Origin of the sequence: Bradyrhizobium sp. Bra64 (assembly GCF_024519875.1) — a bacterium.
Taxonomy (GTDB): Bacteria; Pseudomonadota; Alphaproteobacteria; order Rhizobiales; family Xanthobacteraceae; genus Bradyrhizobium; species Bradyrhizobium japonicum_G.
Window position 1 is genome coordinate 223,747 of record NZ_JALJRD010000004.1, and the last position, 54,635, is coordinate 278,381.

At 65.0% G+C, this 54,635-nt stretch carries 57 protein-coding genes (2 of these 57 only partly in view); 38 read left to right on the forward strand and 19 right to left on the reverse strand.

Translation table 11 applies throughout. The features are described from left to right. Both NR187_RS16045 and proC read left to right on the forward strand, forming a co-directional pair. On the forward strand, nucleotides 1–491 hold the 3' portion of the coding sequence (locus tag NR187_RS16045) for a YbjN domain-containing protein (protein WP_211381479.1). 10 nt of this gene lie to the left of the window's left edge; the window shows 491 of its 501 coding nt (coding positions 11–501); its start codon lies beyond the left edge, outside the window; it ends in the stop codon at nucleotides 489–491. Between the two features lie 193 nt (nucleotides 492–684). After that, entirely contained in the window at nucleotides 685–1,509 is an 825-nt protein-coding gene (gene proC / locus NR187_RS16050) for a pyrroline-5-carboxylate reductase (RefSeq protein WP_211381478.1), read from the forward strand. 130 nt (nucleotides 1,510–1,639) lie between these two features. Here the strand turns inward: proC and NR187_RS16055 are convergent, their stop codons facing one another. The 5 genes from NR187_RS16055 to NR187_RS16075 form a co-directional block, all read right to left on the reverse strand. Beyond that, the gene (locus tag NR187_RS16055) at nucleotides 1,640–2,035 is read right to left on the reverse strand and encodes a thioesterase family protein (protein WP_211381477.1); all 396 of its coding nucleotides are present in this window, start codon (nucleotides 2,033–2,035) and stop codon (nucleotides 1,640–1,642) included. Between the two features lie 88 nt (nucleotides 2,036–2,123). Beyond that, nucleotides 2,124–2,327, reverse strand: a complete 204-nt coding sequence (locus tag NR187_RS16060; protein WP_007596840.1) for a tautomerase family protein — start codon at nucleotides 2,325–2,327, stop codon at nucleotides 2,124–2,126. Between the two features lie 100 nt (nucleotides 2,328–2,427). Next, entirely contained in the window at nucleotides 2,428–3,948 is a 1,521-nt protein-coding gene (gene hisS, locus NR187_RS16065) for a histidine--tRNA ligase (RefSeq protein ID WP_211381476.1), read from the reverse strand. Between the two features lie 50 nt (nucleotides 3,949–3,998). Beyond that, entirely contained in the window at nucleotides 3,999–4,538 is a 540-nt protein-coding gene (locus tag NR187_RS16070) for a YegJ family protein (RefSeq protein ID WP_256807021.1), read from the reverse strand. 103 nt (nucleotides 4,539–4,641) lie between these two features. After that, on the reverse strand, nucleotides 4,642–5,724 hold the full coding sequence (locus tag NR187_RS16075; protein ID WP_211381474.1) for a branched-chain amino acid aminotransferase: 1,083 nt from the start codon (nucleotides 5,722–5,724) through the stop codon (nucleotides 4,642–4,644). 337 nt (nucleotides 5,725–6,061) lie between these two features. On the opposite strand from NR187_RS16075, the gene NR187_RS16080 reads away from it, so the two are divergent. From NR187_RS16080 to NR187_RS16090, 3 genes are read left to right on the forward strand one after another with little or no spacing between them, the layout of a single operon-like run. Further along, entirely contained in the window at nucleotides 6,062–6,604 is a 543-nt protein-coding gene (locus NR187_RS16080; RefSeq protein WP_211381473.1) for a MarR family winged helix-turn-helix transcriptional regulator, read from the forward strand. Then, nucleotides 6,601–7,332 (forward strand): response regulator, encoded by a 732-nt coding sequence (locus NR187_RS16085; RefSeq protein WP_211381472.1) that lies wholly within the window; start codon nucleotides 6,601–6,603, stop codon nucleotides 7,330–7,332. The genes NR187_RS16080 and NR187_RS16085 overlap by 4 nt, the downstream gene beginning before the upstream one ends. Before the next feature lie 24 nt (nucleotides 7,333–7,356). After that, complete coding sequence (locus NR187_RS16090) at nucleotides 7,357–8,745, forward strand: ATP-binding protein (RefSeq protein WP_211381471.1); 1,389 nt, start codon at nucleotides 7,357–7,359, stop codon at nucleotides 8,743–8,745. A 64-nt stretch (nucleotides 8,746–8,809) separates the two neighbouring features. Here NR187_RS16090 and NR187_RS16095 read toward each other — a convergent pair whose 3' ends face one another. Together NR187_RS16095 and NR187_RS16100 are read right to left on the reverse strand one after the other, a co-directional pair. Beyond that, a complete protein-coding gene (locus tag NR187_RS16095) occupies nucleotides 8,810–9,340 on the reverse strand; it encodes a DUF3617 family protein (RefSeq protein ID WP_211381470.1) in 531 nt (176 codons plus the stop codon). A 43-nt stretch (nucleotides 9,341–9,383) separates the two neighbouring features. Beyond that, nucleotides 9,384–9,677, reverse strand: a complete 294-nt coding sequence (locus NR187_RS16100; RefSeq protein ID WP_211381469.1) for a hypothetical protein — start codon at nucleotides 9,675–9,677, stop codon at nucleotides 9,384–9,386. A gap of 182 nt (nucleotides 9,678–9,859) precedes the next feature. On the opposite strand from NR187_RS16100, the gene NR187_RS16105 reads away from it, so the two are divergent. The 4 genes from NR187_RS16105 to NR187_RS16120 all read left to right on the forward strand — a co-directional run bounded on the left by NR187_RS16105 (nucleotide 9,860) and on the right by NR187_RS16120 (nucleotide 12,647). Then, entirely contained in the window at nucleotides 9,860–10,324 is a 465-nt protein-coding gene (locus NR187_RS16105; RefSeq protein WP_211381468.1) for a hypothetical protein, read from the forward strand. 133 nt (nucleotides 10,325–10,457) lie between these two features. Continuing rightward, the gene (locus NR187_RS16110) at nucleotides 10,458–11,150 is read left to right on the forward strand and encodes a ribonuclease T2 (RefSeq protein ID WP_211381467.1); all 693 of its coding nucleotides are present in this window, start codon (nucleotides 10,458–10,460) and stop codon (nucleotides 11,148–11,150) included. A 171-nt stretch (nucleotides 11,151–11,321) separates the two neighbouring features. Further along, complete coding sequence (locus NR187_RS16115; protein WP_256807023.1) at nucleotides 11,322–12,182, forward strand: 23S rRNA (adenine(2030)-N(6))-methyltransferase RlmJ; 861 nt, start codon at nucleotides 11,322–11,324, stop codon at nucleotides 12,180–12,182. A 249-nt stretch (nucleotides 12,183–12,431) separates the two neighbouring features. Continuing rightward, nucleotides 12,432–12,647 (forward strand): cold-shock protein, encoded by a 216-nt coding sequence (locus tag NR187_RS16120; RefSeq protein ID WP_008544396.1) that lies wholly within the window; start codon nucleotides 12,432–12,434, stop codon nucleotides 12,645–12,647. Nucleotides 12,648–12,732: 85 nt separating this feature from the next. Here NR187_RS16120 and NR187_RS16125 read toward each other — a convergent pair whose 3' ends face one another. Further along, on the reverse strand, nucleotides 12,733–13,356 hold the full coding sequence (locus NR187_RS16125; protein WP_211381465.1) for an outer membrane protein: 624 nt from the start codon (nucleotides 13,354–13,356) through the stop codon (nucleotides 12,733–12,735). Nucleotides 13,357–13,605: 249 nt separating this feature from the next. Here NR187_RS16125 and uvrC point away from each other — a divergent pair, with 249 nt between their 5' ends. The 7 genes from uvrC to NR187_RS16160 all read left to right on the forward strand — a co-directional run bounded on the left by uvrC (nucleotide 13,606) and on the right by NR187_RS16160 (nucleotide 19,921). Next, on the forward strand, nucleotides 13,606–15,672 hold the full coding sequence (uvrC, locus tag NR187_RS16130; RefSeq protein ID WP_211381464.1) for an excinuclease ABC subunit UvrC: 2,067 nt from the start codon (nucleotides 13,606–13,608) through the stop codon (nucleotides 15,670–15,672). 96 nt (nucleotides 15,673–15,768) lie between these two features. Next, nucleotides 15,769–16,386 (forward strand): CDP-diacylglycerol--glycerol-3-phosphate 3-phosphatidyltransferase, encoded by a 618-nt coding sequence (gene pgsA / locus NR187_RS16135; RefSeq protein ID WP_211381463.1) that lies wholly within the window; start codon nucleotides 15,769–15,771, stop codon nucleotides 16,384–16,386. Further along, nucleotides 16,383–16,634, forward strand: a complete 252-nt coding sequence (gene moaD, locus NR187_RS16140; RefSeq protein WP_211381462.1) for a molybdopterin converting factor subunit 1 — start codon at nucleotides 16,383–16,385, stop codon at nucleotides 16,632–16,634. Before pgsA ends, moaD begins: the two co-directional genes overlap by 4 nt. A gap of 3 nt (nucleotides 16,635–16,637) precedes the next feature. After that, complete coding sequence (locus tag NR187_RS16145; protein WP_211381461.1) at nucleotides 16,638–17,150, forward strand: molybdenum cofactor biosynthesis protein MoaE; 513 nt, start codon at nucleotides 16,638–16,640, stop codon at nucleotides 17,148–17,150. Next, nucleotides 17,150–18,109, forward strand: a complete 960-nt coding sequence (gene prmB / locus NR187_RS16150) for a 50S ribosomal protein L3 N(5)-glutamine methyltransferase (RefSeq protein ID WP_211381460.1) — start codon at nucleotides 17,150–17,152, stop codon at nucleotides 18,107–18,109. The genes NR187_RS16145 and prmB overlap by 1 nt, the downstream gene beginning before the upstream one ends. A gap of 92 nt (nucleotides 18,110–18,201) precedes the next feature. Continuing rightward, nucleotides 18,202–18,789 (forward strand): phage holin family protein, encoded by a 588-nt coding sequence (locus NR187_RS16155; protein ID WP_211381459.1) that lies wholly within the window; start codon nucleotides 18,202–18,204, stop codon nucleotides 18,787–18,789. Between the two features lies 1 nt (nucleotide 18,790). Next, the gene (locus NR187_RS16160) at nucleotides 18,791–19,921 is read left to right on the forward strand and encodes a YihY/virulence factor BrkB family protein (RefSeq protein WP_211381458.1); all 1,131 of its coding nucleotides are present in this window, start codon (nucleotides 18,791–18,793) and stop codon (nucleotides 19,919–19,921) included. Between the two features lie 45 nt (nucleotides 19,922–19,966). Here NR187_RS16160 and NR187_RS16165 read toward each other — a convergent pair whose 3' ends face one another. Continuing rightward, complete coding sequence (locus NR187_RS16165; protein WP_211381457.1) at nucleotides 19,967–20,806, reverse strand: class I SAM-dependent methyltransferase; 840 nt, start codon at nucleotides 20,804–20,806, stop codon at nucleotides 19,967–19,969. 120 nt (nucleotides 20,807–20,926) lie between these two features. Between NR187_RS16165 and NR187_RS16170 the strand changes: the two genes are divergently transcribed. From NR187_RS16170 to NR187_RS16180, 3 genes are all read left to right on the forward strand, one after another. Beyond that, on the forward strand, nucleotides 20,927–22,489 hold the full coding sequence (locus NR187_RS16170; protein WP_211381456.1) for a winged helix-turn-helix domain-containing protein: 1,563 nt from the start codon (nucleotides 20,927–20,929) through the stop codon (nucleotides 22,487–22,489). 143 nt (nucleotides 22,490–22,632) lie between these two features. Continuing rightward, a complete protein-coding gene (locus NR187_RS16175; protein ID WP_211381455.1) occupies nucleotides 22,633–24,111 on the forward strand; it encodes an EAL domain-containing protein in 1,479 nt (492 codons plus the stop codon). Between the two features lie 15 nt (nucleotides 24,112–24,126). Beyond that, the gene (locus NR187_RS16180; RefSeq protein WP_211381454.1) at nucleotides 24,127–24,981 is read left to right on the forward strand and encodes a TIGR01459 family HAD-type hydrolase; all 855 of its coding nucleotides are present in this window, start codon (nucleotides 24,127–24,129) and stop codon (nucleotides 24,979–24,981) included. 119 nt (nucleotides 24,982–25,100) lie between these two features. On the opposite strand, the gene NR187_RS16185 is transcribed toward NR187_RS16180, so the two are convergent. Further along, complete coding sequence (locus tag NR187_RS16185) at nucleotides 25,101–25,496, reverse strand: response regulator (RefSeq protein ID WP_007596883.1); 396 nt, start codon at nucleotides 25,494–25,496, stop codon at nucleotides 25,101–25,103. A gap of 229 nt (nucleotides 25,497–25,725) precedes the next feature. Between NR187_RS16185 and NR187_RS16190 the strand changes: the two genes are divergently transcribed. The 11 genes from NR187_RS16190 (at nucleotide 25,726) to NR187_RS16240 (ending at nucleotide 37,956) form a co-directional block, all read left to right on the forward strand. Then, a complete protein-coding gene (locus NR187_RS16190) occupies nucleotides 25,726–26,697 on the forward strand; it encodes a bifunctional riboflavin kinase/FAD synthetase (RefSeq protein WP_256807025.1) in 972 nt (323 codons plus the stop codon). Nucleotides 26,698–26,899: 202 nt separating this feature from the next. After that, the gene (ileS, locus tag NR187_RS16195; protein WP_211381452.1) at nucleotides 26,900–29,899 is read left to right on the forward strand and encodes an isoleucine--tRNA ligase; all 3,000 of its coding nucleotides are present in this window, start codon (nucleotides 26,900–26,902) and stop codon (nucleotides 29,897–29,899) included. Nucleotides 29,900–29,906: 7 nt separating this feature from the next. Further along, nucleotides 29,907–30,401: a signal peptidase II gene (lspA, locus tag NR187_RS16200; protein ID WP_211381451.1), complete on the forward strand. Its 495-nt coding sequence runs from the start codon at nucleotides 29,907–29,909 to the stop codon at nucleotides 30,399–30,401. A 96-nt stretch (nucleotides 30,402–30,497) separates the two neighbouring features. Continuing rightward, nucleotides 30,498–31,223, forward strand: coding sequence for a hypothetical protein (locus NR187_RS16205; RefSeq protein WP_211381450.1), 726 nt, complete (start codon nucleotides 30,498–30,500; stop codon nucleotides 31,221–31,223). A gap of 177 nt (nucleotides 31,224–31,400) precedes the next feature. Continuing rightward, on the forward strand, nucleotides 31,401–32,795 hold the full coding sequence (locus tag NR187_RS16210; protein ID WP_372703122.1) for a M16 family metallopeptidase: 1,395 nt from the start codon (nucleotides 31,401–31,403) through the stop codon (nucleotides 32,793–32,795). Next, entirely contained in the window at nucleotides 32,792–34,183 is a 1,392-nt protein-coding gene (locus NR187_RS16215) for a M16 family metallopeptidase (RefSeq protein ID WP_372703123.1), read from the forward strand. The genes NR187_RS16210 and NR187_RS16215 overlap by 4 nt, the downstream gene beginning before the upstream one ends. A 114-nt stretch (nucleotides 34,184–34,297) precedes the next feature. Beyond that, a complete protein-coding gene (arfB, locus tag NR187_RS16220) occupies nucleotides 34,298–34,720 on the forward strand; it encodes an alternative ribosome rescue aminoacyl-tRNA hydrolase ArfB (protein ID WP_211381448.1) in 423 nt (140 codons plus the stop codon). Between the two features lie 262 nt (nucleotides 34,721–34,982). Further along, nucleotides 34,983–35,369 carry a cytochrome c family protein gene (locus NR187_RS16225; protein WP_211382394.1) on the forward strand — a complete coding sequence of 129 codons (387 nt, stop codon included), beginning with the start codon at nucleotides 34,983–34,985 and terminating at the stop codon, nucleotides 35,367–35,369. Then, entirely contained in the window at nucleotides 35,370–35,765 is a 396-nt protein-coding gene (locus NR187_RS16230; RefSeq protein WP_211381447.1) for a VOC family protein, read from the forward strand. It abuts the gene before it with no gap. Between the two features lie 43 nt (nucleotides 35,766–35,808). Beyond that, nucleotides 35,809–36,357 carry a gluconate 2-dehydrogenase subunit 3 family protein gene (locus NR187_RS16235; protein WP_211381446.1) on the forward strand — a complete coding sequence of 183 codons (549 nt, stop codon included), beginning with the start codon at nucleotides 35,809–35,811 and terminating at the stop codon, nucleotides 36,355–36,357. A 30-nt stretch (nucleotides 36,358–36,387) separates the two neighbouring features. Beyond that, the gene (locus NR187_RS16240) at nucleotides 36,388–37,956 is read left to right on the forward strand and encodes a GMC family oxidoreductase (RefSeq protein ID WP_256807026.1); all 1,569 of its coding nucleotides are present in this window, start codon (nucleotides 36,388–36,390) and stop codon (nucleotides 37,954–37,956) included. Between the two features lie 223 nt (nucleotides 37,957–38,179). Here NR187_RS16240 and NR187_RS16245 read toward each other — a convergent pair whose 3' ends face one another. Then, nucleotides 38,180–38,497, reverse strand: a complete 318-nt coding sequence (locus tag NR187_RS16245) for a ribbon-helix-helix domain-containing protein (protein WP_211381444.1) — start codon at nucleotides 38,495–38,497, stop codon at nucleotides 38,180–38,182. 230 nt (nucleotides 38,498–38,727) lie between these two features. Here NR187_RS16245 and mutL point away from each other — a divergent pair, with 230 nt between their 5' ends. After that, nucleotides 38,728–40,539, forward strand: coding sequence for a DNA mismatch repair endonuclease MutL (mutL, locus tag NR187_RS16250; protein ID WP_211381443.1), 1,812 nt, complete (start codon nucleotides 38,728–38,730; stop codon nucleotides 40,537–40,539). 1 nt (nucleotide 40,540) lies between these two features. Here the strand turns inward: mutL and rsmD are convergent, their stop codons facing one another. After that, nucleotides 40,541–41,098, reverse strand: coding sequence for a 16S rRNA (guanine(966)-N(2))-methyltransferase RsmD (rsmD, locus tag NR187_RS16255; RefSeq protein ID WP_211381442.1), 558 nt, complete (start codon nucleotides 41,096–41,098; stop codon nucleotides 40,541–40,543). A 2-nt stretch (nucleotides 41,099–41,100) separates the two neighbouring features. Further along, nucleotides 41,101–43,266: a pseudouridine synthase gene (locus tag NR187_RS16260; RefSeq protein WP_256807027.1), complete on the reverse strand. Its 2,166-nt coding sequence runs from the start codon at nucleotides 43,264–43,266 to the stop codon at nucleotides 41,101–41,103. Nucleotides 43,267–43,385: 119 nt separating this feature from the next. Between NR187_RS16260 and NR187_RS16265 the strand changes: the two genes are divergently transcribed. Then, complete coding sequence (locus NR187_RS16265) at nucleotides 43,386–43,844, forward strand: nucleoside deaminase (RefSeq protein WP_211382393.1); 459 nt, start codon at nucleotides 43,386–43,388, stop codon at nucleotides 43,842–43,844. Here NR187_RS16265 and NR187_RS16270 read toward each other — a convergent pair. From NR187_RS16270 to NR187_RS16280, 3 genes are all read right to left on the reverse strand, one after another. Further along, nucleotides 43,841–44,746, reverse strand: a complete 906-nt coding sequence (locus NR187_RS16270; RefSeq protein WP_256807028.1) for an alpha/beta fold hydrolase — start codon at nucleotides 44,744–44,746, stop codon at nucleotides 43,841–43,843. The genes NR187_RS16265 and NR187_RS16270 overlap by 4 nt on opposite strands. Before the next feature lie 189 nt (nucleotides 44,747–44,935). Further along, nucleotides 44,936–46,219, reverse strand: a complete 1,284-nt coding sequence (purD, locus tag NR187_RS16275; protein ID WP_256807029.1) for a phosphoribosylamine--glycine ligase — start codon at nucleotides 46,217–46,219, stop codon at nucleotides 44,936–44,938. 491 nt (nucleotides 46,220–46,710) lie between these two features. Next, nucleotides 46,711–46,899, reverse strand: a complete 189-nt coding sequence (locus NR187_RS16280) for a hypothetical protein (RefSeq protein ID WP_256807030.1) — start codon at nucleotides 46,897–46,899, stop codon at nucleotides 46,711–46,713. 132 nt (nucleotides 46,900–47,031) lie between these two features. Here NR187_RS16280 and NR187_RS16285 point away from each other — a divergent pair, with 132 nt between their 5' ends. The 5 genes from NR187_RS16285 (at nucleotide 47,032) to xseA (ending at nucleotide 52,307) form a co-directional block, all read left to right on the forward strand. After that, nucleotides 47,032–47,574: a hypothetical protein gene (locus NR187_RS16285; RefSeq protein ID WP_256807032.1), complete on the forward strand. Its 543-nt coding sequence runs from the start codon at nucleotides 47,032–47,034 to the stop codon at nucleotides 47,572–47,574. 252 nt (nucleotides 47,575–47,826) lie between these two features. Beyond that, the gene (locus NR187_RS16290) at nucleotides 47,827–48,510 is read left to right on the forward strand and encodes a hypothetical protein (protein ID WP_256807034.1); all 684 of its coding nucleotides are present in this window, start codon (nucleotides 47,827–47,829) and stop codon (nucleotides 48,508–48,510) included. Nucleotides 48,511–49,193: 683 nt separating this feature from the next. Continuing rightward, nucleotides 49,194–49,937 carry a DUF5677 domain-containing protein gene (locus tag NR187_RS16295; RefSeq protein WP_256807036.1) on the forward strand — a complete coding sequence of 248 codons (744 nt, stop codon included), beginning with the start codon at nucleotides 49,194–49,196 and terminating at the stop codon, nucleotides 49,935–49,937. A 164-nt stretch (nucleotides 49,938–50,101) separates the two neighbouring features. Continuing rightward, the gene (locus NR187_RS16300; RefSeq protein WP_256807038.1) at nucleotides 50,102–50,401 is read left to right on the forward strand and encodes a hypothetical protein; all 300 of its coding nucleotides are present in this window, start codon (nucleotides 50,102–50,104) and stop codon (nucleotides 50,399–50,401) included. Between the two features lie 283 nt (nucleotides 50,402–50,684). Then, nucleotides 50,685–52,307, forward strand: coding sequence for an exodeoxyribonuclease VII large subunit (gene xseA, locus NR187_RS16305; RefSeq protein WP_256807039.1), 1,623 nt, complete (start codon nucleotides 50,685–50,687; stop codon nucleotides 52,305–52,307). Between the two features lie 130 nt (nucleotides 52,308–52,437). Here xseA and NR187_RS16310 read toward each other — a convergent pair whose 3' ends face one another. Together NR187_RS16310 and NR187_RS16315 are read right to left on the reverse strand one after the other, a co-directional pair. After that, complete coding sequence (locus NR187_RS16310; protein ID WP_143273908.1) at nucleotides 52,438–52,587, reverse strand: hypothetical protein; 150 nt, start codon at nucleotides 52,585–52,587, stop codon at nucleotides 52,438–52,440. 277 nt (nucleotides 52,588–52,864) lie between these two features. Continuing rightward, a complete protein-coding gene (locus tag NR187_RS16315) occupies nucleotides 52,865–53,689 on the reverse strand; it encodes a dienelactone hydrolase family protein (protein WP_256807040.1) in 825 nt (274 codons plus the stop codon). Nucleotides 53,690–53,865: 176 nt separating this feature from the next. Between NR187_RS16315 and NR187_RS16320 the strand changes: the two genes are divergently transcribed. After that, nucleotides 53,866–54,087: a DUF2093 domain-containing protein gene (locus NR187_RS16320; RefSeq protein WP_211381433.1), complete on the forward strand. Its 222-nt coding sequence runs from the start codon at nucleotides 53,866–53,868 to the stop codon at nucleotides 54,085–54,087. A gap of 16 nt (nucleotides 54,088–54,103) precedes the next feature. Here the strand turns inward: NR187_RS16320 and NR187_RS34985 are convergent, their stop codons facing one another. Then, nucleotides 54,104–54,635: the 3' portion of a hypothetical protein gene (locus tag NR187_RS34985; RefSeq protein ID WP_372703129.1), read on the reverse strand. The gene runs 125 nt beyond the window's last position; only the last 532 of its 657 coding nucleotides appear in the window; its start codon lies beyond the right edge, outside the window; its stop codon occupies nucleotides 54,104–54,106.

Sequence of the window (54,635 nt, forward strand, 5' to 3'; positions counted from 1 at the left end):
TCGAAGGCACTATCGATTCCAAAAACCATCCGCTCGCGGTGGTCGAGGATATCGCTGCCAGCAACAACTGGCCGTTTGAACGCTCCGGCGAAGACGAACTCACCATTGTCTCCAAGGGACAATGGACCGACTACCAGATCTCCTTCACCTGGATGGGTGAAATCGAGGCGCTGCATCTGGCCTGCGCGTTCGACATGAAGATTCCGGTCGCGCGGCGGGCCGAGGTCCAGCGGCTCGTCGCCGCGGTCAACGAGCAATTGTGGGTCGGCCACTTCGACCTGTGGACCAACACCGGCATGATCATGCACCGGCAGGCCCTGGTGCTGCCGGGCGGGCTCATCGCCTCCACTGCGCAATGCGAAGCCATGCTCGCCGGCGCCATCCACGCCTGCGAGCGCTATTTTCCGGCGTTCCAGTTCGTGGTCTGGGCGGGCAAATCCACGACCGAAGCGATGGACGCGGCGATGTTCGACACGGTCGGCGAGGCGTAAGTCTCGCCTCTCTCTCCAACGTCGTCCTGGACAAGCGAAGCGCAGATCCGGGATCGATACCGCGTGATTTCTCCGCATCGCGCGATGCTTGTTGCTCTGCCCTTCATCCACTAGAACCCTCGGGGTAATGGATCCTGGCTCCCCGTGCGCAATTGCGCACTAGGCCAGGACGACACCAGGTGTGGCAACAGCGATGGCGAACAGCACTCTTCAAAGCATTACCGGCACCATCCTTCTCGCTGGCGCCGGCAAGATGGGCGGCGCGATGCTGACCGGCTGGCTGGCGGGCGGGCTCGATCCGCGCCGCGTCGCGGTGGTCGATCCGTTCATCTCGCCGGAGATCACTGCGCTGGCCACAAAAGGCGTCGCGCTCAATCCCGACCCGCAGGCGGCAGGTACCGTCGAGACGATGGTCGTCGCGGTGAAGCCGCAGATGTTCCGCGATGCAGGCGCCAAGCTGAAAGCGTTCGTCTCGAACGGCACTTCCGTCGTGTCGATCATGGCGGGAATCACGATCGCATCGCTAGAAGAGGTCTGTGGCGGCGCCGTGGTGCGCGCGATGCCGAACACGCCGGCCGCGATCGGCCGTGGCATCACGGTCGCGGTCGCGGCAAAAAGCGTCAGCACCGGACAGCGCGCAGTGGCCGATGCGCTGTTGCGCGCCACCGGCTCGGTCGAATGGGTCGATGACGAGAGCCTGATGGATGCGGTGACCGCCGTTTCGGGCTCGGGCCCGGCCTATGTGTTCCTGCTCGCCGAAGAGCTCGCACGCGCCGGCGTCGAAGCCGGCCTGCCCGAGGCGCTGGCAACAAAACTCGCGCGCGAGACCGTCGCCGGCTCCGGTGAGCTGCTGCACCAGTCGGAGCTTGCCTCGAGCACGCTGCGCCAGAACGTCACCTCGCCCGGCGGCACCACGGCCGCGGCCCTCGGCGTGCTGATGGGCGAGCCCGGCCTGCGCGACCTGATGATCCGCGCGATCGCGGCGGCGACGAAACGGTCGAAGGAATTGGCGAAATAGATAGGCGCTCATGGTGAGGAGGCGCGCCAGCGCCGTCTCGAACCATGCAGGCCCGTCTCTCACCCGCAGCCGTCCTTCGAGACGACCGCTACGCGGTCTCCTCACAGGATGAGGTCGAAGCAAGCGGACGCTAAGTCGCCCCCAGCCGCTTGTTGAACATTTCGACATTGACGAGCCCGCGCGCGTGACGGCCTTCGCCGAGCTTGCGCGTGTCCTCGAAAGCCTCGACCTCGAAGCGGATGACGCGGCGCTCGACCGCGATCACCGTTGCCGTGGTCCGCACCGTCGCACCGACCAAGGCTGCCGCAAGATGGCGGATGTCGACCTCGGTGCCGACGGTGACCCAGCCCGGCTGGAGCGCGCCGCGGATCGCATCGCCCGACGTCATCTCCATCTCCAGGATCATCATCGGCGTCGCATAGACCATCGGCATGCCGGGTACGAAATGCCCGACCGTGCGCTCCACCGGTACCACCAGCGTGCGCTCGGCGCTCATGCCGACCCTGATGACGTCGCGTGCGTCCATGCTTGCCTCAACGGTGTCGTTCCGGACAAGCGCGCCCCAAGCGCGCGCCGATCCGGGACGACAGCGGAAAATGCCGCGCGAGCCGAAGCTACTTCTTCGCCGCCGCCGCGCGCTCCACGAAGGTCTTGCCGCCCTTCATCTTGTGGGCGAGCGGGGCTTCGTTGATCTGGATGACGACGGCGTCGGCATCGACGCCGAGATTCTTCACCAGTGCCTGGGTGATGTCGCGCATCATGCCGGCCTTCTGTTCATCGGTGCGGCCCACGGCCATGCTGACGGTGATCTCAGGCATTGTTCTCTCCCATGCGGCCGAACTCCGGCCATTGACGGTCGCCATCAAACAAGACGCGGATGCCCGGGACAAGCCCGGGCATGACGGCTTGCCGGAATGGCTATCCCCACTTTACGTCATGGCGCGCCAGGACCTCGCGCACTTTTACGACGAGGTCGGCGTCGCTGCACGAGAACTGCGCCGGGCGGCTCTCGCGCCATTCCTGGTTGGAGGCGATCGCAGCGGCCGCCTTGGCGCCCTCGATCAGATCCTTGATCTGCAGCTCGCCGCGCGCCTTTTCATCCGAGCCCTGGATGATGACGCAAGGGCTGTTGCGGCGGTCGGCATATTTGAGCTGGTTGCCCATGTTCTTGGGATTGCCGAGATAGAGCTCGGCGCGGATGCCCGTGCTGCGCAAGGCAGCGACCATCTTCTGGTAGTCGGCGACGCGGTCGCGGTCGAACACGGTCACGACGACGGGTCCGAACTCGGGCCGCGTGTCGAGCTTGCCGAGCAACGTCAGCGCGGCTTGCAAGCGAGAGACGCCGATCGAGAAGCCGGTTGCCGGCACCGGCTCGCCGCGGAAACGCGACACGAGGCCGTCATAGCGCCCGCCGCCGCCGACCGAGCCGAACCGCACCGGGCGGCCCTTCTCGTCCTTGGTCTCGAGCAGGAGTTCGACCTCGTAGACGGGGCCGGTGTAATATTCGAGGCCGCGCACCACGGACGGGTCGATCTTGATGCGGTCCGCACCGTAACCCGACGCCGTGACCAGCTTGGCAATCTCTTCCAGCTCGCTCACGCCGGCCTGACCGACTTCGCTCTTGGCGAGGTAGGTTTCTGCCGCGGCAATGGCCTCTTTCCAGTCGTCGCGCGGCTTGGTGATGGCGAGAACGACGTCGGCCTCCGCCGCACTCAGATTGGCGCCTTTGGTAAAGTCGCCCTTGCCTTCTTCGCCACCATCCCATCTGCCGGGACCGAGCAATTTGCGCACTTCGTCGGCGGGAAACTTGTCGAGCTTGTCGATCGCGCGCAGCACGGTCAGTCTGCGCGCGGCGTTCTCTTCGCCGCCGAGCCCAATGGCTTCCAGCACGCCGTCCAGCACCTTGCGATTGTTCACCTTGACGACATAGGAGCCGCGCGCAATCCCGAGCGCTTCCATCGTGTCCGCCGCCATCATGCAGATCTCGGCATCCGCCGCCGGCGTCGCCGAGCCGACCGTATCGGCGTCGAACTGCATGAATTGGCGGAAGCGGCCGGGGCCGGGTTTCTCGTTGCGGAACACGTACCCGACCCGGTAGCTGCGATAGGGCAGGACCAGACCGTCGGTCCCGTATCGTTCTCCGACATAGCGGGCGAGAGGCGCGGTCAGATCATAGCGCAGCGAGATCCACTGCTCGTCGTCGTCCTGGAACGAGAACACGCCTTCGTTCGGACGGTCCTGATCGGGCAGGAACTTGCCGAGCGCATCAGTGTATTCCATCGCCGGCGTTTCCACCGGCTCGAACCCGTAGAGCTCGTAGACGGCGCGGATCTTCTCGACCATCTCGCGCGTCGCCCGGATCGCAGCGGGGTCGCGATCCTCGAGCCCGCGCGGCAGCCGCGCCTTCAATTTCTGGGGTTTTTTGGGTTTCTCGGCCATGCGCGGCGTTTACCAGCCGACGCGCGAAGCGGCAACTGCCGGCTTGTCCCCTACGGCTGCTCCATCCGCGCCCGGAGGGCATCCGCGTCCGCTTTCGGCAGTGACTTCAGCGTCGGCTTGATGGTTTCTCCACCGACGATCTTGCCATTGCGCATGAACATCCAGTCGGAGCTGTCGGCCTCAGCGAACTCGACCTTATCGCCGGCCCGCTTGCCCGGCAGATCGCGCGGTTCATTGGCGAAGAGACCGGAATAGGCGCCGCCCGGCAACTTCCTTACCTCGGCGATCCAGATGTGCTCACCGCCTTTGCGGGTCGAAAAGCGCACTTTCAGGGCGTGCCCCGTCTCCGACGGTTTCGGCGCCCCATAGGAGGCCCAGAATGTCGACAGCGTGCCGCGGGCGCGCGCGATCGCGGTATTCATCTCCGGATCGGTGGTGCGTACGTCGACGATAGGAGAGTGATCTCGGGGCGAGCGGTCTTCCGCCGAGACCTCGGGCTTGGGGCCGATGGTCAGGATGCCGAAAACGGTGACGCCGGTGACTGCGGCGAGAACGGCCCATTTCACGGGCTGGGAGAGTTTGGGTGCCATGTTCGCGATGTCCGGATGCGCCAGTATCTCCGGGCTTTGTCGCGGGATCGTGGCAGGGCGTTCATGGTGCCCCTCTCCCCGCAAGCGGGGAGAGGGAGAAGCATCAAAACACCTTGCGGATCCAGTTGTGCGGATCGTTGGTGCGGCCGTACTGGATGTCGACGAGCTGCTTGCGCAGGCCCATGGCGACCGGGCCGGCGACACCGCCGCTGATGTCGAAATCACCGCTCACCGAGCGCACCTTGCCGATCGGCGAGATCACGGCGGCGGTGCCGCAGGCGAACGCTTCCTTCAGCCTGCCGCTGGCCGCATCCTTGCGCCACTGGTCGAGCGAATACGGCTCCTCGCGCACGGTCTTGCCGGCATCTCTTGCCAGCGCGATGATGGAATCGCGGGTGATGCCGGGCAGGATCGTGCCGAGCGGCGGCGTCGAGAGGGAGCCGTCGTCGAACACGAAGAACACGTTCATGCCGCCGAGTTCCTCGACATAGCGGCGCTCGATCGCGTCGAGGAAGACCACCTGATCGCAGCCGTGCTGGATCGCTTCGGCCTGGGCGCGCAGGCTGGCGGCATAATTGCCGCCGCACTTGACCGCGCCGGTGCCGCCGACTGCGGCGCGCGTATAGTTCTCCGACACCCAGATCGACACCGGCGCAGGCCCGCCCTTGAAATAGGAGCCGACCGGCGAGGCGATGACCGCAAAAATGTATTCGGACGACGGCTTGACGCCGAGGAAGGTCTCGCTCGCGATCATGAAGGGGCGCAGGTAAAGGCTGCCCTCACCGCCAGGCATCCAGGCGCGGTCGATGCGCACGACCTGCTCGACCGCCTCGATGAAGACGTCCTCGGGGATTTGCGCCATCGCCATGCGGTCGGCGGAGTCCTTGAAGCGCCGTGCATTGGCATCGGGGCGGAACAGGTTCACGCCGCCGTCGTCGCGCTTGTAGGCCTTGAGGCCTTCAAAAATTTCCTGAGCGTAGTGCAGGACGGCACCAGCCGGATCGAGCTGGAAGTTGGCGCGCGCCTCGATCCGCGCCTCGTACCAGCCACCCTTGGCCTGGTTGTAGCGGACGATCGCCATGTGATCGGTGAAGACCCGCCCGAAGCCGGGGTCCACCAGCTTGGCGACGCGGTCCTTCTCTGGCGTCGGATTGGATGCGGGCTGGATGTCGAATGTCATGCTCATGTCGTTGGCTCCCGCTGCCGTTGGCGGCGCTGTTCTGGCGCCTGCCTGCCCGTTCCGGGCCCGGCTGGCTTGATTAGGTTACTGGCCGGACCACCGCCAGCCTTGTTACGGCCGGTTTCCGTGGCCAGCATGTCGGCGAGGACATGCTTTTGCGGAAGGCAGAAGTCCAGTATGTTTTGCCGAAATGCCGCTCGACAATCGCACGGTAGATCTGATCCGGCCGTTGCCGCCTGTCCGGCTCTCTCCGGCCGCTCTTGAAACTGCCACCCGACGCGAAACGATCTAAAATTTCGTGCGGGCTGATCGTTTTGTAACATTGAACCCAAGATACGTCAATATGCCTGACATAAATTTCGCGACTCCCCCTCAAGACGCTGCCGAGCCTCGGCCGGCCGCAGGCGATGGAGGCAATTTGCGCTGGGATATCATCGAGCTGCTGTTTTTCGCCTATCGCGATTTCGTCGGCGATCCCGACCAGGAGCTGGAGGCGTTCGGCTTCGGCCGGGCCCATCACCGGGTCATGCATTTCGTCTATCGCTATCCCGGCCTCAAGGTCGCCGACCTGCTCGATGTCCTGCGCATCACCAAGCAGTCGCTCGGCCGTGTGCTCAAGCAGCTCCTGGACGAGGGCTATATCGTGCAGAAGACCGGCGACAATGATCGCCGCCAGCGCCTGCTCTACGCGACGCCGAAGGGCGAAGCGCTGGTGCAGAAGCTGGCCGGCCTTCAGACCACGCGGATCACCAAGGCACTCGCCGAGATGGCTCCGCAGGATGCCGAGACCGTCAAGCGCTTCCTGCGCGCTATGATCGACCGCGAGGATCCGGACAAGGTGCTCGAGACGATCTTCGCCTCCGTCAATCAAGACGCAAAGGAGTGACCGTGCCGCTCGCTGCCACGCTCACCCGTCCGCCGGTGCAACCGGCAGACGACGCGCCGCATCTGCTGCTGGTCGACGACGACCGCCGCATCCGCGATCTGTTGTCGCGCTTCCTCGCCAGTGAAGGTTATCGCGTCACCACCGCGGCCAGTGCCGGCGACGCGCGCTCGAAGCTTTTAGGCCTGCATTTCGATCTCCTGATCCTCGACGTGATGATGCCCGGCGAGACCGGCTTCGACCTCGCCCGCTTCATCCGGACCTCCTCCTCGGTGCCGATCGTGATGCTGACGGCACGCCATGAAGCGGAAGCCCGCATCGAGGGCTTGCAGATCGGCGCGGACGACTACGTCGCAAAGCCGTTCGAGCCGCGCGAGCTTGCGCTGCGCATCAACAACATCCTCAAGCGCGCCGCTCCGCCACCGCAGGCCGCGGCGGTCGAGAAGATCGCGTTCGGTCCCTACGTCTACCATCTCGATCGCGGCGAACTGCGCCAGGGCGAAGACGTCATCCACCTCACCGACCGCGAGCGCGAGATGCTGCGAATCCTGTCGGAAACGCCGGGCGAAACCGTGCCGCGCAGCGCGCTGACCGGCAATGGCAGCGTCAACGAGCGCGCCGTCGACGTTCAGATCAACCGCCTGCGGCGCAAGATCGAGACCGACCCCGCCAATCCGCTTTTCCTCCAGGCGGTGCGCGGGATCGGCTACCGCCTGGTGGCATCGCCATAGAGTCAGAGCAGTGAAGCGCGACCGATGAGCACGATCGATACCGGCCTGACGCTGCTCAAAAGCGCCGCCGGCCGCGTCTCCGCCGTCAATGGCTGGATGGGCAACGCGTTCAAGGGCTGGATGCCGACAGGCCTCTATGCCCGCGCGCTCCTCATCATGATCGTGCCGATGGTGATCCTGCAATCGGTCGTCGCCTTCGTGTTCATGGAGCGGCACTGGAACACGGTGACACGCCGCCTGTCGGCCGCGGTGGTGCAGGACATCGCCGCACTGATCGACGTCTACAAGGGCTATCCGCAGGACAAGGATCGCGACCAGATCCGCCGCATCGCCCAGCAGCGCCTCGGCCTCGTCGTCGATTTCCTGCCCGCCGGCGACATGCCGCCGCCCGGGCCAAAACCGTTCTTCTCGCTGCTCGACCAGACGCTGTCGGTACAGCTCGGCCGCCAGATCGGACGCTCGTTCTGGATCGACACGGTCGGCCGATCCAACCTCGTCGAGATCCGCATCCAGCTCGACGACGCCGTGATGCGCGTGTTCGCGCAACGCAGCGCCGCCTACGCCTCGAACTCGGAAATCTTCCTGTTCTGGATGGTCGGCACGTCGTCGATCCTGCTGATCGTCGCCGTGCTGTTCCTGCGCAACCAGATCAAGCCGATCCTGCGGCTTGCCGATGCCGCGGAAAGTTTCGGCAAGGGCCGCGAGGCGCCGAACTTCCGACCCAGAGGCGCGCGCGAGGTGCGGCGCGCGGCGGTCGCCTTCCTCGAAATGAAATCGCGCATCGAGCGCACGATGGAGCAGCGCACCGCGATGCTCGCCGGCGTCAGCCATGATCTGCGTACCATCCTGACCCGGTTCAAGCTCGAGCTGGCGCTGATCGGCGACAACCCCGAATTGGAAGGCATGCGCAAGGACGTCGACGAGATGTCGATGATGCTGGAGGATTACCTCGCTTTCGCGCGCGGCGATTCCGGCGAGCAGTCGCAGCCGACCGACATGGCGCAGGCGCTCGAGGAGCTTCGCAGCGACGCGGAGCGTCACGGCCACACTGCGACCGTCGCGTTCAACGGACTGCCCGTGGTCACGGTGAAGCCGGCCTCGTTCAAGCGCTGCCTTGCCAACCTCGTCACCAACGCCGCCCGCTACGGCAAGGCCATCGCCATCACCGGCCAGCGCGATCACCGTTATCTGACCGTCACGGTCGACGACGACGGCCCAGGCATTCCCGCCCATTTGCGCGAAGAGGTGTTCAAGCCGTTCCTGCGGCTGGACAACGCCCGTAACCAGGACGAAGGCGGCACCGGCCTCGGCCTTGCCATCGCCCGCGACATCGCCCGCTCGCACGGCGGCGACATCACGCTCGGCGACAGCCCGATGGGGGGATTGCGAGCGAGCGTGCGGATACCGGTGTAGTTACTTCTCACCTCGCCCCGTAGGAACGGGGCGAGGGAGCGCACCGGTTTCGCGGCGCGGCCGCCTATTTCGGCAGTAGCGCTTTCAGCTTGTCGACGTCGCGCACGTTCATCTTGAAGCCGCCGGGCATCACGATGTCGCCGGGCTTCTGGTCCGGCTTGCAGGCTCCCAGCCACTTCGCTTCGAGAGTCATTGTGGTATCGCGCCCCGCGGTACCGGCGGCGCCGCCTTGCGCGTGCGAGGAGGTTTTCACGGTGTAGGCCGAGTTGAAATCGCCCGTGATCTCGGCATGCGAGGTCGTGCTGATGCCGGCGACGTTGCACTCGGAATCGCTGACATAGCCGGTCGCGGTCTTCCTGATGTCCTGCTTGGCGCAGATCTGCTTGGCCATCGGCGAGACGTTGTTGTTCATCTCCTTGTCGACGCTCTCGTCGGTGCAATGCTGCATGGTCATGTCCGGCATCGCCGAGCCGGTCCTGGCCATCTTCAGCTCCCACAGGCCGGCCTTACGCACCGGCAGATCGTCGGCGCAGGCCGCACCGGCCGACAGCACCAGGCAAAGAGTCGAGCCGAGCAAAACAAGTTTGCGCGTCATGTGAGAGGCTCCCGGCTGAGAGACGCGGCGTTACGACAACGCCTCAGTAGAGCGTGCGGATCGGCTGGTCGGCGGCACCATAGGGCACCCAGCGGCAGGAGAACGAGATGTAGCCGCCCTCATAGGCCTGCACCGCAAGGAATTTCACGACCTTGCCGTAGCGCGCGCAGTGATCGACCGCGGCCTGCCGGGCATCGACCTGCGTCGCCATCGAATAGGCGATGATGCCGCCGGTGTCGTTGCCCTTGAACGGAGGCACCGGAAGAAGATCGGCGCGCGCCGACTGGCTCGCCATCATACCCAAGGCAAGAAGGCCCGCGGCCGCAATGATTCGCATTCCCGTTACTCCAATTGGTTGGCGCCAGTTTACGGTGCCTGCGCGGCTGTGAAAAGAACGGAAGGCCTGTCTGACGCAGCATTGCAGTCAACTCTTGGCCGAGTGTTGCCGCGCTGCACTTGACCCCGCCCGGCCTTCGCGGCACCGTCCCACCCTCGCAGATCATGCTGTCTGGATTGCCCATGCGCGCCTCGCCCCCCCTGAAATCACTCCGTTTTGCCGCCGTGCTAGGCCTCCTGTTCGGGGCGCTGTCGCTCGGTGAGGCCAGGGCCGCCAATCCGCTGGAGCTGAATTTCTGGCTGAGCGGGCCGCGCTATGACGGTGCCGTCGCCGATTGCGACAAGGCGCTGCCGACAATCGCCACCCAGTTCTGGGAGAAGGAAAGCTCGTTCTGGAATTCCTCCTTGAAGATCACCGGCTTTACAGCCGTTCACGAGACCGCTTTCCGGCCCTGGCAGTCCGACAATATTCCGCGCCGCTATTGCACCGGCGAAGCCATGCTCACCGACGGCAAGATGCGCAAAGTGCACTTCTCGATCATCGAGGACGGCGGCTTCGCCGGCTACGGCAATGGCGTCGAATGGTGCGTGGTCGGGCTCGACCGCAACTGGGCCTACAACCCGGCCTGCCGCGCCGCTAGGCCCTGATTACAAGCCCTGATCGGAAGAGCGCTGATTCGCACCGATCGGGCGACTAAACGCTCCCGGCTCGAATTTTGTTCTTGAAATGTTCTTATCGCCTGCTAGGCTCGGTTGCACAGTCTAGTTGAGGGGCGTTGCCATGTTTTATTCCAGATTGCATTCGTTCTCCCGCCTGATGATCTCGCTGACCTTGGCCGCGGGACTGGCCACCCTCGCCGGCGGCGCGAAGGCCCAGGACAAGCGGCAGAACGCGCCCGGCGAATTCGACTTCTATGTGCTCTCGCTGTCGTGGTCTCCCTCCTTCTGCGAGGAGGCGGCGGAGCGCGGCGGCCGCTCGCAGATCCAGTGCAGCGGACGGCCCTACGCTTTCGTGGTGCATGGTCTGTGGCCGCAATATGAGAACGGTTTTCCGGAATATTGCCAGCGGCCGGCGCCGCGGCTGAACCGCAGCATCGTCTCCTCGATGCTCGACCTGATGCCCGCGCCGGGGCTGATCTTCAACGAGTGGGACAAGCACGGCACCTGCTCGGGGCTTGCCGACCGCGGCTATTTCGAGACGATCCGAAAGGCGCGCGCCGCGATCAAGATTCCGGCCGAATATCTCGATTTGTCGCAAGCCAAGACCGTGGCGCCGGCGGAGGTCGAGGAGGCTTTCATCAAGGCCAACCCGGGCCTCAGCAATGCCGCCGTCTCAATCACCTGCAACCGGACGCGGCTGTCCGAAGTCCGCATCTGCCTCAGCAAGGACCTGCAATTCCGGGCCTGCGAGGAGACCGACCGCCGCGCCTGCCGCCGCGACCAGGTGACGATGCCGCCGATCAGGGGCGGGTAGCGCGAGCTCTCGGCACGTGATGCCGGGCGCACATGCGCGAAATCCCGGCATCCAGATCGGCGGCGGCGAAATGGATTCTCAGATGCGCAATTGCGCCTCATGGTTCGGTGCGGGTGCACCGCCGTGAATGACAACAGTTACTTTCATCGCCCGATGTCGTAACTCTTCCTCATGAACTACCGCCACGCCTTCCATGCCGGCAGCTTCGCCGATGTCATCAAGCACATCGTGCTGGCACGCCTCATCACCTATCTGCAGGACAAGCCCGGGGCGTTCCGCGTCATCGACACCCATGCCGGCGCCGGCCTCTACGATCTCGAAGGCGACGAGGCGCGCCGCGGCGGCGAGTGGCTGACCGGCATCGCGCGGCTGATGCAGGCGCGGCTGTCGAACGAGACCGTAGCCCTGACGAAGCCTTATCTCGACATCGTCCGCGCCTACAATCCGAAGGGCGAACTCAAGGCCTATCCGGGCTCGCCGCTGATCGCGCGCGGCATGCTCAGGCCGCAGGACCGCCTCGTCGCCTGCGAGCTCGAGCCGAAGGCGCGCAAGGCGCTGATCGGCGTGCTGCGCCGCGACGAACAGGCCCGCGTGGTCGATCTCGACGGCTGGGTGGCGCTGCCGGCTTTCGTGCCGCCCAAGGAACGGCGCGGGGTCGTGCTGATCGACCCCCCGTTCGAGGCAAAGGACGAGTTCGAAAAGCTCGGCGAAGCCTTCTCGGCGGCTTTCGCGAAATGGGCGACCGGTATCTATGTAATCTGGTATCCCGCCAAGAGCCGGCGTGCCACCGACGCCCTGGCGCAATCAGTGGCTCGGCTCGCAGCCGCAGCAAAGCCGCCGGCAAATTGCCTGCGCCTCGAGTTCAGCGTTGCGCCGCAAGCCGACGGCTCGGCTCTCACCTCCACCGGCCTCCTGATCGTCAATCCCCCTTACACGCTGCATGGCGAGCTCAAGACGATCCTGCCCGAGCTGGAAATGCCGCTCGGCCAGGGCGGCGCTGCCAGATTCCGATTAGAGGTGCCGAGGCCGTAACACTCCGGCATTCTTGGGAAAAATATGCAGGAGCGGTAGTCAATCCGCAAAGAACCGTATTATGCTGTTTCCGTGACCGGCTTTACGTTCCGCTTCCGCGAATGGTTGCGGCGGAGTGAAGGCCTAAGAAAGATCCGACCGGACCGAAAGGTCCGCCCAAGGATGGCCAGCTCCCGGGCTTCGTAAGGCCCGGTCATGTCGTGACGTGAGTTGCGTCGCGGCGGAGGAGCAATGAGGGGGAGTTTCCCGATGGCCATGACGGGAACGGTGAAGTTTTTCAACGGCGAACGCGGCTACGGCTTTATTAAACCGGACGACGGAGGCCGCGACGTCTTCGTGCATATTACAGCTGTGGAGCGGGCCGGACTGAAGGACCTTGCCGAAGGACAGCGTATTACTTTCGAAGTCGAACCGGACAAGAAGGGGAAGGGGCCGAAAGCGGTCAATTTGGTCATCCTCTCCTAGCGATTCTGACGAAACACCTGGCGTAAAAAAAATCCCGGCCGCGAGCGGCCGGGAGGCTGTGGTCCGGTATTTTCTTCTTTGGCTATCAGAAGTGATAGTTCACGCCTGCGCGCACAACGCTGGCGCTATAGCCGTTTGACACGCCCGTAATTGCGAACTGGCTCGACGACAGATCGATGTAGAGATATTCGAGCTTGGCGCTCCAGTTCGGCGCGAAGCCGACTTCCGCGCCGGCACCGATGGTCCAGCCGGCGCTGGTGTGCGACTCCGTCCAGCCAAAGGTCTGCGCGCGCAGCTCACCGAAAGCGAGACCGGCAGTGCCGTAGAAGAGTATGTTGCTGAAGGCATAGCCGGCGCGGCCACGCAGCGTGCCGAACCACGGATTGGAGAACTTCCACGGCGCAAACGTGTCGTCGGCACCGGCGGCCTGGATGTCGCCTTCGACACCGAACACCCATGGGCCGTTCTGGAAATTGTACCCGGCCTGCACGCCGCCGACGAAGCCGGAGGGCTTGACGGGAGAGTTGCTCACCGAGCCCCATTCATAGCCGACATTGCCGCCGAGATACGGACCGGCCCAGCTATAGGCGTTGAGCGGCTGGTTGACGGTATAGGGCGCTCGCTGCCCGTAACTGAGATCGGCGGCCTCTGCCGAAGCTGTCCAGCCGGCTGCGACCAACGCGGCCGCGCCCACAACGAGCCTCTTCATCACACACTCCAACGCAACTGTCGCAACCTGTGCGATGCCGGCATCGCCGCGCCGGGCCGTGTCGCATGGTTACGAAACCAAGATCTTTTCGCGTAAGATTTATCGAGAGTTTTAAGTTAAAGCGCTGTTAAGCCGGGTTACCGCGCTGTTAACAGGCTTAAGCAAGTGTTACCGGGAACTGCGCCGTCATCTGTGCGTACGGCACGGCCGGAACTTCAAATCGGTCGCCCCAGCACCTAAATTCGTTCCATGGTTCACGATTCCCCTGACAATCCGGACGACGCGCGCGCGCGCAGACCCGTGCGCGGCACCGCGCCGGACGCCCCGCCCCGGGAAACGGACATGGGGCCGCCGGACCTCGATCCCGCGACCGCAAGCGGTGACGACGAGGACGATGCGCGGCTGCCTGATATCCTGGAAGAGAACGGCGCGGTCGGCGAAGAGCCGCTGGCGACCGGCCACGAGGCGATCGAGCGCGCGGTGCGCCTCGCCCCCACCTCGCCCGGCGTCTACCGCATGCTCAATGCGACCGCCGACGTGCTCTACGTCGGCAAGGCCAAGAACGTCAAAAAGCGCCTGTCCAACTATGCCCGCCAAAGCGCGCCGCAGCCGGCGCGCATCCTGCGCATGATCGCCGCCACGGTGACCGTCGAGATCGTCTCGACCAACACCGAGACCGAAGCGCTGCTGTTGGAGGCCAACCTCATCAAGCAGCTGCGGCCGCGCTTCAACGTGCAGCTGCGCGACGACAAGTCGTTTCCCTACATCCTGATCACCGGCGACCATTGGGCGCCGCAGATCCTCAAGCACCGCGGCGCGCAGACCCGGCCCGGGCGCTATTTCGGCCCGTTCGCCTCCGCCGGCGCCGTCAACCGCACCATCACGGCGCTGCAGCGCGCGTTCCTGATCCGCTCCTGCACGGATTCCTTCTTCGAGAGCCGCAGCCGGCCCTGCCTGCTCTACCAGATCCGCCGCTGCGCCGGTCCCTGCACCCGCGAGATCGACTTCCCCGGCTATACGACCCTGGTGCGCGAGGCGAGCGACTTCCTGTCCGGCAAGAGCCAGGCGGTGAAGCAGGAGCTCGCCGGCGAGATGGAGAAGGCTTCCGGCGAGCTCGAATTCGAGACCGCGGCACTCTACCGCGACCGCCTCGCCGCGCTGTCGGCGATTCAGTCGCAGCAGGGCATCAACCCGCGCACGGTGGAGGAAGCCGACGTGTTCGCCATCCACCAGGACGGCGGCTTCTCCTGCGTCGAGGTGTTCTTCTTCCGCACCGGGCAGAACTGGGGCAACCGCGCCTATTTTCCGCGCGCGGAGAAGAGCTATACGCCCGAAGAGGTGCTCGGCTCCTTCCTTGCCCAGTTCTACGACGACAAGCCGCCACCGCGGAACATCCTGCTCTCGCACGAGATCGAGGAGAGCGAGCTGCTCGCCAATGCGCTGTCGATCAAGGCCGGCCACAAGGTCGAGGTCGCCGCGCCCAAGCGCGGCGAGAAGAAGGAGCTCGTCACCCACGCGCTCACCAATGCGCGCGAAGCGCTGGGCCGCAAGCTCGCGGACACCGCGACGCAGGGCCGCCTGCTGGACGCCATGGCCACGACGCTGAGCCTGCCGCATTCGCCGAAGCGGATCGAGGTCTATGACAACAGCCACATCCAGGGCACCAACGCAGTCGGCGCCATGATCGTCGCCGGCCCGGACGGTTTCGTGAAGAACCAGTACCGCAAGTTCAACATCAAGTCGGAAGGGCTGACGCCCGGCGATGACTACGGCATGATGCGCGAGGTGCTGGAGCGCCGCTTCAAGCGCCTGATCAATCCGCCCGAGGAGGGCGCCAAGGTCAAGGACGACGATTTCCCGCAATGGCCCGATCTCGTGATCATCGACGGCGGCCGTGGCCAGCTCAACGCCGTCCGCGAGATCTTCACTAATCTCGGCCTGACCCAGGTCTCGCTGATGTCGGTGGCCAAGGGGCCCGACCGGGATGCCGGCCGCGAGACCCTGTTCATGCCGGAGCGCGAGGCGATCAAGCTGGAGCCGCGCGATCCCGTGCTCTATTTCATCCAGCGGCTGCGGGACGAGGCACACCGCTTCGTCATCGGCTCGCACCGCAAGCTGCGCAAGAAGGACATCCGCGAGGCCGGTTTGCAGGAGATTCCGGGCATCGGCCCGTCACGCAAACGTGCCTTGCTGCATCATTTCGGAACCTTGAAGGAGATCGAACGGGCCTCGATCGCCGATCTCGGCAAGGTTCCGGGGGTGAGCGCGGAGAGCGCTCGCAGGATTTTCGATTATTTCCATCCCCAGCCGGGGTGAACTAAGGGGGCCGCGGTCATATGGTCGTCGCATCCCGCGGCCCATTTTGGGAGCGGAACGGTTGACCTTCAGGCTGCAGCGGTATTGGTAGGACGAATGAACATCGCCACGACACGAGGGACGACCAGCCGCGCGATGTCCCTCCCGAACATCCTGACCTACGGCCGGATCGCCGCGATCCCGGTCGTGGTCGGGTGCATCTATGCACAGTCGATCATGGACGGCTCGCTGTGGCTGCGCTGGCTCGCGGTCGCCATTTTCATCGCGGCTGCGGTCACCGACTACCTCGACGGCTATTACGCGCGGATCTGGAATCAGCAATCGGCGTTCGGCCGGATGCTCGATCCGATCGCCGACAAGCTGCTGGTCGCCTCCTGCCTGCTGATGCTGGCCGCCGACGGCATCATCCACGGCTGGTCGCTATGGGCCGCGATCGTGATCCTGTGCCGCGAGATCCTGGTCTCGGGCCTGCGCGAATACCTCGCCGCTTTGCGGGTGAGCGTGCCCGTGACCAAGCTTGCGAAGTGGAAGACGACCGTTCAGCTCATCGCCATCGGCTTCCTGCTGGCCGGTCCGGCCGGCGACGAAGTGGTGCCCGTGGTCTCGATGATCGGGCTGGCGCTGCTGTGGGCCTCGGCGATCCTCACCATGTACACCGGCTACGACTATTTCCGTGCCGGCATCCATCACCTCATCAAGGAGGATGAGGGATGAAGGTGAAGTATTTCGCCTGGGTACGCGAGCGCGTCGGCAAGGCCGAGGAGACCATCGAGCCGCCTGCGACCGTGCGCACCGTGGAGGAGCTGATCGCCTGGCTGTCGGGCCAAAGCGAAGCCTACGCCTACGCGTTCGAGAAGCCGAAGGTGATCCGCGCCGCGATCGACCATGCCCACGTCAGGCCGGACGCTGCGATCGCGGGCGCCCGCGAGATCGCGTTCTTCCCGCCGATGACCGGCGGCTAGGCCATGTCTTCTCCCGTGACCACCTCCCCTGTGACCACCTCCCCTGCTACCACCTGCCCCGTCACCATCCGCATTCAGCAAGACGATTTCGACATCGCGCGCGAGATCGCGGCCCTGACCAGGAGCCGCACCGACATCGGCGCGGTCGTGAGCTTCTCCGGCATCTGCCGCGGCGACGAGGACAGTGCGAAGATCGCAGCGCTCACGCTCGAACATTATCCCGGCATGGCGGAGGAAGAGATCAGGCGCCATGCCGACGAGGCGGTATCGCGCTGGCCGCTCAACGGCGTCACTGTGATCCACCGTGTCGGCCGCTTCATGCCCGGCCAGAACATCGTGCTGGTGCTGACCGCCTCGCAGCACCGCCAGGCGGCATTCCAGGCGGCCGAGTTCCTGATGGACTATCTCAAGACCAACGCGCCGTTCTGGAAGAAGGAAGAGAGCGCCACCGGCACCGGCTGGGTCGAGGCCCATGCCCGTGACGACGAGGCGGCCGCACGCTGGACCCGATCCTGATGGCGAGAGCGACGAGAAAGACCCCGCGCGGCCCCGCCGCGCCAAAACTCGCGAAGGTCGGCCCCGGTGAGCTGGTCACGCTGATCGATTTCGTCCGCTATGCGGTCAGCCGCTTCAATGAGGCAAAGCTCGCCTTCGCCCATGGCACGACCGATCCGGTCGCCGAAGCCGCCTTCCTGGTCTGCGAAGCCCTGCATCTGCATCCCGACCAGTTCGAGATTTTTGCCCATGCCCGCCTCACGTCGGCGGAAGGCAAGACCCTGCTCGATCTCATCCATCAGCGCGTCACGACGCGCAAACCGGCCGCCTATCTCGTCAACAAGGTCTACATGCGCGGCCTGCCCTTCTATGTCGACGAGCGCGTCATCGTTCCGCGCTCCTTCATCGGCGAGCTCCTGGATTCGCATTTCGGCGGCGACGGCGATGCCGGCTCGCTGATCGACGATCCCACGGCCGTCGAGCGCGTGCTCGACCTCTGCACGGGATCGGGATGCCTCGCGATCCTCGCCGCACATCATTTCCCGAACGCGACGATCGATGCCGTCGATATCTCGAAGGGCGCGGTCGAAGTCGCCGCGCGAAATGTCCGCGAATACGGGCTCGACGACCGGATCAGTCTGCACCGCGGCGACCTGTTCACCCCGCTCGGTGACAACAAATACGATTTGATCATCACCAACCCGCCTTACGTCGACGCCGAAGGCATGGCGGCGCTGCCGCCGGAGTGCCGCGCCGAGCCGAAGCTCGCCTTCGACGGCGGTGCCGACGGCCTCGATGTGGTCCGCCGGATCCTGCGAGACGCGCCCGATCATCTGACGCCGGACGGCGGGCTGATCTGCGAGATCGGCCGCGGACGCGAACTGGTCGATGAGGCCTTTCCTGAACTGCCGCTGCTCTGGCTGGACACCGAGGAGTCCGAGGGCGAGGTTTTCTGGATCGCGGCGGCCGATCTGGGCTGATCCGTCACGACAGCTGCGACCCCGGCGGAACAAGTCAAATTCCGCCACGTTCATCCCCTGACGAATTTTCTCGCTCTCGGAGGATGTCCCGCATGCTCGCGCCATCGGGCGAATTGCTGCGCGCCGGCGTGGCGCTGAAACTCAACCATCTCAAGCGCGCCGCACAGTCCTATCTGCGTGACCGCACCAATCAGGCCACCGGACGCGCAACCTCCTATGCGGTCGCGGCGGGGCTGTTCGCGGCGGCCGGGCTGTTCCTGATCGCGACCTTCCTTGTCGGTCTGATCGCGCTGTATCGCTGGGTTGCGATCACATACGGACAATTCTGGGGCTTTGGCGCCGTCGCAGCCCTGCTCCTGGTGTTGGCTGCAGCCTGCGCCGGAGTGGCCATGGCCCAAATCAAGCGCCGGACCAGGCCGATCGTGCCGCTCGCCAGCCGCATGCGCGTTGCGATCGCCACACCGCGGATCCCGCGCGGGACGGTCCAGCAGGCGGTGAAGGAGGTCGCAACGACGATCCCGCTGGTTCCCCTCGCGCCCGGCGAACGCCGCCACGGCGGCAACATTTCGCGGGCTGCGACAAACCGGCCCGTACAGCTTGGCCTGATGCTCGCCGCGATCGGATTGGTGGGCTTCACAGCCGCGCGTCGGAGACGTCACGGTCACCGCTTGGACGCCTGACATGCGTGCGCGGCAGTCCGAGCAGTTCGACAGCTGGCTGCTGGTGGCAGCCACGACGGTTTTCGTGCTCACGGCGGAACGATACTTTCAGGACTCCGGCTTGATTCGGCCGGGGCCTCCGCAGGACCACCGCAACAACGAAGCAAGCTCACCGGAAACGAACCCGGCAGGCGCAGCCCTGCAGGCCGGCCATGGCCGCCGCTCGAAAAGCCCGTTCGCGATCCCCTGGAGGGGCTGGAAGGACATTTTCTGGCGGACCTACCAGCGCATCGACGACGACCGCCTGCTCGCGACCGCCGGCGGCGTCGTATTCTTCGGGCTGCTCGCGATCTTCCCCGCCGTCACCGCGCTGGTCTCTTCCTACGGACTGTTCGCCGACCCCTCGACGATCAGCAGCAATCTGCAAACGCTCGCGCTGATGCTGCCCGAGGGCGCGTTCCAGATCGTCGAGGACCAGGTCGCGCGCGTGGTGTCCAATGGCAATACGGCCCTCGGCGTGACTTTCCTGTTCGGCCTCCTGCTTGCGATCTGGAGCGCCAATGCCGGCGTCAAATCCATCTTCGACGCCCTCAACGTCGCCTATGAGGAGCGCGAGAAGCGCAGCTTCATCAAGCTGAACCTGATTTCTCTGAGTTTCACGGTCGGCGGCATCGCCGCACTGCTGTTGATGGTGGGCGCCGTGGTTGCCTTCCCGCTCGCGCTCGACCATCTCGGCATGGCGCCCGAGAGCAAGCTGATCGTCGCGCTGGCGCGCTGGCCGCTGCTGCTCGTCATCCTGCTGGCGGCGCTCGCCATCCTCTACCGCTTCGCGCCCAGTCGCGACGCGCCGCGCTGGCAGTGGCTGAGCATCGGCGCGGTGACGGCCGCGATCCTCTGGATTGCCGGCTCCGCCTTGTTGTCCTGGTATCTGTCCGAATTCGCCAATTACAACGCGACCTACGGCTCGCTCGGCGCGGCGATCGGACTGATGATGTGGATGTGGGTGTCGGCGATCGTCATCATGTTCGGCGCCGAGCTGAATTCGGAGATCGAACGGCAAACCCTGCGCGACACGACCACCGGGCGGCCCAAGCCGCTCGGCAACCGCGAGGCCGTCTCGGCCGATACGGTCGGCGCCGCAGCGCCAACCTGATCACGGCGGTCAGGCCGGAGATTGTCCGGCCTGACCGATTCGCCGTCACCGCTTGGTGATGACGGCTTCCAGATACTCGCTGTGCACCACGACCGTGCCGTCATCGGCATGGTTGAACTCGTCGAGCAGCGTCATGAGATCGCGCCGCAGCGCCGCCTGGCCGCTCTCGTCGAGGGCGGCGAACGCCTTCAGCATCGGCCCGTAAAACGACTTGAACACGTCGAGCCAGTGATCCGGCGAGCGATAGCGGAACACGAACATGCGCGGTTCGGCGGCGATCTCCGAGGCCTGGCCTCCGAACATCTCCTCGAGCCGCGCCGGCGTGCCCCACAGCGCGGGCGACTTCACCCCTGCCGGCGGCGGCAAATGCTTGCCGATAATCTTGAAGAGCTGGCCGATAAAGCCTTGCGGCGTCCAATTGGCGAGGCCGATCTTGCCGCCGGATTTGCAGACCCGCGCGAGCTCGGAAGCCGCCTTGTCCTGGTCCGGCGTGAACATGACGCCGAAGGTCGAAAGCACGACGTCGTAGCTCGCATCCGCAAACGGCAACGCTTCGGCGTCCGCCTCGCGGAACTCGACCATCAGATGCTCCGCCGCGGCCCGCTCGCGGCCGCGCTTGAGCAGCGCCGGCACATAGTCGGTGGATGTGACGTCACACCAGCGCCGCGCCGCTGCCAGCGTCGCATTGCCGTTGCCGGCGGCGACGTCCAGCACCTTGCTGCCGGCGCGCAGGTCGAGCGCCTCGCAGAGCTGCTCGCCGACGATCTGCAAGGTGGTGCCGACGACGGCATAGTCGCCGGACGACCAGGCGCCGTGCTGGCGCTGCTTCACGGCGGCGAGATCGGGTTGAGCGGTGGCCGGCTTGATCGCGGCGGATGTCGACATGGCAATCTCCTGCGGTTGAAAACGCCGGGACGATAGGGCGCATGCGGTTCGCTGGCCTTGAGAGCGGCGTTATTTTAGGCTGAGAGCACCTTGATTTCCGGACAGGAGCCGAGGAGCAGCGTGACATTTCAGTTCGAGGATTTCGTGCTCGATCCCGAACGCCGCGAATTGCGGCAGATGGAGACGCTCGTCGCGATCGAGCCCCAGGTGTTCGATCTGCTGCTCTATCTGGTCCGCAACCGTGAGCGCGTGGTGACACGGGACAATCTGCTCGACGCGATCTGGAACGGCCGCGTCGTCTCGGAATCCACGCTGACCAGCCGGATCAACGCGGCGCGCCGTGCGGTCAACGACAATGGCGACGAGCAGCGGCTGATCCGCACCATCGCCCGCAAGGGCATGCGGTTCGTCGGCGAGGTGACCGAGCACTCCAAAGCAGCAACACCGGCTGCGGCGGCCGGACCGTCCGCCCCGCCACCGGCGGCCTTGCAGCTGCCCGACCGTCCCGCCATCGCGGTCCTGCCCTTCGTCAACATGAGCGGCGAGGCCGAACAGGATTATTTCTCCGACGGCATCAGCGAGGACATCATCACCGCGCTATCGAAGCTGCGCTGGTTCTTCGTCATCGCGCGCAACTCCTCCTTTGTCTACAAGGGCCGCGCGGTTCACCTGCGCCAGATCGCCGAAGAGCTGGGCGTGCGCTATGTCGTCGAGGGCAGCGTCCGCAAGGAAGGCGACCGCGTCCGCATCACCGCGCAGCTCAACGACGTCGCGACCGGCAGCCATCTCTGGGCCGAACGCTACGACCGCGAGCTCGCCGACGTCTTCGCCGTGCAGGACGAGATCACTGAACGCATCGTCGCCGCGATCGAGCCGCAGCTCTATGCCGCGGAGAATTTTCGCGCCGAGCGCAAGCCGCCCGGCAGCATGGATGCCTGGGATCTCGTGATGCGCGCCCTCTCCCACTACTGGCGCGTGACGCGGCACGATCACGTGGTGGCACAGGCCCTGCTCGAAAAGGCCATCGCGCTCGACCCCGACTACGGCAAGGCGCTCGGGCTGCTCGGCACAAGCTACATGTTCACGGCGCATATGGGCTGGATGGAGATGGCCGCCGCCATATCCGCCGCCGAGCGCGCGGCGGGGGCCGCAATCCGCGCCGACAGTGAGGATGCCTGGGCGCACAATGCGCTCGGCCATGTCAATCTGTTCGCACGGCGGTTCGACGACTCGCTGGCCGAATTCGAGACCGCGCTGCGGCTCAATCCGAACTTTGCGCTCGCGCAGGGCTATTATGGGCTGGCGCTCGGCTATTGCGGCCGCTGGCGGGACGCCGACGAGGCGGCGCGGCGAGCGATCCGCCTCAGCCCGCGCGATCCCTACGCGCCGGTCTATTTCGGCATCGCCGCCTTTGCCCGCTTCCTCGGCAGCGACTACGAAGAAGCCATCCGACTGGCGCAGGAATCCCTGCGCCAGCGCAGCGATTTCGTCGGCGGACACCGGGTACTGACCGCGGCCGCCGGCATGGCCGGGAATGCCGAGACCGCCAGCGCGGCCCTGAAGGAACTCCGCCGCGCGCAGCCAAACGTGTCGCTGGCCTGGATCGCCGAGTTCATGCCGATCAGGCTCGCCCCCGACCGCGAGCACTACCTCGAAGGCTTTCGCCGCGCCGGGCTGACCTGACCCGCGAACAGGCCGCTATCCCCTCGAATCAACAATGATGTTAGGCTCGTGCCGCTTGGGGGAGCATGAGGCGTGACGGGGTCGCACAGCGGCCCGTGTTTTCCCGGGGTGAGGCAGCAGCTCTTTGAGGCGTAGCGCGCGGCATGATTCGCATTTCGACGATCTTCATCGCCATCTGCATGGTTCTGGTCGCGGCCTCGCTCGGGCTTGTGCTCTACGCGGTCGCGGGCATCAGCGGAACCGAATCAGCGATCGTGGCGCTGACCGCCCTGACCTTCCTGATCCTCTACAATGCAGTGTCGATGCGGCTGCGCGACCGCAGCGACGTCGGCGGCCAGATCGCCGACCTCTCGCGCGGCACCGCCGACCTCGCCCGCCAGGTGGCCGAGTTCGGCCGCCGGCTTGCGGCCGTCGAGGGGCGCATCGCTTCTTCCAATTCGACCAACTCCGACCGCATCCAGTCGGTGGTGGGCGAGATCAACGAGCTCGGCGGATTGGTCAGGCAGCTCGCCACCACCGTGTCGGCCCATGAGGATCTGATGGCCGGCCACGCGCCGGTGCCGGCCCCCGCCCCGGTCGCGAGGCCGGAGCCGGAGGCGCCGCTCGACCTGATTGCGTCGTTCGAGGAGCTGCCGGCTGCCCCTCCCCCAGTGCCCGCACCGCCGGCGCGGCCGGCCCCACCGGCGGTCCAGAGCCGGACCGCCAATCCGGTTCAGACGGCCAATGGCCGCAACCAGACCCAATTGCTGGCGACGCTGCGCAACGCGATCGACGAGAACCGCATCGACATCTTCCTCCAGCCGATGGTGACGCTGCCGCAGCGCAAGGTCCGGTTCTACGAGGCGGTCACGCGCCTGCGCGACGAGCGCGACCAGCTGATCGCGGCCGAGGAATTCATCAGCATCGCGGAGGCCTCGGGCCTGATCGGGCGCATCGACAACATGGTGATGCTGCGCTGTGTGCAGGTGCTGCGGCGACTGATGGTGCGCAACAAGGACGTCGGCGTGTTCTGCAACGTCGCGGCCTCCACGCTCGGCAATTCCACCACCTTCGCGCAATATCTCGACTTCCTCGAAGCCAACCGGGCGCTGGCGCCCTCGCTGGTGCTCGAATTCAAGCAATCGACGTTCCGCAATCTCGGCCCGGCCGAGACCGAGAATCTTGCTGCGCTCGCGCAGCGCGGCTTCCGTTTCTCCATCGACCATGTCACGGATTTGCGCATCGAGCCGCGCGAGCTCGCCGACCGCGGCGTGCGCTTCATCAAGGTGCCGGCGACGCTGCTGCTCGACCCGAAACAGGCGTCGGCCTCGGACATCCACCCCTCCGACCTCTCCGACCTGCTCGGTCGCTTCGGCATCGACCTGATCGCCGAGCGGATCGAGGGCGAGCGCGCCGTGATTGACCTGCTCGACTATGACGTTCGGTTCGGCCAGGGGTTCCTGTTCGCGCCGCCCCGGCCATTGCGGCCGGAGGGGGCATCTGCTACCGGCGGGGCCGCGCCGACCCAGGCGCAGGACACTCAGGGATCCAATGGCTCCGGCACACCAAGCCCAGGCGCGACGTCAGCCGCGCCTCCGGCACAACGCATCACCGGCAACGCCGCGCTGGCGCGCCGCCTCTGATCGGCCGCGCGCATCATGACCACGCTGCATTTCGCCGAAAGCCTGCGCGAGCTCGTGGGCGGCGTGGACGTCGTGCTCAGCGACATATGGGGCGTGGTTCACAACGGCCTCGAATCCTTCCCCGAAGCCTGCGAAGCGCTGCACACCTATCGCAGCCGCGGCGGTACGGTGATCCTGATCACAAACGCGCCGCGCCCGGCCGACTCCGTGCAGCGGCAATTGCGCAAGCTCGGCGTCGCCGACGAAACCTACGACGCGATCGTGTCGTCAGGCGACCTGACTCGGCTCTATGTCGCCGCGCATCCCGGCAGCAAGATGTTCTGGCTCGGTCCCGAGCGCGACAACTCGATCTACCGCGGCCTCGATGCGGTGACCGCGCCGCTGGAAGAGGCCGATTACATCGTCTGCACCGGCCTCTATGACGACGAGACCGAGACGGCGGAAGACTATCGCGGCATGATGCTGAAGGCGCGCGAGCGCAAGCTGACGCTGGTCTGCGCCAACCCCGACATCGTGGTGGAACGCGGTGACCGGCTGATCTATTGCGCCGGCGCGATCGCCGAGCTCTATCGCGAGCTCGGCGGCGAGGTGATCTTCTACGGCAAGCCGCACCGGCCGATCTACGAGCGCGCGATGGCGCTCGCCGGCGAACGCCAGGGCCACCAGATCGACCGCAAAAAGGTGCTGGCGATCGGCGATTCGGTCCGTACCGATCTCACCGGCGCGCGCGAGTTCGGCATCGATTGCCTGTTCGTGACCCGCGGCATCCATGCCGAGGAGTTCGAGGGGCTCGACCAGCTCGACCCGGCCTCCGTGCTGGAATTGTTCGGCCACCCGCCGAAGGCGCTGATGCGCGAACTGAAATGGTAGTGAGCTGATCGACACTCCGCAGTCGCGTGAGCATCGATCCCGGAACGACAAACCCAATAAAGAAAGCCCGGGACAACCGCCCGGGCCTTCCGAATTCACCTGATGGCTTCGATCGCGCCTTACGCGCTCGCCATGTCCGGGAAGACCGCCTCGATCTTGGTCTTCAGCGTCGCCGCGTTGAACGGCTTGACGATGTAGTTGTTCACGCCGGCCTTCTTGGCCGCGATCACGTTCTCGGTCTTCGATTCGGCCGTGATCATGATGAAGGGCGTGGTGGCGAGGTTCGGATCCGCGCGCACTTCGCGCAGCAGGTCGTATCCCGTCATCGGCTCCATGTTCCAGTCGGAAATCACGAGACCGTACTTCTTGCCGCGCATCTTGTTCAGCGCAGCCGAACCGTCGCTGGCATCATCGATATTCTCGAAGCCAAGCTGCTTCAGGAGATTCCTGATGATCCGGATCATGGTGCTGTAGTCGTCCACCACCAGAACCGACATCGACAAATCAACCGCCATCTCGACTCCCCCAACGCAAACCAAGGAATATTACAATCGGACCTGCCAAGCCGGAGCCCGGCGGTTCCACTCGCCAAGGACTAACACCAAGGCGTTAAACAGCCCGTTAATTGGGGGCGCCCCCGCTTGACTGAAATCGCATTCGAGGCGGCCGCCCCCTCCCGCTTGACTTCATCCGGCCGGTCAAGCCACGGTCCCGGCCGGTCCCGCCGGCTCGAGAATTCCCCTGATGGCCCCGCATTTTACCATTATCCGCGACACCACGCCGGACTCCGCGATTGCAAGGGGCGCCGTGGTCGCCATGGGCAATTTCGACGGCGTTCATCTCGGCCACCGCGCCGTGATCGCTGCAGCCCTGGAGATGGGCCGGACACATGGCCGCCCCGCGCTGGCATTGACCTTCGAGCCGCACCCGCGGCGATTCTTCAGCCCTAACACCCCGCAATTCCGCCTGACGGAAGAACGGGCCAAGCTGCGGCTTCTGGCCGGCACCGGGCTTGCCGGCGCCGTGGTCATGACCTTCGACAAGGCCAGGGCCGGGACCAGCGCACAAGATTTCATTCACCATGAGCTGATCGGACGCCTCGGCGTCAGCGGCATCGCGGTCGGTTACGACTTCCATTTCGGCAAGGGTCGCGTCGGCTCGCCGAGCCTCCTGGTCAACGAGGCGCCCCGGCTCGGCATCGAAGTCGACGTGCAGCCGCACGTCGACTTCGACGAGCGGCCGGTCTCCTCCAGTGCGATCCGGATCGCACTCGCCGAGGGCCAACTCGACGAAGCCACCAACATGCTGGGCGGCCCCTGGTTCATCACCGGCGAGGTCATCCACGGCGAGAAGCGCGGCCGCGATCTCGGCTATCCCACGGCCAACATCCGGCTGGATGCCAATTGCGGCCTCAAGCACGGCATCTATGCGGTGCGGGTCGGCCGCGGCACCGAACGCCTCGACGGCGTTGCCAGCTTCGGCCGCCGCCCGACTTTCGACAATGGCGCCCCGCTGCTGGAAATCTTCCTGTTCGACTTCAAGGGCGACCTTTACGGGCAGGCGCTCGACTGCGCCTTTGTCGGCTTCATCCGCGAGGAGCTGAAATTCGACAGCCTGGATGCCCTGATCCGCCAGATGGACGACGATTCCACCCGCGCCCGCACCATGCTCGCGGCCGCCCCGGACGCGTTTCCGAGGCTTGGCGTGATCGATTGAGGGCTCGAAGCGGGCCTGTCGGCCTTTGCGCTTCCCCCGCCCGGCTGCTATGGAGAGCCCATGTTTGCGCGGCGCATCATAGGGATTAGCGGCCCGGCTTCCGCCTGAGCTTTCGGCTCGGCGCAAGACCGGGATTTTGTCGTTTCACCCCGCGATTCCGCATCGCCATCCGTTCCCGCGCCCTTCCGAGCCAGTCAGCCTCATGTCCGAAAAGCCGCAAAAGTCCGACGCCAAAGACTATTCCAAGACCCTTTATCTGCCGCAGACCGAATTCCCGATGCGGGCCGGCCTGCCGCAGCGCGAGCCGGAGTTGCTGAAATACTGGAACGACATCGGCCTCTACGACAAGCTGCGCCAGGAAGCGCGGGGCCGCGCAAAATTCGTGCTGCATGACGGCCCGCCCTATGCCAACGGCAACATCCATATCGGGCACGCCCTCAACAAGATCCTCAAGGACGTCGTGACCAAGAGCCAGCAGATGCTCGGCTTCGACTCCAATTACGTGCCCGGCTGGGACTGCCACGGCCTTCCGATCGAATGGAAGATCGAGGAGGAGAACTACCGCTCCAAGGGCAAGCAGAAGCCCGACTTCCGCGACTCCACCGCAATGGTGGCGTTCCGCAAGGAATGCCGCGCCTATGCGACCAACTGGATCAACGTGCAGCGCGAGGAGTTCAAGCGGCTCGGCATCATCGGCGACTGGGATCACCCCTATCAGACGATGAGCTATCCGGCCGAAGCACAGATCGCGCGCGAGCTGATGAAATTCGCCGCCAACGGCACGCTGTATCGCGGCTCCAAGCCGGTGATGTGGAGCGTGGTCGAGAAGACCGCGCTCGCGGAAGCCGAGGTCGAGTACGAGGACTACACCTCCGACATGGTCTGGGTAAAATTCCCGGTCACCTCGCCCGCGCATGGCGCGCTTGCCTCCGCCAGCGTCGTGATCTGGACCACCACACCGTGGACGCTGCCCGGAAACCGCGCGATCTCGTTCTCGCCCAAGATCGCCTACGGCCTCTACAAGGTGACGGACGCGGCCGCCGACAATTGGGCCAAGACCGGCGACCTCCTGATCCTGGCCGATGCGCTCGCCGCCGAGGTGTTCAAGCAGGCGCGCGTCACGGCCTATGAGAAGGTGCGCGACATTCCCGGCGACACGCTGGACGCCGTGGAATGCGCCCATCCCTTGCGCGGCCTCGATGGCGGTTACGAGTTCATCGTGCCGCTGCTCGCCGGCGAGCATGTCACCGACGACACCGGCACCGGCTTCGTGCACACGGCGCCGAGCCACGGCCGCGAAGACTTCGACGTCTGGACGGCCAACACCCGCGAGCTCGATGCGCGCGGCATCTCGACCGCCATCCCCTACACCGTCGACGAGAACGGCACCTACACCGCGCAGGCCCCGGGCTTCACCGGCAAGCGCGTGCTCAACGACAAGGGCGAGAAGGGCGATGCCAACGAGGCCGTGATCAAGGCGCTGATCGAGGCCGGCAAGCTGCTCGCGCGCGGCCGCCTCAAGCATCAATATCCGCATTCGTGGCGCTCGAAAAAGCCGGTGATCTTCCGCAACACGCCGCAATGGTTCATCGCGATGGACAAGGACATCAGCGAGGATGGCCACGCGAAGAAGGGCGACACCCTGCGCGCCCGCGCGCTACGCGCGATCTCGGTCACGCAATGGGTGCCGCCGGCGGGCGAGAACCGCATCAACGGCATGATCGCCAACCGGCCGGACTGGGTGATCTCGCGCCAGCGCGCCTGGGGCGTGCCGATCGCCGTGTTCGTTCGCGAGAAGAGCGACGGCTCGGCCGAGATCCTGCAAGACGAGATCGTCAACCAGCGCATCACCGAGGCCTTCATGGAGGAAGGCGCGGACGCCTGGTACATGGACGGCGCCCGCGAGCGCTTTCTCGGGTCCCGCGCAGCCGAGGACTGGAAGAAGGTCGACGACATCTGCGACGTCTGGTTCGATTCCGGCTCCACGCACGCCTTCGTGCTGGAGGATCGGCAGAACTTCCCGCAGCTCGGCAACATCGTCCGCAAGATCGACGGCGGCGACGACACCGTGATGTATCTGGAAGGCAGCGACCAGCATCGCGGCTGGTTTCATTCCTCGCTGCTGGAAAGCGCGGGCACGCGCGGCCGCGCGCCCTACGACATCGTGCTCACCCACGGCTTCACGCTCGACGAGAACGGCCGCAAGATGTCGAAGTCGCTCGGCAACACCGTCGAGCCGCAGAAGGTGATCAAGGATTCGGGAGCGGACATCCTGCGCCTGTGGGTCTGCGCCACCGACTATGCCGACGACCAGCGCATCGGCCCCGAGATCCTGAAGAACACCATCGAGACCTATCGCAAGCTGCGCAACTCGATCCGCTGGATGCTTGGAACGTTGCATCATTTCAAGGCGAGCGAGAAGGTCGCCCATGCCGAGATGCCCGAGCTCGAGCGGCTGATGCTGCACGAATTGGCCGGCCATGCCGAAACCGTTCACAAGGCCTATGCCGCCTTCGACTACAAGACCGTCGTCGCAAGCCTCTCGGCCTTCATGAACTCGGAGCTGTCGGCGTTCTACTTCGATATCCGCAAGGACACGCTGTATTGCGATCCGCCGTCCTCGCCGGCGCGCAAGGCGGCGCTCACCGCGATCGAGCTCCTGTGCGATACCCTCCTGAAATGGCTCGCGCCGATCCTGAGCTTCACGACCGAGGAAGCGTGGCGGATGTTCCGGCCGAACGCCGAGCCCTCGGTGCATCTGACGCTGTTCCCGGAGAACCTCGAAAGCTTGCGCGACGACAAGCTCGCCGCAAAGTGGGAAGCGATCCGCAACGTCCGCCGCGTCGTCACCGGCGCACTCGAGCTCGAGCGCGCCGCCAAGAACATCGGCTCCTCGCTCGAGGCCTCGCCGGTGATCTATGTCGCCGACCGCGACATGCTGGCGGCGCTGTTCGACACCGATCTCGCCGAAGTCTGCATCACTTCGAATTACGAGGTGCGTGAGGGCGAGGCGCCGGCCGATGCATTCCGTCTCGATGCCGTGCCCGGCGTCGCGGTCGTGGTGGAAAAGGCGGTCGGCACCAAATGCGCCCGCTCCTGGAAGATTTCGCCGATGGTCGGCGAAGACCCCGAATACCCCGACGTCACCCCGCGCGACGCCAAGGCGCTGCGCGAATGGAAGGCGTTGGGGGTGAGGGTCTGATCCCGGCATGACCCCGCTCCGCGCCGGCATCCTCTCGGCCGTGGTCACGCTCGTGGCTGACCAGGCCTCAAAACTTTGGCTGCTGAACGTTTTCGACCTCGCCCGTCGCGGCGCGGTGAAGGTGATGCCGTTCTTCGACCTGGTGCTGGCCTGGAACATCGGCATCAGTTTCGGCTGGCTCCAGAACGACAGCCAGGCAGCTCAGCTCGCGCTCATGGCGGTCAAGGTCCTCGCCGTGGTCGCACTGGCGATCTGGATGGCCCGTTCGCACACCCTGCTCGCAACCGTGGCGCTCGGCCTGATCATCGGCGGTGCCATCGGCAATGGCATCGACCGCCTGGCCTATGGCGCGGTGGTCGATTTCGCCCTGTTCCATGTCGAGATCGGCGGAAATACCTATAATTGGTACGTGTTTAACCTCGCGGACGTGGCGATCGTTGCTGGGGTGGCGGCGCTATTGTATGATTCCTTCCTGGGGGTACCCGCCGCAAAAGCGCCCTGATCCCGGCCGATACGGGCTGGCAGGTGGAACCTTGCTTTTTGCGAGGATTGGCGGCGTGTGAGCGGCAATCTGCCACGATATGGAACAGGTACAGTGATGCGCAGCTCGAAGACCAGCGGTTCGATGGTTCGAGGTCCCCGGCGGGAAGGCCGGCGGGCATTGAAACTGTCCGCGGTCGCGCTCGGCATCGGTCTCGTCATGGCCGCTGGCGCCGCCCGCGCCGGTGACGACGACGACGATGACGACATGACCTTCGAAGAGAAGCTCATCGACAATCTGATGTCCGGCCTCGGCGGCAGGAGCATGGAGAAGCCCGGCATCGAGTACCGCGAGCGCTCGCCGCTGGTCGTGCCGCCCAAGCTCGACCTGCCGCCGCCGGCTGCGACCGAGGCCAACGTTGCGCCGAACTGGCCGAAGGATCCCGACGAGAGGCGCCGCAAGGAAGCCATCGCCGCGCGGAAGAAAGCACCCAAGGCGACGGAGAGCTGGCAGGCAGGCCGACCGCTCTCGCCAAGCGAGATGAACGCCGCCAGGACGGCCGGGCCGTCCCGCCAAAGCAACGAACCGCTCCAGCCCGGCAACAGCACCAATAACCCGACGCTCAGCCCCGCCCAGCTCGGATACACTGGCGGCCTGTGGAAGCTCTTCAAAGGGAGCGACCCCGAGTCCAAGCAGTTCACGTCGGAGCCGCCGCGCCAATCGCTGGTGGAACCGCCGGCGGGATATCAGACGCCGTCGCCCAACTATGCCTACGGCTCCGGGCCGGATAATTCGAAGCGAACTTACTTCGACGTCCAATCTGGCAAGGAGAAGGAGAAATAGCTCCCGCCGTGCCGCGACATTTCGGCATGAGCGGAGCTGCCGCCGGCTCTCTCATGCGGTCCCTGATTGCTCTCGAATTGATGGCGTTCTCTGCTTCGTGACGCGAAGCCTCAGCCGCGCAGTGTACCATAGTGTGGCTCCGGGCCGGACATCCGCGCTCGGTCTTTCAAAAGGATCATGATGTCCTCTCACCGATCGGCGGTCTGCTTCCTTGCCGCGCTGCTTTCGACGAGCGTCCTCTCAGCCGGCGCCGCCCTCGCCCAGACCACGGTGACATCGGCTCCGCCCGCCAGCTTCACGCTCGGCAACGGCCTGCAGGTGGTGGTGATTCCGGATCACCGCACGCCCGTGGTCACGGAGATGATCTGGTACAAGGTCGGCTCGGCAGACGAGACGCCGGGCAAGTCCGGGCTCGCCCACTTCCTCGAGCACCTGATGTTCAAGGGCACCTCGAAGCATCCCGTCGGCGAGTTTTCGCAGACCGTGCTCCGCGTCGGCGGCAACGAGAACGCCTCGACCTCGGTCGACTACACCAACTATTACCAGCGCGTGCCGCGCGAGCAGTTGCCGACCATGATGGAGTTCGAGGCCGATCGCATGACCGGCCTGATCCTCAAGGACGAGAACGTGCTGCCCGAGCGCGACGTCGTGCTTGAAGAATACAACATGCGCGTCGCCAACAATCCGGACGCGCGGCTCAACGAGCAGATCATGGCCGCGCTCTATCTCAATCATCCCTACGGCCGGCCAGTGATCGGCTGGCACCAGGAGATCGAGAAGCTCGATCGCGAGGATGCGCTCGCCTTCTACCGCCGCTTCTACGCGCCGAACAATGCGATCCTGGTGATCGCTGGCGACGTCGAGGCCGCCGACGTCCGCCCGCTGGTCGAGCGCAATTTCGGCGGGATCCCGGCCCAGCCCGCGATCCCGGCGCGGCGTGTTCGGCCACAGGAGCCGGAGCCGGCCGCACCGCGCACCGTCACATTGTCCGACCCGCGCGTCGAGCAGCCAGGCTTGCGCCGCTACTACCTGGTGCCCTCCGCGACGACGGCCGCGGCCGGCGAGAGCGCGGCCCTCGACGTGCTGGCGCAGCTGATGGGCAGCGGCAGCAATTCCTATCTCTACCGCGCGCTCGTGGTCGACAAGCCGCTGGCGGTCTCCGCCAGCGCCAGCTATTCGAGTACATCGCTCGATCCGACCCAGTTCGCGATCTCCGCCTCGCCGAAATCCGGTGTCAGCTTTGCCGAGGTCGAGCAGGTGATCGACGGCGTCATCGCCGACATCGCGCAGAAACCGATCCGCGCCGAGGATCTGGAGCGCGTGAAGACCCAGCTCATCGCGGAGGCGATCTACGCCCAGGACAACCAGGCGGTGCTGGCGCGCTGGTATGGCGGCGCGCTGTCCACGGGACTGTCGATCGAGGACATCAGGAGCTGGCCCGACCGCATCCGCGCCGTCACCGCCGAGCAGGTTCGCACCGTCGCGCAGAAATGGCTCGAGAAGAAGCGCTCGGTGACGGGCTATTTGATCAAGGACACCGCGACCACCAAGCGCGAGGAGAAGCGTTCGTGACCTATTTCTTCCTTCGCGCAAGACACTTCCTATGCACGAGACACTTCGCGCTGTCCTTCGTTACCGGCGCAGTCCTTGCGCTCGCGACCGTCGCGCCGTCGCAGGCGGCTGCAAAGATCCAGCACCTGACCTCGCCGGGCGGCATCGAAGCCTGGTTCGTGCAGGACGCGACCGTGCCGCTGATCGCCATGGAATATTCCTTTGCCGGCGGCTCGGCCCAGGATCCCAAGGACAAGTCGGGCGTCGCCAATCTGGTCGGCGACCTCCTCGACGAAGGCTCCGGCGATCTGGATTCCAAAACCTTTCATGAGCGGCTCGACCGCCGCGCCATTGAGCTGTCCTTCAGCGCCACCCGCGACACGTTCCGCGGCAGTCTGCGCATGCTGCGCGACAACAAGGACGAAGCCTTCGACCTGCTCAGGAGTGCGCTGACCTCGCCGCATTTCGACATTGCCGATGTCGAACGCATCCGCTCTCAAGTCATCTCGAGCCTGCGCCGCGAGACCACCAACCCGACCTCGCTGGCGAGCCGCAAGTTCCTGGAAATCGCCTTCGGCGATCATCCCTACGGCCGGCAGACCAACGGCAACCTCGACAGCGTTCCGACCATCACGGTCGCCGACATGAAGGATTATGTCGGCCGCGTGCTTGCCAAGGACACGCTGAAGATCGCGGTCGTCGGCGACGTCGATCCGGCCACGCTCGGCAAGCTGCTCGACCACACGTTTGGGAGCCTGCCCGCCAAGGCTCGTCTCGCGCCGGTCCCCGACATCGAGGCGGCCAAGCCGCCGCAACGCGCCTTCGTGCCGCTCGACGTGCCGCAGACCGTCATCACCTTCGGCGGCCCTGGCGTGAAGCGCAGCGATCCGACCTTCATGGCGGCCTATGTGGTCAACCACATCCTCGGCGGCGGGGGACTGTCCTCCCGGCTCTATCGCGAGGTCCGCGAGAAGCGCGGCCTGGCCTATTCGGTGTTCGAATCCCTGCTCTGGATGGAGCATTCGGCGCTCTTCATCGGCAATACCGGCACGCGCGCCGACCGCGCCGGCGACACCATCGACGCCATCGAGAAGGAAGTGCGCCGAATTGCCGAGGAGGGACCGACGCAGAAGGAGCTTGACGAGGCCAAGTCCTATCTCAAGGGCTCGCAGATGTTGGCGCTCGATAGCTCCTCCAAGCTCGCGCAGGCGCTGCTGCAGTACCAGCAGGACAAACTGCCGATCGACTATATCGAGAAGCGCAACGGCATCGTCGACGCGGTGACCCTTGATGACGCCAAGGCGGCCGCGAGGCGCCTCTGGGGCCAGGGCCTCCTGACCGTCGTCGTCGGCCGCGCCCCGCAGGCCGCCGCGCAACCGGCCGCGGCGCCGGCCACGAAGTCGAACTGACGCCCTGAAATGTCCTGAAATGGCCGGGCTCGCCCGGCCATTTGCATTTCCACGGTGCACCATTGCCCAATGTAGACGTCCGGGATATGTCCGGGCATCACGAATGGTGCCACCATGCTGCGGATATCCCGCGATCTCGTTATCGACGAGGACGACATCGAGATCGGCTTCGTCCGCGCTTCCGGCCCGGGCGGGCAGAACGTCAACAAGGTCGCGACCTCGGCTCAATTGCGCTTCGACACGCGCAAGTTGACCCTTCCGGAGGACGCCGCGATCCGGCTCGCCCGCATTGCCGGCCAGCGCATGACCAAGGACGGCGTCATCGTGATCCACGCCCAGCGCTTCCGTACCCAGGAGCGCAATCGCCAGGACGCCATTGACCGGCTCGTCGATATCCTGAGCGAGGCGATGATACGCCCGACGCCGCGGCGTGCGACAAAGCCGACGTTTGGCTCCAAGCAGCGCCGCCTCGAGGGCAAGAAGCGCCGCAGCGACATCAAGGCCGGACGCGGCGGCGGCCGCGGTTTCGACGACTGATCGACCGGACGCTGACCACGAAACTTCATCGTGTAGAGCGATCGAACGGCGCGATTGCGATGCAATCCGCCTCGTGTGGTCATCGCTTAGGGATTTCGAGGCGGTTTCGCGGAATTGTGCTCCGCATATGCGGCAGCGCGGAACGTCATGACCCGCGAGTATCTCCGCTTGCAGCAAAATAGCCCGCTACTACCACCGCATGTTTGGCGGCGCCTAGAGTTTGCGCATGCTGAATTTGACGTGGATGGGCGAGCTCTTGGCGATGCGTGCAGTCGTGCTGGGATTGTGCACCGCGATGGTGCTGATTGTGCGGGTTGCCGACGCGCAAATGCCCTTGCCGGCCGCAAAGCCGCCCGATGGCGCGACACTGTTCAAGCAGCAATGCGCGGTGTGCCACACCACGAACCTGTCAGAACCGGTACGGCAGGGCCCGCCGCTGGTGAAGATCGTCGGCCGGCCCGCCGGAAAGGTCGAAGGTTTTCATTATTCAGATGGCCTCGCCAAAGCTGACTTCGCCTGGGACGAGGCGAAGCTCGACGCCTGGCTGGCCAATCCGCAGGCCGTCATTCCCGGCGTGGTCATGGCCTATCGGCAGGCAAAACCGGAGACGCGCTCAGCCATCATCGCCTACCTCAAGGAGCTGAATTGAATGGCCAAGCCCGTCCATTCCATGATCCGCGTGCTGGATGAGGAACGCTCGCTCGATTTCTACAGACGCGCCTTTGGCCTCGAGGTCGCGGACCATCTGAAATTCGCGGACTTTGCCCTCATCTATCTGCGTCATCCCTCCTCACCTTTCGAAGTCGAGCTGACGGTCAATTTCGATCGCAAGGAAGCGTACGCGCTCGGCGACGGCTACGGCCATCTCGCCGTGGTGGTCGAGGACCTCGAGGCCGAGCATGTCCGTTTCGAGCGCGAGAAGCTCGCACCGGGGCCGCTGCGTGACTTCAAGCACGACGGCAAAACGCTGGCGCGCTTCTTCTTCGTCAGTGATCCCGATGGCTACAAGATCGAAGTGATCCAGCGGGGCGGACGCTTCAACTAACCAAATCAAAAAATCCAAATCACAAAAATCCACGGAGGAACCCATGAGAGAAGTCGATCGTCGAAGCAAGCATAGCCGCCGCGTCTTTCTCAAGGGCGCCGCAACCGCCGTGCCGGTCGCGGCCGTTGCGACCAGCGTCGCCGTCAGCATCGAGGGTGCCTGGGCCGATGAGGCCAGCACGCTCTCTCCCGCGACGATGAAAACGCTGCTGAAGGTCGCGCGCGACATCTATCCGCACGACGTCCTCGGCGACAGCTACTACATCACCGCGATCAAGCCGTGGGATGGCAAGGCGGCCAAGGATTCCGCCGTCAAGTCGCTGATCAGCGACGGCATCACGCGGCTCGATCAGAACGCGCGGGATCGCCACAAGGTGGCTTACGCCGAGGTGCCCTGGGAAGCCGACCGCGTGGTGCTCCTGAAGGAGATCGAGCAGAGCGACTTCTTCCAGAAGGTGCGAGGCGACCTGATCGTGTCGCTCTACAACCAGAAAGAGGTCTGGCCGCGGTTCGGATACGAAGGCTCCTCCGCCGAGCACGGCGGCTACATCAATCGCGGCTTCGCCGACATCGACTGGCTGCCGAAGGCTTAAAGCCCACCCCAACGGTTCAGGAGAACGCAGATGCCAAAATTCGATCTGAACGATTCCAGCGTTGTGGTGATCGTCGGCTCCGGCGCCGGCGGCGGCACGCTGGGCAACGAGTTCGCGCAGAAGGGCGTCAAGGTCGTCATTCTCGAAGCAGGTCCCCGCATCGAGAACCAGGACTTCGTCAACGACGAGTGGGAGAGCTTCTCGCAACTCGCCTGGACCGACGCGCGCACCACGTCGGGAACATGGCGCGTCGCCAAGGACTTCTCGGGCCTCCCCGCCTGGATCGTCAAGGCGGTTGGCGGCTCCACGACCCATTGGGCCGGAGCCTCGCTGCGCTTCGACGAGCACGAGTTCAGGGTCAAGAGCACCTACGGCAATCTCCCCGGCGCCAACCTCCTGGACTGGCCGGTGACGCTTGCGGAGATCGAGCCGTGGTACGCCAAGGCCGAGAACAAGATGGGCGTGACCCGCACCAACGGCATTCCCGGACTTCCCGGCAACAATAACTTCAAGGTGCTCGAAGCCGGCGCCAAGAAGCTCGGCTACAAGACCGTGCACACCGGCAACATGGCGATCAACAGCCAGCCGCGCGACGGTCGCGGCGCCTGCCAGCAGATCGGCTTCTGCTTCCAGGGCTGCAAATCCGGCGCGAAATGGTCGACGCTCTACACCGAGATCCCCAAGGGGGAGGCGACCGGCAATCTCGAGGTTCGCCCCGGCAGCATGGCGGTCAAGATCGAGCATGATGCGAGCGGCAAGGTCACCGGCGTGGTCTATGCCGACGAGAGCGGCGCGATGCAACGCCAGAAGGCGCGCATCGTCGCGGTGGCTGGCAATTCGATCGAAAGCCCGCGGCTGCTGCTCAACAGTGCCTCGACCATGTTCCCCGACGGCCTTGGCAATTCATCGGGCCAGGTCGGCCGCAACTACATGCGGCACATGACCGGCAGCGTCTATGCCGTATTCGAGAAGTCGGTGCACATGTATCGCGGCACCACCATGGCCGGGATCATCCGCGACGAGGCGGCCAACAACCCGAAGCGCGGCTTCGTTGGCGGCTACGAGATGGAGACGCTCTCGATCGGCCTGCCCTTCATGGCGGCGTTCCTCAATCCCGGCGCCTGGGGACGTCCGTTCACCGCAGCGCTTGATGGTTATCCACGGATGGCCGGCATGTGGCTGGTGGGCGAGGACATGCCGCAGGAGACCAACCGCATCACGCTCGACCCGGTCGTAAAGGACAAGTTCGGCCAGCCGGTGGCAAGCGTGCATTTCGACGACCATCCCAACGACCTCGCGATGCGCGCGCACGCCTACAAGCAGGGCGCCGCCGTCTATGACGCCGTCGGCGCCACCGTGACCTATCCGACGCCGCCCTATCCGAGCACCCACAATCTCGGCACCAACCGGATGAGCGAGAAGCCGCGCGACGGCGTGGTCAACAAGTACGGGCAGAGCCACGACGTCAAGAATTTGTTCGTCTCCGACGGCAGCCAGTTCACCAGCGGCGCGGCCTGCAACCCGACGCTGACGATCGTCGCGCTGGCGATCCGGCAGGCGGATTACATCGCCGGCGCGATGCAGAAGAAGGAGATTTGATCTCTCGCAGTCCTCGCATGGAAGAACTTGGCAGGAAGTTCGCCCGTGGCCATCCATCGAGACGCCCGCTCCGGCGGGCCCTCAGGATGAGGTCTGGTTTTGCGGCGAGATATCAGACCCTCATGGTGAGGAGCCCGCCAAAGCGGGCGTCTCGAACCATGCAGGCCGAGCACGTTCGACAGGACGACGTTGGAATTGCGGGTGCCGGCTCTCGCTGTAGCCGCTATTCGGCCGCGTCGAGCATAGGCGCGACTGTTCCCTTGAACTCCTGCACCGGTGCCACGCTCCGAGATCGATAGATCAGGCAGGAGCATCGCAGCAGCGAGGCGAAATTATTGACCTCGCCGTGATGGTCGAGCACCTCGTTGTAGAGCGTCGTGAGGAATTTCCCGACGCTCATGTTCTCCTTGGCCGCGATCTCCTCCAGCGTATCCCAGAACGCCATTTCCAGCCGGATGGAGGTGCAGTGCCCGCCGATCCGCAAGGAACGGGTCTGGGACTCGTAGTCACGTTGGGGCTGGTGCGCGAAGAGATGGCACATGGCGTCCTCCCGTCCTGTTGCCATTTTTTCACGATGCTACACCGCTGCCCGGCGCCCCACAATCAGGACTGAGGGAGGAGGGCGGCCGACGCGATTTGCTCGAACGTCCAATGGCTTCAGCGCAATCGTCCACAACACTCCCCAGCGGACCAGGTTGCCTGTTGCTTGGCACATGCTTTTGACGCAACACGGCATAGAATAGCGCGTCCAGCGAATCCAAGAACCAGACCATGCCCGTCCGCCAGCTTCCAGAGCAAATCGTCAACCGCATCGCCGCCGGCGAGGTGGTCGAGCGTCCGGCGAGTGTGGTCAAGGAACTCGTCGAGAACGCGATCGATGCCGGCGCGAGCCGGATCGACGTCTTCACCGACGGCGGCGGCCGGCGGCGGATCGGCATCACCGATGACGGCGGCGGTATGACCGCAAAAGATCTCGCACTCGCGGTCGAGCGCCATGCGACCTCCAAGCTCGACGACGAGGACCTGCTCCAGATTCGCACGCTCGGATTCCGCGGCGAGGCGCTGCCCTCGATCGGCTCGGTGGCTCGTCTCTCCATCACCACACGGCATGCGAGCGAGCCGCATGCCTGGGCGCTGACCGTCGAGGGCGGCGACAAGTCCGAGATCATGCCGGCTGCGCTGGCGCATGGCACGCGGGTGGAGGTCAGCGACCTCTTCTATGCGACGCCGGCGCGGCTGAAGTTTCTGAAGACCGACCGCACCGAGGCGGAGGCTATCCGCGAGGTGGTGCGGCGGCTGGCGATGGCGCGGCCAGACGTCGCCTTTACGCTTGCCGGCGAAGAGCGAGCGCCGGTGACCTGGGCTGCGGCCCTGCCCGGCGCCGCCGGACGGCTGACGCGGCTCGGCGATATCCTGGGCGCGGAGTTTCGCAGCCACGCCATCGAGGTACACGCCGAGCGCGAGGGCGTGGTGGTCGCCGGCTATGCCGCGGCGCCGGCGCTGACGAAAGCCAACGCACTCGGGCAATACCTCTTCGTCAACGGCCGTCCGGTGCGCGACAAGCTGATCTTAGGGGCGGTACGCGCGGCCTATTCCGACTATCTGCCGCGCGACCGCCATCCGGTGGTGGCGCTGTTCGTCACGCTCGACCCGCGCGAGGTCGACGCCAACGTGCATCCGGCCAAGACCGAGGTGCGCTTCCGCAATGCCGGCCTCGTGCGCGCGCTGATCGTGCACGGATTGAAGGAAGGGCTCGCGCGCGAGGGCCGGCGCACCGCCGCCAATAGCGGCGACAGCGCATTGTCCTCGTTCCGGCCTGCATTCACGCCACGGCCGGCGAGCTGGGACTGGCGGGCCTCGCCATCCGCCCCGGTCGCGCCGACGCCGTCATTCGACCGCTCCGCCGCGCCCGCCTTCGCCGAGCGGTCACAGGCCGCATTCGACGTCGGCGCGCCGAGCGCAGACGTCCGGTTCGAAACGCAGCCCGTCAGCGACCTGGTCGATCGCCCGCTCGGTGCGGCGCGCACCCAGATCCACGAGACCTACATCGTCTCGCAGACCCGCGACGGCCTGATCATCGTCGACCAGCATGCCGCGCATGAGCGCATCGTCTATGAACGGCTGAAGGCGTCGCTCGCCGCCAACGGCGTGCAGCGGCAGATCCTCCTGATCCCCGAGATCGTCGAGATGGACGAGGCCACGGTCGAGCGCCTGCTGGAGCGCAGCGAGGAGCTGGCATCGTTCGGCCTCGCGATCGAATCCTTCGGCCCGGGCGCGGTCGCGGTGCGCGAGACGCCGTCGCTGCTCGGCAAGACCAACGCGGGCGGGCTCTTGCGCGATCTTTCCGAACACATGGCCGAGTGGGACGAAGCCCTTCCTCTTGAACGTCGCCTGATGCACGTCGCTGCGACAATGGCCTGCCACGGCTCGGTGCGCGCCGGCCGCCGGCTGCGGCCGGAGGAGATGAACGCCCTGCTCCGCGAGATGGAGGAGACGCCAAACTCCGGCCAGTGCAATCACGGCCGGCCGACTTATGTCGAGCTGAAGCTGTCGGATGTCGAGAAGCTGTTCGGGCGAAGGTGATTTACGCGCTGCGTTTCAAAAACACGAACTCGGTGTCGTCGTACGCCCGCCGCTCCAGCTCCTCAAAACCTTCCGGCGTCACGAACTGCGCGGACTTCGCCTCTTCCACGACCAGCAGCGCACCGGGCGTGAGCCAGCCGCCGTCCCGCAAGCTTGCCAGCGCCTTCTCCGCAAAGCCTTTGCCATAGGGCGGATCGAGGAACACCAGCGAGAACGGCTCGACCGGATGCGCAGGGCCGAGATCGGTGGCATCACGGCGATAGACCTTGGTGACGCCGCCGAGGCCGAGCGTCTCGACATTGTTGCGCAGCAGCGCGCGCGCTTCCGCGCCGTTGTCGACGAACAGCGTGAACTTTGCACCGCGTGACGACGCCTCGATTCCGAGCGCGCCGGTACCGGCGAAGAGATCGAGTACGCGCGCGTCCGAAATCGGATCGTCATAGGCGTGCACGAGGATGTTGAACACGGACTCGCGCAAGCGGTCCGCCGTGGGGCGGATGTCGCGCGAGGACGGTGAGGCCAAATTGCGCCCCTTCAAGCGACCGCCGACGACGCGCAAGCCTAGTCCTCCCGCGGCGTCAGGTCGCGCTTGCCGTGATAACCGCGCTTGGGACGGCGCGGCGGGCCGTAGCCGCTCGCCTCGGCCTCATTGCGCTCGCGCGCCTCCTCGCTGCCGGTGCGCTGCACCAGCACGCGGCGGCCCTTGCGGTCGGCGATCACGTCGCGCTTGCTGGCGGGCTTCTTCTCGCGCGGCATTTCGCCGTCTTGCGAAGAAGATTTCTGCGGCACGTCGAACTGCGCGCCGGACTTCTCGATCACCTTGTCGCCGAGCTGGTCGCGCAGCACGCGCGACTTGATCTCCTCGACCTCGCCTTCGGGGACTTCGCCGAGCTGGAACGGGCCGTAGGACACGCGGATCAGCCGGTTCACCTCGAGCCCGAGATGGGCGCAGACGTTACGCACCTCGCGGTTCTTGCCTTCACGGATCGCGAACACCAGCCAGACATTGGCGCCCTGGTCACGCTCCAGCGTGGCGTCGATCGGACCGTATTTGACGCCCTCGACCTCGATGCCGTTCTTGAGCTCGTCGAGCTGGGCCTGGGTGACGTCGCCATGGGCGCGGACGCGGTAGCGCCGCAGCCAGCCGGTGTCCGGCAGCTCCAGCGTGCGCGCGAGCCCGCCATCATTGGTGAGCAGCAGCAGGCCCTCGGTGTTGAAGTCGAGCCGGCCGATCGAGATCAGCCGCGGCAGGCCTTCGGGCAGATTGTCGAACACGGTCGGACGGCCCTCGGGGTCGTCATGTGTCGTCATCAGGCCGCGCGGCTTGTGATACAGGAACAGCCGCGTGCGCTCGCGCTCCGGCAACGGCTTGCCGTCGACGGTGACGACATCGTTCGAGGTGATGTCGAGTGCGGGCGAGTTGATGACGCGGCCGTTGACGCTGACGCGGCCCTGCGTGACCATCTCCTCGGCATCGCGGCGCGAGGCGAGGCCCGCACGCGACAGCACTTTTGCGATGCGTTCGCCGGCTTTCTTCGGCTTCGGCTCTTCTTCCCGACGCGGCCTTCCCTCAAAGTCACGATCGCGGCTGCGATAGGCGCCGCGGCCGCCGAAGGCGGGACGCTTCTCGAAGATCCTGCTCTCATCTTCGTTTTCGCGGCGCGGACGATCGCCAAACCCGCCTTCGCTGCGCGGATGCTCGTGCCAGTCGGAGCGGCCTTCCGAGCGCTCGCGCGGGCGATTGAATTTCGGACGGTCGTCGCCACGCCCACCACGGTCGCCGTCGCCGTCACGGCGGGGCCGATCGAATTTGGGGCGGTCGTCGCGCGGGCGATCGAACTTGGGCCGGTCGAACTTGGGCCGGTCGAATTTGGGCCGATCGCGGAACGGACGGTCGCCGGACGCACGATCGTCGCGCGACCGCGAGAAGTGCGGACGGTCACCGCCACCACCTTGCCGATCGTCGCGCTTCTGCCAGGGCTTGTCTCCACTGCGATCTGGACCGCCGAAATCCTTGCGCGGGCCCTTGCTGAAATCCTTGCGCGGCGGCCGGTCGCCACGCGGCGCCGCATCGCGCTTCTGCCAAGGTTTTGAATCGCTGCGCTCGCCGCGATCGCGCGGACGGTCACCGAAGTCGCGCGGGCGGTCGCTGCGGTCGGGTGCGCCCCGCGAGAACTTCCGCTCGCCGTCGAACTTGCGTTCCGGGCGGTCGCCACGCGGTGCGTAGGGCCGCTTGTCGCCGAACTTCTTGTCACCGAACCGGCCCGCGGGACGGGAATCGTCGCGATCCCGGCTGCGCGGCGGACGGTCGTCACGCCCATAGGACGGCCGATCGCCACGTGGCTTGAACGGCCGCTTGTCGCCGCCATCGCGTGAGCTGCGATCGGAAAACGGGCGGTCGCCACGGGGCTTGAAACTGCGCTCGCCACGGTCCTCGCCGCGCGGCCGGTCGTCGCGCTTGAACTTCGGACGCTCGCTGAAGTCGCGGCGCGGGGCATCGCCCTCCTCGCGGCGGCGGACCGGTTGACCCTCGCGGGGCGCGCGGCTGTCGCGGTCGCCACGCGGCGGGCGCGCGTCGCCCCTGCCCTCGGGGCCGCGCTTGGCGAATTTCTTCTCGGGGCCGCGCGGCTTGCCGGACCGGCCCTTGGGCGGGCCTCCGGCCGGGCGACCTTTGGCCGGGCCTCGCCGGCCGCGGGAATCGTTGTCTTTGTCGCTGTCGCGAGGCATGGATAATCTCACTCAGGGGGTGGCCAGAAAGCATTGTGCGCGCTCGTCTCGAGCCGCATGCTCAGGCAATATCGGTAAGCACTTCTGCTGAAGGCGCAGCTACTAGCAGGTTTCTTCGGATGATACGAGGCTTGAAAGCCCCCTCTTTCATGGATTTGGCGCTCAAAACGGCCGAAAATGCCGGAAAGGCGGGCGAAGTTCCGATCGGGTGCGTGGTGGTCCGCAATTACGAGGTGATTGCCACCGCGGCGAACCGGACTCTGACCGATTACGATCCGACCGCCCATGCCGAAATTGTCGCGCTGCGCGAGGCGGCCCAAAAGATCGGCAGCGAGCGCCTGGTGGACTGCGACCTCTACGTGACGCTGGAGCCCTGCACCATGTGTGCGGGCGCGATCTCCTTTGCAAGGGTCAGGCGGCTCTATTACGGCGCGGCCGACCCCAAGGGCGGCGCGGTCGAGTCCGGCGTGCGGTTCTTTGCATCCTCAACCTGCCACCACGCGCCGGACGTCTATTCCGGGGTCGGCGAGAGCGAGGCGGCGCGGCTGCTCAAGGACTTCTTTCGGGAGCGGCGCTAAGTCGCCGCGAAAAACTCGCGGAGCGCCCTTGCGGTGACGTCCGGGTTCTCCTCGGTCAGGAAGTGCCCCGAATCCACCGGCATGCCCTCCACGTTCGTGGCCCATTGCTTCCAGATGTCGAGCGGGGTGGCGGCGGCCTGGGCAATGCCGGCATTGCCCCACAGTGCCAGCATCGGAATGGTGATCTTCTTGCCGGCTTCGAAATCGGCCTTGTCGAGGTCGTAGTCGAAATAGGCACCGGCGCGGTAGTCCTCGCACATCGCGTGCACGCGGGCGGGATCGCGGAACGGGGCGATGTAATGCTCCAGCGCGCGCTCGTCGATGGCGTCCAGCGTCTTCGATCCGGTCTGGCTCGCCATCTTGAAGCGCAGGAAGAACTCGCCATTGCTCGAGATCAGCGTCTCCGGCAGCGGCGCGGGCTGGGCGAGGAAGGTCCAGTGATAGATCTTCAGCGCATAGGCGCGGTTCATCCGCTCCCAGTAATTATAGGTCGGCAGGATATCGAGCACGGCAAGGCGCGACAGCCGGCCGGGATGGTCGAGCGCGAGGCGGTAGGAGACGCGGCCGCCGCGGTCGTGGCCGGCCAGCGCGAAGTGCACGTGGCCGAGGCGCTCCATCGCCTCGACCATGGCTTTGGCCATCGCGCGCTTGCTGTAGGGGATATGCAGCGCGTCGCTCTCGGGCATGTCGGACCAGCCATAGCCCGGCAGGTCGGCGATGATCAGCGTGAAGGCGTCGGCAAGCTGCGGCGCCACGCGGTGCCACATCACGTTGGTCTCGGAGAAGCCGTGCAGGAGCAGCAGCGGCGGCCCGCTGCCGCCGACGCGGGCGAAGATGCGGCCGAAGGAGGTGTTGATCCATTCGGAGGCGAAACCCGGATAGAGGTCGGCGAGATCGGACATCTTTTTGCATCCTTGTCGGGTCAGTCCCGGAGCTGCTCACGACAATAATGTTGAAAACAACCCCATGCACAGTAGCACGCGTCCTCGGCGAAGGACGCCAAGCCCAACAGCCGACTACGCATTTTTGCAACGACGATGTGGCGGAGCGATGGCGCAGGGTTCCGTGCGCGCGATCCGGAAAAAAGCCTGTCAGCCCTTGGCCTTCTCGGCTTCCACCGCCTGCCAGCCGATGTCGCGGCGGCAGAAGCCTTCGGGCCAGTTGATGCGATCGACGGCCTGGTAGGCGCGGCTCTGCGCCTCCGTCACGGTCGCTCCCAGCGCGCAGACGTTGAGCACGCGGCCGCCATTGGCGAGGATCGCGCCGTCCTTCTCGACCGTGCCGGCGTGGAAGATCTCGGCGGTCGGGACCTTCGCGGCCTCCTCCAGCCCCTCGATGCGCGTGCCCTTCTGGTAGTCGCCGGGATAGCCCTTCGCCGCCATCACCACGGTGAGCGCGGTTTCCTTGTGCCAGCGCAGATCGAAATTCTTCAGCTGCCCGTCGCAGGCGGCGAGCAGCGCCGGCACGATGTCGCTCATCATGCGCAGCATCAGCACCTGGCACTCGGGATCGCCGAAGCGGACGTTGAACTCGAACAGCTTTGGGCCCTGCGTCGTCAGCATGATGCCGGCATAGAGGATGCCGCGGAACGGCGTGCCGCGCTTCTTCATGCCCGCGACCGTCGGCAAAATGATCTTCGCCATGATGGCGTCGTGGATCGCGGGCGTCACCAGCGGCGTCGGCGAATAGGCGCCCATGCCGCCGGTGTTCGGGCCGACATCGTGGTCGAACACGCGCTTGTGGTCCTGCGCAGAGGCCAGCGGAATGGCGGTCTCGCCGTCGCACAGCGCGAAGAAGCTGATCTCGCGGCCGGGCAGAAACTCCTCGATCACGACCTCGGCGCCGGCCTCGCCGAACGCGCCCTCGAACATCATGGCGATGGCGTCCTCGGCCTCGCGCACGGTCTTGGCGACGACGACGCCCTTGCCGGCGGCGAGCCCGTCGGCCTTCACCACGATCGGCGCGCCCTGGCTGTTGACGTAGTCGCGCGCATCCTTGGCGTTGGTGAAGCGCTTGTAGGCGCCGGTCGGAATGCCGAACTCGGTGCACAGCGCCTTGGTGAAGCCCTTGGAGCTTTCGAGCTGGGCCGGAATTTTGTTGGGCCCGAACGCCTTGATGCCGGCGGCGGTGAGATCATCGACGATGCCGGCCGCCAGCGGCGTCTCCGGCCCGACCACCACCAGCTCGACCTTGTTGGTCCTGCAGAACTCGATCACCGCCGCATGGTCGGCGACATCCAGCGCCACGCAATCCGCCTCCTTCGCGATGCCGGCATTGCCGGGCGCGCACCAGAATTTGGTCACCAGGGGAGAGGCCGCGATCTTCCACGCCAGGGCATGTTCGCGGCCGCCGGAACCGAGGAGGAGAATGTGCATCGAGGGCTCAGGGATGAGGGGTTGGATGGGGCGGAGGTGGCACGAATCGGGGTGGGGCTCAAGGGGGGACGGCTCTACGCTCCCCGTCATTCGGAGCCACTTGCTCCGCTACTCCGTTCTCGACGCCTAGTTATGAAGCGACCGGCATCCTTCTTCAATCTAACCGATGAGTCGGCTGTCGAACGAAGCCATTCCAGAGGCGTGGAGTGGGAACGGGGACCGGGATGAGGCCCATCACTTCCTTGCCGCGAGTTTCTCGAAGTGCGCCCGCCTCTCGAATGCGACGCGGACCGTGACGGTTTCGAGGAGCGTCATGGTGTCCAACATGCCGAGTTGGTCAAAGGCAATGGGCGGCCCTTGGGCTCAGCCCAGGCCATGGATGTTCGAGGTGATGGCGCCGCAGTAGGGGGAGTGGCCTGCGCGGGAGGATCTACGCGAACAGAGCAGGAATGACGTTCTTGGAGCGTTCAATAGGTCGGCAGCGCCGAAGGTCACTTCGTCGTGATGATCGGCGAAATCAGCTCGAAATCGATCGGTTTGGCCTCGTAATCCCTGATGCGGTCTAGACCGGTCGAGTGGACTCCTGCTGGAAAGCCCCCTTGACGACAGTCGGCCATTTGCCACAACTGACCATCCCCCAACGGACAGCTCTGAACTTCCTCAATGGAGAGCTGCGTCATGTCGGACAAACTTCTGGTACTTTGGGGTGCAAGCATCAGCGCTGATGGCGTCTGGGCGATCGGGGCTGCGGTCCTGATTGTTATTATTATTGCCCTGGCTCGCCGTCGGGTATGATGCCGCTGGGGATATATATGACCGTACGAGACGAATTTTTAGCCGACATACCGGCGTGCCGTGAGCAGCTGGTCGCTAGTCATGCTTTCTACATCCACCAAACATCGAGCTCCGGTCTGGACCGCATAAGGGAGATAGGCTTGGAGCCGAAAGTAGTTGACGTGCCGCCTGACGAGGTTGTTGCGCGGCTTGGCGATAAAGGCAGGTGCATCATCTGTTTTCGGCCAGTGGCTGCAGAATTCCCGCGGTTTGGATCGAGTGACAAGGACCTCATCGAATTGGCAATCGCAGCTGCGGATTTACCTGAGCTGGTAGGTATCGACTGGACCGATGCGTATTCAAAAGGCCTTCCGGATAGTATTCGTTCAACAGAGCCGAACAAACCCGTGCTGGAGATTTTCCGGGATGTGATTCGTCGCACCGGCATCGCAATCACCTACGATAGGGTAGCGCCAGAACTGCTGCTCGTCCGGCGAAAGGATGACCCACCTGAGATGCCGGAACGTTGGGGGCGCCTGACCGAAACGCCAAACGACGAGATTCTAGTATTTAGCCGCTGACAAACGGCACCCTGTACGTTCTTAGAACGGAATAGATTCAGCCCGTAGCCAGTAGGATGGGTTGAGCCCTTGCGAAACCCATCACATGATAAGCTAGCTGACCGAGCGCCATGAGCGATTAATCGTCACTTCGGATCGGATGATAGTCCCGAAGGCGGGGAGCAAGATTGGGAAAGCGATGGGTTTCGCAACGGCTCAACCCATCCTACGAGCTACAACTCTGGAGATGCGCCCAGATTCGGCGGAGCGAGCATGAGTGACCTTCTACGGGAAAGGCGCGATCAGGAGTTTCAAAGACGTGTATTGGCGGCGCTGGAGCGGCCAAAGCCTCCAAAGTGGACTGCCGTCGTCAACAGCCGGCTTTTCTCGGTTCTCGTTCTCGGCCTCATAGGGGCGATCGGAAGCTTCTATTTCACCAACTATCAAAAGTGCCTCGCGGATGCGGAGCGGCTGAGCGAATCTTGGTACAGGCTCACGCGCGAGGCTATGACGCGGCACGACGCAATCGCTTGGACAGTTGCAAATGCCAGCAGCTTCGATGACTTCCGCAACATCAAGTATCCGAGCGTATATTCTGAGATGAAGGACAAAAGCCTCTGGGAAATTTTGCGTGAGAAGAGACAGATTGCCAGGCGCATAGATTTCAAACCGACTAGCAGCCTAAAGATGAGCGCTACGGGCGACATGCGGTATTCGGCTGACGAACTCGAAAAGTATGGGGGCATTGCCGTCGGCAACGTCAGGCACGACCTGAAGGACGACGAGTTGGAAAGCGCGCGGTCCTTCCTCATGCGCTATCTCAACGGCGTGTTCGCAGAGTATCGACGGGAAATGCGCCTCTGGCTTCACCCACGATGCACGTTCACCACCGTTGCGAAATCCATCGCTGGGTATCAAGCTCCCATCATCACGACGAGCTTGAACCCCGCCGAGTAGCTTCACCATGGACGGGGTATCCACGCCAGTAGCGCGATAATGAGGACGGCGGCAGCAATCCCGACGACGCCGGTAGCACTGACGCTAAAGCCCCAGCCCTTAAATTCCAGATGATGTTTCGACATGACGCAGTTCTCCATTGAGAAAAGGGACATGTCTTTCGGGGGGATGATTGATGTGACCGATTTTCTGAGTCCCCCGCAAGGGCTTTTGCAGATTTATTTCGGTGTTGGCTCGACATCCCTTTGAATCTGCTCACATTCGTCAGTCACGGTGGGGGAAGTTATAAACACTCTCCCAGCTTTCCGACCGTGTAGACCAGCAGTTTGCGGCCCTTGATTCGCGCCAGACCTTGACCTCTTCGACCATCGATAATGGCACTCTTACCGATACCGTAGGCTCCCCATAGTTACCTCTACCCTTCGGACGACCGGCGCCAGGAATTACGGTGACAGCCCGTAGGATGGGTTGAGCCCTTGCAAAACCCATCACACGTATTTCTCGAAGCATCCGGAAAGTTAGCCGACCTGGCGCCATCCTGATTGGCCGCCACAGTCGGATGACGGAGAGTGGCGATAGAAAGGCGATGGGGTTCGCAAGGGGGCGCCCCATCTACGAGCTGTGGCCCCGATCTAATTCGGGTTTGCCGGCTGCGCCTCAGACAGTCGAATAGAGGTTCAACCATGCCCACATTGCCGGAAAACTGGAAGGCACATTGCGTTACCATCATCGAGGCCGCAGAACGACTTTTGCGCGCAGATGTGACGATAACTGAGAGAGGATTTGCTGAGCCCAAGTTCATTGCGCTCGCGCTACTCATTCGGACAATGTCGAACCTCAAGGGAGCAATGATCCTGCTCGACGCTCGGCGCATCGTCGAGGCAAGAACGATTACGCGCTCCTGTCTTGAAAATCTTTATTGGACGGTGGGCCTATACGAGGAAGGCGACAAGTTCGTTAGGCAGATGCGGGACGACGAAATCAACTATCGAAAATCTACGGGAGAAGCGATTTTCGCGAGCGGCGCATCTTTGGATGACGAGGTGGAGACGCGACTCCGCAATTACCTGCGCGACGCGGCCAAGATCGACATCGGAAAAAAGACGCTCAGCCCGAAGACGGTTGCCGCGCTGCGCCCCGACTTCAAGAAGACGTACATATTCTACGCTCACTTATCGATGGACGCTGCACACCCTTCTATCACAGCTCTCAATCGGTACGTAGTCCCCGATCCCAATGGCGCCCGCTTTGATGTTGAACCTTTGGTTCGGGCAAAGGAAATTGCTGAAACCTATGAATACTTATCAATGGCCTGCATCGGAATTTGCGTCGCGGTCAACGAAATGATCATCGCAGGTGTGGACCTAACACCACAAGCAGACAAGCATTCCGCGCTGTCAAATGCTTCAGCCCGTAGGATGGATTGAGCTCTTGCGAAACCCATCCTACGAGCTGTCACCGCAATCGAACGTCCGGACTCGCACACACGCACGTACTGGTCTCGATATTGCGCCGACGGCGCATAAATTAGCGCAGACCTTAGGCAAATTTGCCTAAGGTAGTCAGGGCGCCGCACCAGGAGGTCCAAGCCGTGAAAACCGTTCATCGAGCCAGCGTTCCCAATCTTCAACGTGCCGCTCAGGGCGCCGCCCACCGGCTGGAAGAAATTTGCAAGACGCTCCGCGCTGAGATCACCTCTAACACCACCCCACCCCCACCTGGGGCTCTGAAATGGGTGGCTCAACCGACGCCGCCCGAGACGGTGACGTATCCCACACAGGCGATTGAGAACATTCTTTGGCAACTGGTCACGATGCAGCTCGAATTGCAGTGGTGGTCGACGCCCGTCGATCAGCGGGGCAAGCTCGCTAAGCCGTTTTCGCTCAGATAGCTCGGGGGACGGTGACCGTGCTCTCAATTCCAAAGCAGCAGTTGACGGCATTTGGCGGCATCGTCACCAGAAACCCGCTGGCCTCAAGGGGGTGGCCCCGAACTCCCTGTCATTTTGGGGCGCGCGCAGCGCGAGCTTCGATTGAGAAGCGGCGTCAGCAGTGGGATGGATTCCGGGCTCGCGCCCAAGAGTGCGCGCCCCGGAATGACGGCGGAGGCTGGCGCGCCGCGGCGAAAATCCGTAACGTCGGGTCTGACCCCAAAACACCCCGAATCGTGTGCCGATGCCGCCTGCGGAACCCCTGCTCAACGCTCCCGAATTCACCGTTTCCGAGCTCTCACAGTCCCTGAAGCGGACGGTCGAGGACGCCTTTGGCCATGTCCGGGTCCGCGGCGAGATCTCCGGCTTCCGGGGCGCCCATTCTTCCGGCCATTGCTATTTCGCGCTCAAGGACGAGAGCGCCAAGATCGAGGCGGTGATCTGGAAGGGCGTGCACGGGCGGATGCGCTTCAAGCCCCAGGAGGGGCTCGAGGTCATCGCCACCGGCAAGCTCACGACCTATCCGGGCTCCTCGAAGTACCAGATCGTGATCGAGGCGCTGGAGCCGGCCGGCATCGGCGCGCTGATGGCGCTGATGGAGGAGCGCAAGAAGAAGCTCGCCGCCGAGGGCCTGTTCGACGAGGCGCGCAAGCAGCTGCTGCCGTGGCTGCCGGAGGTGATCGGCGTGGTGACCTCGCCGACCGGCGCCGTGATCCGCGACATCCTGCACCGGCTGGAGGACCGCTTCCCCCGCCACGTGCTGGTGTGGCCGGTGAAAGTTCAGGGCGACGGCTCGGCCGAGCAGGTCGCAGCCGCGATCCGCGGCTTCAACGCGCTGCCGGAGGGCGGCAAGATTCCGCGGCCCGACGTGCTGATCGTCGCGCGCGGCGGCGGCTCGCTGGAAGATCTCTGGTCGTTCAACGAGGAGATCGTGGTGCGGGCAGCAGCCGAGAGCATGATCCCGCTGATCTCGGCCGTCGGGCACGAGACCGACATCACGCTGATCGACTTCGTCGCCGACAAGCGCGCGCCGACGCCGACGGCGGCCGCCGAGATGGCGGTGCCGGTGCGCAGCGATCTCTTTGTCGAGGTCGCGGATCTCGGGCGGCGCACCCGCGCCTATTGGCAACGCGCCCATGAGAGCCGACGCAGCGAACTGCGCGCCGCCGCGCGCGCGCTGCCGGCGGCCGGCGATCTGCTCGCGATCCCGCGGCAGCGGCTGGATTCGGCGGGCGCGTCCCTGCCCCGCTGCCTCAAGGCCAACACGCATGCGCATTTCCGCAGGTTCACCGCCGCCGGCGCCAAGCTGACGCTGCGCGTGCTGCACGGCCAGATCTCGCAGGCCGATCATCGCCTCACCGTGTGCGGCGAGCGGCTTGGTCTGTCCGCGCGCTCGCTGCTGCGGCGCCGGCGCGACCGCTTTGCCGGGCTCGAGGTGCGGCTGCGCGCCTCGAAACTCTCCAACGCGCAGGCGCAGCGCAATGCAATCGCCCGCCAGCGCGAGCGGACGCATCGTCTTTCCGAGCGCGCGGGGCGCGCGCTCGTCACGCTGCTGCAGCGGCTCGATGCCCGCGTCGAGAACAGCGGCAAGCTGCTCTCCGCCCTGTCGTATCGCGGCGTGCTCGCGCGCGGCTTTGCGCTGGTGCGGGACGAGGCCGGCCATCCCCTGCACGCGGCAGACAGCGTCGGTCCCGGCGCGCGCGTCGAGATCGAGTTCGCGGATGGCCGTGTCGGCGCAACCGCGGATGCGGATCGCCCGGCGCCCGCCGCCAAACGCGCACCATCGCAACCGAAGTCCGCGGCGCACGATGCCAAGCCCGCGCCGAAGCGCGTGGGCAAGCCGGTGGATCAGGGCACGTTGTTCTGAGATGCGGTGGAAGGTGCTTCCACGAACTCGTCATTGCGAGCGCAGCGAAGCAATCCAGAATCTTTCCGCGGAGGGACTCTGGATTGCTTCGCTGCGCTCGCAATGACGGCGTGGAGGCAGCGCGCGCTACCTACCGGCAGGACAATCCCGCGTCGATCGTGGTCCAGAAGCCGCAATGTTCCGGCGCGCGCATCGGCGCGCCGGCGTGGGCTTCGAACAGGAAGACCGCGACGGTGAAGACGATCAGTGCGGAGGAGAACAGAACGAAGCGGTTGCGCATGTGAGATGCGTTTACCCGACATCGTGGTCGAATGATGGCACCGCCACATGCTGAAACCGCAGCCGCGCGCGATCCGTAGATTTACGGTCGGCCATTATCCATGCAGGGCGGTGGTCGATGCGGGGCTGTCCGCCTCACGCTGTTCCTCGGGCAGCCCCGCTTCCGCCTTCGCTCTACCGAGCTACGGCGGGACAAGTCCGCCTGCGAGCTGCGGCGGGACAAGTCCGGCTGCGAGCTGCGGCGGGAGAAGTCCGCCCATCGGACTACGGCGCCGTCTCTACCGCGCCAGCCATTCCGCGACTTCCTTCTGCGACTCCGCGCGCGCTACCGCATCGGTGCCGAGATGGCCGTGCTCGGGCGCCGCAACGTCGGTGCTGCCGGCAGCCGCGTGCAGCGGCGTGTTGGCACGGTCGAAATCGTGATAGGCGCCCGGATAGACCACGATGCGTGCGAGCGCGCTGCGGCCATGCGCGCCCTCGACCATCTGGCGGCAGGCCGGCGGCGAGGAGACATCGTCATTGCCGCCGATCAGCACCAGCGTCGGCACCCGCGCGCTCCAGCCGAGGCCGGCGGAGATCCGGCAGTCCGGATAGAACGCGATCGCGGCGCGGAAATCCGGGGCCGCGTCGCGCGCCGCACCCTGCGGACGCACCGCCCAGAGCAGCGCGCTCGCGCCATTGGCCCAGCCGATCAGGCTGACGCGGCCGCGCGCCACCCAGGCCTGCTTCATCAGCCAGGCGCGCGAGGCCGCGATGTCGCCGACGCGTTCGCGCCGCGCCTTGAGGTGCATCTCCTTGACGCGGCATTGCGGCCCGAGCTCGCGCGAGCCGTAGCTGTCTGGCAGCAGCACGGCGTTGCCGGCCCTCACGAGCCGCTCGGCCCAGTCGCGGTAGCGCGGTAGTACGGGATCGGAATGGCCGCCGAGGCCGCCGCAGCCATGCAGCGCGATCACGGTCGGAAACGGCCCCTCGCCCACGGGCTTGTAGAGCTGCGCGTGTAAAATTCCGGACGCCAGCGGAATGTCGACCTGCTGCGGCGCCGGCGACGCGTGCGCGGCCGACATCAGGAGCATCAGGAACAGGGCGGTCAGTCGAAGGCGCATCGGACTCTGCGTCAATATCCTTCGCTCAAGCACTATCATGCGGAAACGGCGGCAAAACATCACAAACCGGTGGGTTTACCGGGCGGACAAGCCACCCTATCTATGCTAGATCCAGTCCAACATATCGTGCCCTCCAGGGTTTTCCCCGAAGCGGCCTTCCACGGAGACTTTCGACCGTGCTGAACAAGTTCGGCCCCTCGGGCCATGGCGAAGCGCAGGTGCAATATCTCGACGGCGACTTCCGCGTGATCTCGCCGGGGACCTTCGTGCGTTGCGCGATCACCGACACGCGCATCCCGCTCGACGAGTTGAAATACTGGAGCGTGGACCTGCAGGAAGCCTACGCCACGCCCGCCGCCGTGCTGCAGCGGCACTACCCCGCCGCGCCGCGGCCGTAAGGCCGCGCCGGCGCTTCTATTGTTGCCCGGGACCATCGCCGCCCACGCAGGTCTTGATGAAATTCTTGCGGGGCTCGCCGACGACCTTCTGATCGATCGCCTGCTTCAGGCAATCCAACCGCGCCTGCGCCAGGCAGAGCTGCATCTGGTCGCGCTTGTCCTGTCCCTTCAGGCTCGCCGTGGTGGCGAGACATGTCACGCGCCTAGTCGCGGGAACCGGCACTGTGGCGGTGGAAGCCGCCGGCGGCGCCGTTTGCGCAAACACCGGCGCAACAATCAGACACACAAGGCTGGCGGCAACGGCTGCGGACGGCAATTTCATCGCATTCTCCCCATCGTCTGAAATCGATAGGAGCCGTGCGATGAATGTCGCCTGAATGGCGAACTGCGGTAGGGTGGGGAAAGCGCGCTGCTCTGCCGGGGTAGCACGAGCGGTGCAGCCTGTCGCGAGGCACGGGGATGGATGTGTCGGCGTCCCGACGATGTTCGTGCGCACCTGAACTGCGAGTCTCACAGCCGAAATGATCTCCGTCGTGCCGATCCGTGTT

What these genes read in the sequence shown, in the direction of transcription:
- proC (WP_211381478.1), top strand. Translation starts at nt 685, where the DNA reads ATGGCGAACAGCACTCTTCAAAGCATTACCGGCACCATCCTTCTCGCT.
- NR187_RS16055 (WP_211381477.1), bottom strand. Translation starts at nt 2,035, where the DNA reads ATGGACGCACGCGACGTCATCAGGGTCGGCATGAGCGCCGAGCGCACG.
- NR187_RS16060 (WP_007596840.1), bottom strand. Translation starts at nt 2,327, where the DNA reads ATGCCTGAGATCACCGTCAGCATGGCCGTGGGCCGCACCGATGAACAG.
- hisS (WP_211381476.1), bottom strand. Translation starts at nt 3,948, where the DNA reads ATGGCCGAGAAACCCAAAAAACCCCAGAAATTGAAGGCGCGGCTGCCG.
- NR187_RS16070 (WP_256807021.1), bottom strand. Translation starts at nt 4,538, where the DNA reads ATGGCACCCAAACTCTCCCAGCCCGTGAAATGGGCCGTTCTCGCCGCA.
- NR187_RS16075 (WP_211381474.1), bottom strand. Translation starts at nt 5,724, where the DNA reads ATGAGCATGACATTCGACATCCAGCCCGCATCCAATCCGACGCCAGAG.
- NR187_RS16080 (WP_211381473.1), top strand. Translation starts at nt 6,062, where the DNA reads ATGCCTGACATAAATTTCGCGACTCCCCCTCAAGACGCTGCCGAGCCT.
- NR187_RS16090 (WP_211381471.1), top strand. Translation starts at nt 7,357, where the DNA reads ATGAGCACGATCGATACCGGCCTGACGCTGCTCAAAAGCGCCGCCGGC.
- NR187_RS16095 (WP_211381470.1), bottom strand. Translation starts at nt 9,340, where the DNA reads ATGACGCGCAAACTTGTTTTGCTCGGCTCGACTCTTTGCCTGGTGCTG.
- NR187_RS16100 (WP_211381469.1), bottom strand. Translation starts at nt 9,677, where the DNA reads ATGCGAATCATTGCGGCCGCGGGCCTTCTTGCCTTGGGTATGATGGCG.
- NR187_RS16105 (WP_211381468.1), top strand. Translation starts at nt 9,860, where the DNA reads ATGCGCGCCTCGCCCCCCCTGAAATCACTCCGTTTTGCCGCCGTGCTA.
- NR187_RS16110 (WP_211381467.1), top strand. Translation starts at nt 10,458, where the DNA reads ATGTTTTATTCCAGATTGCATTCGTTCTCCCGCCTGATGATCTCGCTG.
- NR187_RS16115 (WP_256807023.1), top strand. Translation starts at nt 11,322, where the DNA reads ATGAACTACCGCCACGCCTTCCATGCCGGCAGCTTCGCCGATGTCATC.
- NR187_RS16120 (WP_008544396.1), top strand. Translation starts at nt 12,432, where the DNA reads ATGGCCATGACGGGAACGGTGAAGTTTTTCAACGGCGAACGCGGCTAC.
- NR187_RS16125 (WP_211381465.1), bottom strand. Translation starts at nt 13,356, where the DNA reads ATGAAGAGGCTCGTTGTGGGCGCGGCCGCGTTGGTCGCAGCCGGCTGG.
- uvrC (WP_211381464.1), top strand. Translation starts at nt 13,606, where the DNA reads ATGGTTCACGATTCCCCTGACAATCCGGACGACGCGCGCGCGCGCAGA.
- pgsA (WP_211381463.1), top strand. Translation starts at nt 15,769, where the DNA reads ATGAACATCGCCACGACACGAGGGACGACCAGCCGCGCGATGTCCCTC.
- moaD (WP_211381462.1), top strand. Translation starts at nt 16,383, where the DNA reads ATGAAGGTGAAGTATTTCGCCTGGGTACGCGAGCGCGTCGGCAAGGCC.
- NR187_RS16145 (WP_211381461.1), top strand. Translation starts at nt 16,638, where the DNA reads ATGTCTTCTCCCGTGACCACCTCCCCTGTGACCACCTCCCCTGCTACC.
- prmB (WP_211381460.1), top strand. Translation starts at nt 17,150, where the DNA reads ATGGCGAGAGCGACGAGAAAGACCCCGCGCGGCCCCGCCGCGCCAAAA.
- NR187_RS16155 (WP_211381459.1), top strand. Translation starts at nt 18,202, where the DNA reads ATGCTCGCGCCATCGGGCGAATTGCTGCGCGCCGGCGTGGCGCTGAAA.
- NR187_RS16160 (WP_211381458.1), top strand. Translation starts at nt 18,791, where the DNA reads ATGCGTGCGCGGCAGTCCGAGCAGTTCGACAGCTGGCTGCTGGTGGCA.
- NR187_RS16165 (WP_211381457.1), bottom strand. Translation starts at nt 20,806, where the DNA reads ATGTCGACATCCGCCGCGATCAAGCCGGCCACCGCTCAACCCGATCTC.
- NR187_RS16175 (WP_211381455.1), top strand. Translation starts at nt 22,633, where the DNA reads ATGATTCGCATTTCGACGATCTTCATCGCCATCTGCATGGTTCTGGTC.
- NR187_RS16180 (WP_211381454.1), top strand. Translation starts at nt 24,127, where the DNA reads ATGACCACGCTGCATTTCGCCGAAAGCCTGCGCGAGCTCGTGGGCGGC.
- NR187_RS16185 (WP_007596883.1), bottom strand. Translation starts at nt 25,496, where the DNA reads ATGGCGGTTGATTTGTCGATGTCGGTTCTGGTGGTGGACGACTACAGC.
- NR187_RS16190 (WP_256807025.1), top strand. Translation starts at nt 25,726, where the DNA reads ATGGCCCCGCATTTTACCATTATCCGCGACACCACGCCGGACTCCGCG.
- ileS (WP_211381452.1), top strand. Translation starts at nt 26,900, where the DNA reads ATGTCCGAAAAGCCGCAAAAGTCCGACGCCAAAGACTATTCCAAGACC.
- lspA (WP_211381451.1), top strand. Translation starts at nt 29,907, where the DNA reads ATGACCCCGCTCCGCGCCGGCATCCTCTCGGCCGTGGTCACGCTCGTG.
- NR187_RS16205 (WP_211381450.1), top strand. Translation starts at nt 30,498, where the DNA reads ATGCGCAGCTCGAAGACCAGCGGTTCGATGGTTCGAGGTCCCCGGCGG.
- NR187_RS16210 (WP_372703122.1), top strand. Translation starts at nt 31,401, where the DNA reads ATGATGTCCTCTCACCGATCGGCGGTCTGCTTCCTTGCCGCGCTGCTT.
- arfB (WP_211381448.1), top strand. Translation starts at nt 34,298, where the DNA reads ATGCTGCGGATATCCCGCGATCTCGTTATCGACGAGGACGACATCGAG.
- NR187_RS16225 (WP_211382394.1), top strand. Translation starts at nt 34,983, where the DNA reads ATGCGTGCAGTCGTGCTGGGATTGTGCACCGCGATGGTGCTGATTGTG.
- NR187_RS16230 (WP_211381447.1), top strand. Translation starts at nt 35,370, where the DNA reads ATGGCCAAGCCCGTCCATTCCATGATCCGCGTGCTGGATGAGGAACGC.
- NR187_RS16235 (WP_211381446.1), top strand. Translation starts at nt 35,809, where the DNA reads ATGAGAGAAGTCGATCGTCGAAGCAAGCATAGCCGCCGCGTCTTTCTC.
- NR187_RS16240 (WP_256807026.1), top strand. Translation starts at nt 36,388, where the DNA reads ATGCCAAAATTCGATCTGAACGATTCCAGCGTTGTGGTGATCGTCGGC.
- NR187_RS16245 (WP_211381444.1), bottom strand. Translation starts at nt 38,497, where the DNA reads ATGTGCCATCTCTTCGCGCACCAGCCCCAACGTGACTACGAGTCCCAG.
- mutL (WP_211381443.1), top strand. Translation starts at nt 38,728, where the DNA reads ATGCCCGTCCGCCAGCTTCCAGAGCAAATCGTCAACCGCATCGCCGCC.
- NR187_RS16260 (WP_256807027.1), bottom strand. Translation starts at nt 43,266, where the DNA reads ATGCCTCGCGACAGCGACAAAGACAACGATTCCCGCGGCCGGCGAGGC.
- NR187_RS16265 (WP_211382393.1), top strand. Translation starts at nt 43,386, where the DNA reads ATGATACGAGGCTTGAAAGCCCCCTCTTTCATGGATTTGGCGCTCAAA.
- NR187_RS16270 (WP_256807028.1), bottom strand. Translation starts at nt 44,746, where the DNA reads ATGTCCGATCTCGCCGACCTCTATCCGGGTTTCGCCTCCGAATGGATC.
- purD (WP_256807029.1), bottom strand. Translation starts at nt 46,219, where the DNA reads ATGCACATTCTCCTCCTCGGTTCCGGCGGCCGCGAACATGCCCTGGCG.
- NR187_RS16280 (WP_256807030.1), bottom strand. Translation starts at nt 46,899, where the DNA reads ATGACGCAGCTCTCCATTGAGGAAGTTCAGAGCTGTCCGTTGGGGGAT.
- NR187_RS16285 (WP_256807032.1), top strand. Translation starts at nt 47,032, where the DNA reads ATGACCGTACGAGACGAATTTTTAGCCGACATACCGGCGTGCCGTGAG.
- NR187_RS16290 (WP_256807034.1), top strand. Translation starts at nt 47,827, where the DNA reads ATGAGTGACCTTCTACGGGAAAGGCGCGATCAGGAGTTTCAAAGACGT.
- NR187_RS16295 (WP_256807036.1), top strand. Translation starts at nt 49,194, where the DNA reads ATGCCCACATTGCCGGAAAACTGGAAGGCACATTGCGTTACCATCATC.
- xseA (WP_256807039.1), top strand. Translation starts at nt 50,685, where the DNA reads ATGCCGCCTGCGGAACCCCTGCTCAACGCTCCCGAATTCACCGTTTCC.
- NR187_RS16310 (WP_143273908.1), bottom strand. Translation starts at nt 52,587, where the DNA reads ATGCGCAACCGCTTCGTTCTGTTCTCCTCCGCACTGATCGTCTTCACC.
- NR187_RS16315 (WP_256807040.1), bottom strand. Translation starts at nt 53,689, where the DNA reads ATGCGCCTTCGACTGACCGCCCTGTTCCTGATGCTCCTGATGTCGGCC.